This window comes from Streptomyces sp. CB03238, from assembly GCF_002099185.1.
Taxonomy (GTDB): domain Bacteria; phylum Actinomycetota; class Actinomycetes; order Streptomycetales; family Streptomycetaceae; genus Streptomyces.
The window spans coordinates 227057-284727 of record NZ_NBCN01000001.1 but is presented as its reverse complement, the minus strand read 5'-3'; the positions used below and the strand labels follow the sequence as shown (position 1 = coordinate 284727).

Annotated in this window: 49 protein-coding genes and 1 pseudogene (2 of these 50 running past the window's edge); 27 read left to right on the top strand and 23 right to left on the bottom strand. The window is 71.9% G+C overall.

Features of this window, described 5'->3' with window-relative positions:
• The 5 genes in view from BKD26_RS01280 to BKD26_RS01260 are tightly spaced (at most 29 nt apart) and all read right to left on the bottom strand, a layout consistent with a single transcriptional unit that may run on beyond the window.
• On the bottom strand, positions 1-1480 hold the 5' portion of the coding sequence (locus BKD26_RS01280; RefSeq protein ID WP_084894796.1) for a CoA-acylating methylmalonate-semialdehyde dehydrogenase. Its footprint begins 23 nt before the window's first position; only the first 1480 of its 1503 coding nucleotides appear in the window; it begins with the start codon at positions 1478-1480; its stop codon lies off the left edge, out of view.
• A 25-nt stretch (positions 1481-1505) separates the two neighbouring features.
• The gene (gene iolD / locus BKD26_RS01275) at positions 1506-3380 is read right to left on the bottom strand and encodes a 3D-(3,5/4)-trihydroxycyclohexane-1,2-dione acylhydrolase (decyclizing) (RefSeq protein WP_084894794.1); all 1875 of its coding nucleotides are present in this window, start codon (positions 3378-3380) and stop codon (positions 1506-1508) included.
• On the bottom strand, positions 3377-4189 hold the full coding sequence (gene iolB, locus BKD26_RS01270) for a 5-deoxy-glucuronate isomerase (RefSeq protein WP_084894792.1): 813 nt from the start codon (positions 4187-4189) through the stop codon (positions 3377-3379). The genes iolD and iolB overlap by 4 nt, the downstream gene beginning before the upstream one ends.
• Before the next feature lie 29 nt (positions 4190-4218).
• Positions 4219-5103 carry a deoxyribose-phosphate aldolase gene (locus tag BKD26_RS01265; RefSeq protein ID WP_084894790.1) on the bottom strand — a complete coding sequence of 295 codons (885 nt, stop codon included), beginning with the start codon at positions 5101-5103 and terminating at the stop codon, positions 4219-4221.
• Positions 5100-6209: a 5-dehydro-2-deoxygluconokinase gene (locus tag BKD26_RS01260; protein WP_084894788.1), complete on the bottom strand. Its 1110-nt coding sequence runs from the start codon at positions 6207-6209 to the stop codon at positions 5100-5102. Before BKD26_RS01260 ends, BKD26_RS01265 begins: the two co-directional genes overlap by 4 nt.
• Positions 6210-6334: 125 nt before the next feature.
• Between BKD26_RS01260 and BKD26_RS01255 the strand changes: the two genes are divergently transcribed.
• From BKD26_RS01255 to BKD26_RS01245, 3 genes are all read left to right on the top strand, one after another.
• A complete protein-coding gene (locus BKD26_RS01255) occupies positions 6335-7249 on the top strand; it encodes a sugar phosphate isomerase/epimerase (protein WP_084894787.1) in 915 nt (304 codons plus the stop codon).
• 206 nt (positions 7250-7455) lie between these two features.
• The gene (locus BKD26_RS01250) at positions 7456-7653 is read left to right on the top strand and encodes a MerR family transcriptional regulator (protein WP_084894785.1); all 198 of its coding nucleotides are present in this window, start codon (positions 7456-7458) and stop codon (positions 7651-7653) included.
• 94 nt (positions 7654-7747) lie between these two features.
• Positions 7748-8341 (top strand): GNAT family protein, encoded by a 594-nt coding sequence (locus BKD26_RS01245; protein ID WP_084894783.1) that lies wholly within the window; start codon positions 7748-7750, stop codon positions 8339-8341.
• On the opposite strand, the pseudogene BKD26_RS01240 reads toward BKD26_RS01245, so the two are convergent.
• Positions 8331-10532, bottom strand: a pseudogene (locus BKD26_RS01240) (MMPL family transporter). The gene BKD26_RS01245 and the pseudogene BKD26_RS01240 overlap by 11 nt on opposite strands.
• Before the next feature lie 164 nt (positions 10533-10696).
• On the opposite strand from BKD26_RS01240, the gene BKD26_RS01235 reads away from it, so the two are divergent.
• A complete protein-coding gene (locus tag BKD26_RS01235; RefSeq protein ID WP_241518468.1) occupies positions 10697-11347 on the top strand; it encodes a TetR/AcrR family transcriptional regulator in 651 nt (216 codons plus the stop codon).
• A gap of 123 nt (positions 11348-11470) precedes the next feature.
• Positions 11471-11782 (top strand): heavy-metal-associated domain-containing protein, encoded by a 312-nt coding sequence (locus BKD26_RS01230; protein WP_084895316.1) that lies wholly within the window; start codon positions 11471-11473, stop codon positions 11780-11782.
• A 565-nt stretch (positions 11783-12347) separates the two neighbouring features.
• Here BKD26_RS01230 and BKD26_RS01225 read toward each other — a convergent pair.
• From BKD26_RS01225 to BKD26_RS01205, 5 genes are all read right to left on the bottom strand, one after another.
• Positions 12348-13637, bottom strand: coding sequence for a citrate synthase (locus BKD26_RS01225; protein WP_073750987.1), 1290 nt, complete (start codon positions 13635-13637; stop codon positions 12348-12350).
• A 177-nt stretch (positions 13638-13814) separates the two neighbouring features.
• Complete coding sequence (locus tag BKD26_RS01220; RefSeq protein ID WP_084894779.1) at positions 13815-16046, bottom strand: ATP-dependent RecD-like DNA helicase; 2232 nt, start codon at positions 16044-16046, stop codon at positions 13815-13817.
• Positions 16047-17760: 1714 nt separating this feature from the next.
• Positions 17761-18573: a sugar phosphate isomerase/epimerase family protein gene (locus BKD26_RS01215; protein WP_084894777.1), complete on the bottom strand. Its 813-nt coding sequence runs from the start codon at positions 18571-18573 to the stop codon at positions 17761-17763.
• Entirely contained in the window at positions 18570-19712 is a 1143-nt protein-coding gene (locus BKD26_RS01210) for a dihydrodipicolinate synthase family protein (protein WP_084894774.1), read from the bottom strand. The genes BKD26_RS01215 and BKD26_RS01210 overlap by 4 nt, the downstream gene beginning before the upstream one ends.
• On the bottom strand, positions 19709-20860 hold the full coding sequence (locus tag BKD26_RS01205; protein WP_084895314.1) for a Gfo/Idh/MocA family oxidoreductase: 1152 nt from the start codon (positions 20858-20860) through the stop codon (positions 19709-19711). Before BKD26_RS01205 ends, BKD26_RS01210 begins: the two co-directional genes overlap by 4 nt.
• Before the next feature lie 364 nt (positions 20861-21224).
• On the opposite strand from BKD26_RS01205, the gene BKD26_RS01200 reads away from it, so the two are divergent.
• From BKD26_RS01200 to BKD26_RS01190, 3 genes are read left to right on the top strand one after another with little or no spacing between them, the layout of a single operon-like run.
• Positions 21225-22283 carry a LacI family DNA-binding transcriptional regulator gene (locus BKD26_RS01200; RefSeq protein ID WP_084894772.1) on the top strand — a complete coding sequence of 353 codons (1059 nt, stop codon included), beginning with the start codon at positions 21225-21227 and terminating at the stop codon, positions 22281-22283.
• A 49-nt stretch (positions 22284-22332) separates the two neighbouring features.
• Complete coding sequence (locus tag BKD26_RS01195; RefSeq protein ID WP_084894770.1) at positions 22333-22977, top strand: Uma2 family endonuclease; 645 nt, start codon at positions 22333-22335, stop codon at positions 22975-22977.
• Positions 22974-23768, top strand: coding sequence for a sugar phosphate isomerase/epimerase family protein (locus BKD26_RS01190; protein WP_084894768.1), 795 nt, complete (start codon positions 22974-22976; stop codon positions 23766-23768). Before BKD26_RS01195 ends, BKD26_RS01190 begins: the two co-directional genes overlap by 4 nt.
• An 81-nt stretch (positions 23769-23849) precedes the next feature.
• On the opposite strand, the gene BKD26_RS01185 is transcribed toward BKD26_RS01190, so the two are convergent.
• Entirely contained in the window at positions 23850-24806 is a 957-nt protein-coding gene (locus tag BKD26_RS01185; protein WP_084894766.1) for an EamA family transporter, read from the bottom strand.
• A gap of 92 nt (positions 24807-24898) precedes the next feature.
• On the opposite strand from BKD26_RS01185, the gene BKD26_RS01180 reads away from it, so the two are divergent.
• From BKD26_RS01180 to BKD26_RS01165, 4 genes are all read left to right on the top strand, one after another.
• Positions 24899-25807 (top strand): LysR family transcriptional regulator, encoded by a 909-nt coding sequence (locus BKD26_RS01180; protein WP_084894764.1) that lies wholly within the window; start codon positions 24899-24901, stop codon positions 25805-25807.
• A 159-nt stretch (positions 25808-25966) separates the two neighbouring features.
• Positions 25967-26551, top strand: coding sequence for a hypothetical protein (locus BKD26_RS01175; RefSeq protein ID WP_084894762.1), 585 nt, complete (start codon positions 25967-25969; stop codon positions 26549-26551).
• Between the two features lie 72 nt (positions 26552-26623).
• Entirely contained in the window at positions 26624-28447 is a 1824-nt protein-coding gene (locus BKD26_RS01170; RefSeq protein ID WP_084894760.1) for a glycoside hydrolase family 3 protein, read from the top strand.
• Positions 28448-28523: 76 nt separating this feature from the next.
• Positions 28524-29111, top strand: a complete 588-nt coding sequence (locus BKD26_RS01165) for a hypothetical protein (RefSeq protein WP_084894758.1) — start codon at positions 28524-28526, stop codon at positions 29109-29111.
• A 36-nt stretch (positions 29112-29147) separates the two neighbouring features.
• Here the strand turns inward: BKD26_RS01165 and BKD26_RS01160 are convergent, their stop codons facing one another.
• The 7 genes from BKD26_RS01160 to speB form a co-directional block, all read right to left on the bottom strand.
• Positions 29148-30575 carry a S28 family serine protease gene (locus BKD26_RS01160; RefSeq protein WP_084894756.1) on the bottom strand — a complete coding sequence of 476 codons (1428 nt, stop codon included), beginning with the start codon at positions 30573-30575 and terminating at the stop codon, positions 29148-29150.
• Positions 30576-30667: 92 nt separating this feature from the next.
• Positions 30668-31033: a hypothetical protein gene (locus BKD26_RS01155; protein ID WP_084894754.1), complete on the bottom strand. Its 366-nt coding sequence runs from the start codon at positions 31031-31033 to the stop codon at positions 30668-30670.
• 105 nt (positions 31034-31138) lie between these two features.
• Complete coding sequence (locus BKD26_RS01150) at positions 31139-31486, bottom strand: hypothetical protein (RefSeq protein ID WP_084894752.1); 348 nt, start codon at positions 31484-31486, stop codon at positions 31139-31141.
• Between the two features lie 116 nt (positions 31487-31602).
• The gene (locus tag BKD26_RS01145; RefSeq protein ID WP_084894750.1) at positions 31603-35316 is read right to left on the bottom strand and encodes an ABC transporter ATP-binding protein; all 3714 of its coding nucleotides are present in this window, start codon (positions 35314-35316) and stop codon (positions 31603-31605) included.
• A gap of 105 nt (positions 35317-35421) precedes the next feature.
• Complete coding sequence (locus BKD26_RS01140) at positions 35422-36315, bottom strand: serine hydrolase (RefSeq protein ID WP_084895311.1); 894 nt, start codon at positions 36313-36315, stop codon at positions 35422-35424.
• A 140-nt stretch (positions 36316-36455) separates the two neighbouring features.
• Positions 36456-38138, bottom strand: a complete 1683-nt coding sequence (locus tag BKD26_RS01135) for a thiamine pyrophosphate-binding protein (RefSeq protein ID WP_084894748.1) — start codon at positions 38136-38138, stop codon at positions 36456-36458.
• A 114-nt stretch (positions 38139-38252) separates the two neighbouring features.
• Entirely contained in the window at positions 38253-39224 is a 972-nt protein-coding gene (speB, locus tag BKD26_RS01130; protein WP_073750950.1) for an agmatinase, read from the bottom strand.
• 136 nt (positions 39225-39360) lie between these two features.
• Between speB and BKD26_RS01125 the strand changes: the two genes are divergently transcribed.
• The 6 genes from BKD26_RS01125 (at position 39361) to BKD26_RS01100 (ending at position 44149) form a co-directional block, all read left to right on the top strand.
• Positions 39361-40773 carry a PucR family transcriptional regulator gene (locus BKD26_RS01125; RefSeq protein WP_241518466.1) on the top strand — a complete coding sequence of 471 codons (1413 nt, stop codon included), beginning with the start codon at positions 39361-39363 and terminating at the stop codon, positions 40771-40773.
• A gap of 103 nt (positions 40774-40876) precedes the next feature.
• On the top strand, positions 40877-42034 hold the full coding sequence (locus tag BKD26_RS01120; RefSeq protein ID WP_084894744.1) for an acyl-CoA dehydrogenase family protein: 1158 nt from the start codon (positions 40877-40879) through the stop codon (positions 42032-42034).
• A 5-nt stretch (positions 42035-42039) separates the two neighbouring features.
• On the top strand, positions 42040-42915 hold the full coding sequence (gene tesB / locus BKD26_RS01115) for an acyl-CoA thioesterase II (RefSeq protein WP_084894742.1): 876 nt from the start codon (positions 42040-42042) through the stop codon (positions 42913-42915).
• A 69-nt stretch (positions 42916-42984) separates the two neighbouring features.
• Positions 42985-43194: a type II toxin-antitoxin system VapB family antitoxin gene (locus BKD26_RS01110; protein ID WP_084894740.1), complete on the top strand. Its 210-nt coding sequence runs from the start codon at positions 42985-42987 to the stop codon at positions 43192-43194.
• On the top strand, positions 43191-43613 hold the full coding sequence (locus BKD26_RS01105; protein ID WP_084894738.1) for a PIN domain nuclease: 423 nt from the start codon (positions 43191-43193) through the stop codon (positions 43611-43613). The genes BKD26_RS01110 and BKD26_RS01105 overlap by 4 nt, the downstream gene beginning before the upstream one ends.
• A gap of 50 nt (positions 43614-43663) precedes the next feature.
• Positions 43664-44149 carry a hypothetical protein gene (locus tag BKD26_RS01100; RefSeq protein ID WP_143662593.1) on the top strand — a complete coding sequence of 162 codons (486 nt, stop codon included), beginning with the start codon at positions 43664-43666 and terminating at the stop codon, positions 44147-44149.
• Positions 44150-44165: 16 nt separating this feature from the next.
• Here the strand turns inward: BKD26_RS01100 and BKD26_RS01095 are convergent, their stop codons facing one another.
• Together BKD26_RS01095 and BKD26_RS01090 are read right to left on the bottom strand one after the other, a co-directional pair.
• Entirely contained in the window at positions 44166-44933 is a 768-nt protein-coding gene (locus BKD26_RS01095) for a phosphatase (protein WP_084894734.1), read from the bottom strand.
• Positions 44934-44991: 58 nt separating this feature from the next.
• Positions 44992-45234 carry a winged helix-turn-helix domain-containing protein gene (locus BKD26_RS01090; RefSeq protein ID WP_084894732.1) on the bottom strand — a complete coding sequence of 81 codons (243 nt, stop codon included), beginning with the start codon at positions 45232-45234 and terminating at the stop codon, positions 44992-44994.
• A 170-nt stretch (positions 45235-45404) separates the two neighbouring features.
• Between BKD26_RS01090 and BKD26_RS01085 the strand changes: the two genes are divergently transcribed.
• Both BKD26_RS01085 and BKD26_RS01080 read left to right on the top strand, forming a co-directional pair.
• A complete protein-coding gene (locus tag BKD26_RS01085; protein WP_084894730.1) occupies positions 45405-45620 on the top strand; it encodes a hypothetical protein in 216 nt (71 codons plus the stop codon).
• Entirely contained in the window at positions 45617-45838 is a 222-nt protein-coding gene (locus tag BKD26_RS01080; RefSeq protein ID WP_107417714.1) for a hypothetical protein, read from the top strand. Before BKD26_RS01085 ends, BKD26_RS01080 begins: the two co-directional genes overlap by 4 nt.
• Before the next feature lie 3 nt (positions 45839-45841).
• On the opposite strand, the gene BKD26_RS01075 is transcribed toward BKD26_RS01080, so the two are convergent.
• Both BKD26_RS01075 and BKD26_RS01070 read right to left on the bottom strand, forming a co-directional pair.
• On the bottom strand, positions 45842-46600 hold the full coding sequence (locus tag BKD26_RS01075) for a hypothetical protein (protein WP_084894728.1): 759 nt from the start codon (positions 46598-46600) through the stop codon (positions 45842-45844).
• Positions 46601-48374: 1774 nt separating this feature from the next.
• Positions 48375-48953 (bottom strand): TetR/AcrR family transcriptional regulator, encoded by a 579-nt coding sequence (locus BKD26_RS01070; protein ID WP_084894726.1) that lies wholly within the window; start codon positions 48951-48953, stop codon positions 48375-48377.
• Between the two features lie 78 nt (positions 48954-49031).
• On the opposite strand from BKD26_RS01070, the gene BKD26_RS01065 reads away from it, so the two are divergent.
• The 7 genes from BKD26_RS01065 to BKD26_RS01035 all read left to right on the top strand — a co-directional run.
• A complete protein-coding gene (locus BKD26_RS01065; protein ID WP_084895307.1) occupies positions 49032-50648 on the top strand; it encodes a carboxyl transferase domain-containing protein in 1617 nt (538 codons plus the stop codon).
• An 11-nt stretch (positions 50649-50659) separates the two neighbouring features.
• The gene (locus BKD26_RS01060) at positions 50660-52600 is read left to right on the top strand and encodes an acetyl/propionyl/methylcrotonyl-CoA carboxylase subunit alpha (protein WP_084894724.1); all 1941 of its coding nucleotides are present in this window, start codon (positions 50660-50662) and stop codon (positions 52598-52600) included.
• Positions 52597-53550 (top strand): hydroxymethylglutaryl-CoA lyase, encoded by a 954-nt coding sequence (locus tag BKD26_RS01055; protein ID WP_084894722.1) that lies wholly within the window; start codon positions 52597-52599, stop codon positions 53548-53550. The genes BKD26_RS01060 and BKD26_RS01055 overlap by 4 nt, the downstream gene beginning before the upstream one ends.
• Before the next feature lie 3 nt (positions 53551-53553).
• A complete protein-coding gene (locus tag BKD26_RS01050) occupies positions 53554-54714 on the top strand; it encodes an acyl-CoA dehydrogenase family protein (protein ID WP_084894720.1) in 1161 nt (386 codons plus the stop codon).
• Positions 54715-54882: 168 nt separating this feature from the next.
• The gene (locus tag BKD26_RS01045; RefSeq protein WP_084894718.1) at positions 54883-55929 is read left to right on the top strand and encodes an ABC transporter substrate-binding protein; all 1047 of its coding nucleotides are present in this window, start codon (positions 54883-54885) and stop codon (positions 55927-55929) included.
• A gap of 5 nt (positions 55930-55934) precedes the next feature.
• On the top strand, positions 55935-56771 hold the full coding sequence (locus BKD26_RS01040; RefSeq protein WP_084894716.1) for a siderophore-interacting protein: 837 nt from the start codon (positions 55935-55937) through the stop codon (positions 56769-56771).
• Positions 56772-57420: 649 nt separating this feature from the next.
• Positions 57421-57671: the beginning of an aspartate aminotransferase family protein gene (locus tag BKD26_RS01035; RefSeq protein WP_084894714.1), read on the top strand. The gene runs 1192 nt beyond the window's last position; the window shows 251 of its 1443 coding nt (coding positions 1-251); the start codon lies at positions 57421-57423; the stop codon falls past the right edge of the window.

Here is a 57671-nt window from a genome sequence, read left to right as displayed (position 1 = left end):
GGTCCACGCCCGCCGGGGCGTCGGACGGGTCGGGCCAGCGGGTGGTGACGACCTTGCCGCGCGTGTAGAAGTGCACGCCGTCGTTGCCGTAGATGTGGTGGTCGCCGAAGAGGGAGTCCTTCCAGCCACCGAAGGAGTGGTAGCCGACCGGCACCGGGATCGGGACGTTCACGCCGACCATGCCCGCCTGGATCTCCAGCTGGAAGCGGCGGGCGGCGCCGCCGTCCCGGGTGAAGATGGCGGTGCCGTTGCCGAACGGCGAGTCGTTGATGAGGCGGACGCCCTCCTCGTAGGTGTCGGCGCGCAGCACGCACAGCACCGGGCCGAAGATCTCGTCGCGGTACGCGTCGGAGTCGGTGGACACCTTGTCGAGCAGGGACAGGCCGATCCAGTGGCCGTCCTCGAACCCGTCGACGGTGTAGCCGGTGCCGTCGAGGACGACCTCCGCGCCCTGGGCGGCGGCGCCCGTGACGTACGAGGCGACCTTGTCGCGGTGGGCGGCGGTGATCAGCGGGCCCATTTCGGAGGCCGGGTCGTTGCCGGGGCCGATCTTGATCTTCTCGGCACGCTCGCGGATCTTCTGGACGAGTTCGTCGCCGATGGCGCCGACCGCGACGACCGCCGAGATCGCCATGCAGCGCTCGCCCGCCGAACCGTACGCCGCCGAGACCGCCGCGTCGGCGGCCGCGTCGAGGTCGGCGTCAGGCAGGACCAGCATGTGGTTCTTGGCGCCGCCGAGGGCCTGGACGCGCTTGCCGTTCGCCGAGGCGGTGGCATGGATGTACTTGGCGATCGGCGTCGAGCCGACGAAGGAGACGGCGGCGACGTCCGGGTGCTCCAGCAGCGCGTCGACGGCCACCTTGTCGCCGTGGACGACGTTGAGGACGCCGTCGGGCAGGCCGGCCTGGGAGGCCAGCTCGGCGAGCAGGTTGGCGGCGGACGGGTCCTTCTCGCTGGGCTTGAGCACGAAGGTGTTGCCGCAGGCGATGGCCAGCGGGAACATCCACATCGGCACCATCGCCGGGAAGTTGAACGGCGTGATGCCGGCGACCACGCCGAGCGGCTGGCGGATGGCGGCGACGTCGACCCGGTTGGAGACCTGGGTGGACAGCTCACCCTTGAGCTGGACGGTGATGCCGCACGCCAGCTCGACGATCTCCAGGCCGCGCGCGACCTCGCCGAGCGCGTCGGAGTGGACCTTGCCGTGCTCGGCGGTGATCAGGGCGGCGATCTCGTCGCGGTGGGCGTCGAGCAGGGCGCGGTACTTGAACAGGACGGTGGTGCGCTGGGCCAGCGAGGACGTGCCCCACGTCGCGTACGCGGCCTTGGCGGCGGCGACGGCGGTGCCGACCTCCTCGGCGGAGGCGAGGGCGACCCGCGTGGTGACGGCGCCGGTCGCCGGGTCGGTGACCGGGCCCCAGTTGCCCGACGTGCCTTCGACGGTCTTGCCACCGATCCAGTGGTGGACGGTCTTCGTCATGACGTACGTACTCCTCTTCAGACCTCTACAGGTGGCGGCGTCGGGCTGCGACGTGCCGGTCGTACTCCTCCCGGGCCTTGATCGCCGGCGCACGGGTCGCGGTCTCGGCCACGGGCACATCCCACCATGCATCGGCGGCAGGCGCGCCCGACACTGTGTCTGCCGTTTCGGTCTCGACGTAGACACATGTGGGGACGGTCGCCGCGCGGGCTTCGGCGAGGGCTTCTCGCAGGTCACGGACGGTGTGGGCGCGCAGGACGCGCATGCCGAGGGAGGCGGCGTTGGCGGCGAGATCGACCGGGAGCGGATCGCCGGTGTACGTGGTGTCGGGGGCCCGGTAGCGGTAGGCGGTGCCGTACCGCTCGGCGCCCACGGACTCGGAGAGGCCGCCGATCGAGGCGTACCCGTGGTTCTGGAGGATGACGACCTTGATGGGGACGTTCTCCTGCACCGCGGTGACGATTTCGGTGGGATTCATCAGATACGTACCGTCGCCGACGAGGGCCCAGACGGGGCGGCCGGGGGCGGCGAGGGCCACACCGATGGCGGCGGGGATCTCGTAGCCCATGCAGGAGTACCCGTATTCGACGTGGTACTGGTCCCGGGAGCGGGTCCGCCAGAGCTTGTGCAGGTCGCCGGGGAGCGAGCCTGCGGCGTTGATCAGGATGTCGTCGCCGCTGACCAGAGTGTCGAGTACGCCGAGTACCTGCGGCTGGGTGGGGCGCGCGTCGTCGCTCGCGACGGTGTACGCGGAGCTGACCCGGGCCTCCCAGCGGGTCCGCTCCTCGTGGTACTCGATCTGGTACTGCGCCGGGACGGCGTATCCGCCGAGCGCTGCGGCCAGGTGCTCCAGGCCCTCGCGGGCGTCGGCGACCAGGGGCAGGGCGGCCATCTTGTGGGCGTCGAAGCCGGTGATGTTGAGGTTGACGAAGCGGACGCCGGGACGGGCGAAGAGCGTCGAGGAAGCGGTCGTGAAGTCGGAGTACCGGGTGCCGACGCCGATGACCAGGTCGGCGGTGCCGGCGAGCCGGTTGGCTGTGGAGGTGCCGGTGTGGCCGATGGCGCCCACGTCGGCCGGGTGACCATGGCTCAGGGAGCCCTTGCCGGCCTGGGTGGACGCGACGGGGATGCCGGTCGCGGCGGCGAACGCCTGGAGGGCGGCTTCGGCGCGGCTGTGGTGCACGCCGCCGCCCGCGACGATCAGGGGCCGGTTCGCGGCCTTGACGGCCCGTACGGCGGCTTCCAGTTCAGCCGCGTCGGGCTGCGGGCGCCGCACCCGCCAGACGCGCTCGGCGAAGAACTCCTCCGGCCAGTCGAAACCTTCCGCCTGTACGTCCTGCGGCAGCGCGAGCGTGACCGCGCCGGTGGCGGCGGGGTCGGCGAGGACGCGCATGGCGTGCATCGCCGCCGGGATCAGGGCCTCGGGCCGGCTGATCCGGTCGAAGTACCTCGACACGGGGCGGAGGGTGTCGTTGACGGACACGTCACCGGCGTAGGGGACTTCGAGCTGCTGGAGCACCGGGTCGGCGGGCCGGGTGGCGAAGGTGTCGCCGGGCAGGAGCAGCACCGGGAGGTGGTTGATGGTGGCGAGGGCGGCGCCGGTGACGAGGTTGGTGGCGCCGGGGCCGATGGAGGTGGTGACGGCGTGGGCGGACAGCCGGTTCGACTGGCGGGCGTAGCCGACGGCGGCGTGGACCATGGCCTGCTCGTTGCGGCCCTGGAGGTAGGGCATCTCGTCCCCGTACTCGACGAGGGCTTGGCCGATGCCCGCCACATTGCCGTGGCCGAAGATGCCCCAGGTGGCGTTGATGAGGCGGTGGCGCTGTCCGTCGCGTTCGGTGTACTGGCGGGCCAGGAAGGCGACGAGCGCCTGGGCGGTGGTGAGTCGTCGGGTGCTCATCGGTATCCCTCCACGTGATCGGGGTGGAAGCGGATCTTCCATTGCCGTTCCTCGCCCGGCCCGGCCATGACGTTGAGGTAGTACATGGTGTGGCCGGGCTCGGCGATGGACGGCCCGTGCCAGCCGTCCGGTACGAGGACGGCGTCGCCGCCGCGGACCTCGGCGAGCACGTCGGCGCCGCCGGGGCGGGACGGCGACACGCGCTGGTAGCCGACCCCGTCGCCCTCGATCTCGAAGTAGTAGATCTCCTCCAGCTCCGCTTCCTCGCCGGGGAGGTGCTCGTCGTGTTTGTGGGGCGGGTAGGAGGACCAGTTCCCGCCGGGGGTGATGACCTCGACGGCGATGAGCCGGTCGCAGGCGAAGGTGTCGGCGGCGGCGAAGTTGCGTACCTCGCGGGCGCAGACCCCGCTGCCGCGCGCTTCGACCGGTACCTCCGGCGCGGGGCCGTAGCGAGCGGGGAGTCGTCGCTCGCACTTCGCTCCTGCCAGGGCGAAGCGGCCTCCCGCGCCGGAGGCGATCTGGGCGTGGGCGTCACGCGGTACGTACGCGAAGTCGGTGACGCCGCTGAACACGCTTTCCCGGCCGAGCAGTTCGATGCACTCGCCGTCCACCTGCACCGTACAACCGCCGGTGAGGGGAAGCACGACCCACTCGCTGTCGCCGGTGGCGAGGAGGTGGGACTCGCCGGGGCGGAGGTCGAGGACGCGGAGGGCCGAGTAGCCCCAGCCGGCCCGTTTCGGGTCGATGTGGAGGGCGTAGGGGCCCTGGGCCGCCTCGCCCCTCGGTACGTACAGCTGCTGCTCGGTCATGATCTCTCCGTACCCTCGTGGACCGGTCCTCAGAGCAGGCCGACGGCCGTGTCGACGGCGGCGGCGACGTCGCCGTCCGCCGGGTAGAGCAGGGAACGGCCCACCACCAGCCCCTGGACGGTCGGCAGGCGCAGGGCCCCCCGCCACTTCTCGTACGCCGTGTCCTGGTCGGGTCCCACGTCGCCGCCGAGGAGAACCGCGGGAAGGGTCGTGGCCTCCATGACCCGTGCCATGTCGTCGTGGTCGTCGGTGACGGGCACCTTGAGCCAGGTGTACGCGGAGGTCCCGGCGAGCCCGGAGGCGATGGCGAGCGACGTGGTCACCGCCTCGGGGCTCAGGTCGTTGCGGACGCGGCCGTCCGCGGGGTCACGGCGGGAGAGGAACGGTTCGACGAAGACGGGCAGCCGCCGCTCGGCCATGGCGTCGATGGTGCGGGCGGCGGCGGTGAGGGTGGTGAGGGAGCCGGGGTCGGTGTGGTCGATGCGCAGCAGGAGCTTGCCCGCGTCGAAACCGAGGCGGGCGAGGTCCTCGGGGCGGTGGCCGGTGAAGCGGTCGTCGAGCTCGAACGCGGCGCCGGCGAGGCCGCCGCGGTTCATGGAACCCATGACGACCTTGTCCTCCAGGGCGCCGAGGAGTAGCAGGTCGTCCAGGATGTCGGCGGTGGCGAGGACCCCGTCCACGCCGGGGCGGGAGAGGGCGAGGCAGAGCCGCTCCAGCAGGTCGAGGCGGTTGGCCATGGCGAACGGCCGGTCGCCGACGGCCAGGGCGCCCCGGGCGGGGTGGTCGGCGGCGACGATCATCAGGCGCCCGGAGTCGCCGAGCAGCGCCCGCCGCCGCCGTCGGGCGGCGGCCTCGGCGACGGCTTCGGGGTGCCGGGTGCGGACCGCGACGAGGTGGGCGAGGTCGACGGTCACGGCGTGCCGCCTTCCGGGCGGGCGGCGCCTGCGTAGCCGGGGGTCTCATGGGACGCGCCTTCCGGAGACGCGCCCTCCGGAGACGCGCCCTCCAGCGTGGCCGACACCTCGTCGGCGAACGGCATCGCGGAGGAGCAGGCGAGCCGGGAGGCGACGATGGCACCGGCGGCGTTGGCGTACCGAACCGTCCGCTCCAGGTCCCAGCCGGCGAGCAGCCCATGGCACAGGGCCCCGCCGAACGCGTCGCCCGCGCCGAGACCGTTGACGACCTCGACGGGGACGGGCGGTACGTCGGCGGTGTCGCCGTCGGCGGTCATGGCGAGCACGCCCTTGGGGCCCTGCTTGACGACGGCGAGCCGGACGCCCGCGTCGAGGAGGGCGCGGGCGGCGCGGTGCGGCTCGCGCTCACCGGTGGCGATCTCGGACTCGTCGAGGTTGCCGACGGCGACGGTGACGTGCCGGAGGGCCTCGCGGTAGTGGGGCCGGGCCTCGCCCTCGTCGGGCCAGAACATCGGCCGCCAGTCGAGGTCGAAGACCGTGACCCGTCCGTCCGGCCCGGCGGCGTACGCGGCGGACGGGTCACCGGGGCGACCGGACGGCCCGGGCGCGTCGGCGGACGGGTCACCGGACCGGGCGGCCAGGGCCGCGAGCGTGGCCGTGCGGCTGGGCTCGGCCGACAGACCGGTGCCGGTCATCCAGAACACCCGGGCGGCGGCGATGGCCGCGAGGTCCAGCTCGTGCTCGTGGATCTCCAGGTCCGGCGCCTTGGGCTGCCGGTAGAAGTAGAGCGGGAAGTGGTCGGGCGGGAAGATTTCGCAGAAGGTGAGCGGGGTCGGGTACGCCTCGACCGGCGTCACCCACCGGTCGTCCACACCGAACGCCCGCAGCTCCTGGTGCAGATACTCGCCGAACGGGTCCGCCCCCGTACGGGTGATCAGCGCGGTGCGGCGGCCCAGCCGGGCGGCGGCGACCGCCACATTGGAGGCCGAGCCGCCGAGGAACTTGCCGAACGTCTCGACCTGGGCGAGCGGGACGCCGGTCTGGAGGGGGTAGAGGTCCACCCCGATGCGCCCCATGGTGATGAGGTCGTACGAATCGGTCGCCATCCGTGTCCCCTTCGCGTCGGCACCGTGGTCAGGTCTAGCCGCCCCCGGAAGGCCTGTCAACATTTTGTCCTTACATTCGGACCAACTCTTGACGCCCTGCTCCGGCCGCCACCAAGCTGGCTCCCATGACGCCGCTGTCACCGCCGCCGCTGTCCCGTATCCGGATCGGTTCCGCACCCGACTCGTGGGGCGTGTGGTTCCCCGACGATCCGCAGCAAGTCCCCTGGCAGCGCTTCCTCGACGAGGTCGCCAGGGCCGGCTACGAGTGGATCGAACTCGGCCCGTACGGCTACCTCCCCACCGACCCCGCCCGGCTCACCGAGGAGACCGCCCGCCGTGGGCTGAAGGTCTCGGCGGGCACGGTCTTCACCGGGCTGCACCACGGCGAGGCCGTCTGGGAGAAGACCTGGGCACACGTCGCGGACAACGCCACCCTCGCCCGCGCCATGGGCGCCGACCACCTCGTCGTCATCCCGTCCTTCTGGCGCGACGACAAGACCGGCCAGGTCCTGGAGGACCGGAACCTGACGGCCGATCAGTGGCGGAACCTCACCCGCCTGACCGAACGCCTCGGCCTGGAGGTCCAGGACCGCTTCGGCCTGCGCATCGTCGTCCACCCGCACGCCGACACCCACATCGACAGCGAGGACAACGTCAGCCGTTTCCTCGACGCCACCGACCCCGAACTCGTCGCCCTCTGCCTGGACACCGGGCACTACGCCTACTGCGGCGGCGACAGCGTCAAGCTGATCGAGACGTACGGCGAGCGGATCGGCTACCTCCACCTCAAGCAGGTCGACCCCGAGATCCTCGCCGAAGTCGTCGCCGAGGGCACCCCATTCGGGCCGGCCGTGGCGCGCGGCGTCATGTGCGAGCCCCCCACCGGCGTCCCCGCCCTCGAACCCGTCCTGGCCGCCGCCCAGGCCCTGGACGTCGACCTCTTCGCCATCGTCGAGCAGGACATGTACCCCTGCCCCCCGGACAAGCCCTACCCCATCGCCGAACGCACCCGCCGCTTCCTCCGCTCCTGCGGGGCGTGAGCGCCGCCTTTGTCACAGTGACCCTGCTGTGTCACACATGTCTCCATCACGCGGACCTTCCGTCACAGCCGTTCAACAGGCCCTCTCCCCTCGTCACTCTGTGTCGTTCAACGGGCACAGGCTCAGTGATCGCCAGCGTCAACGCCGCGGCTCCCCCGACGGTCCTCCCGGACCGCCGCCGCGGCGCGCGCAGGGAGGTGCCAAAGATGACGGACAGAAGGCTCTGGTCCTACAAGGAGATTGCCGCGCACATCCGGGTACAGCCGGACACGGTGCGGTCGTACCGCAAGCACGGCCTGCTCCCGCAGCCCGACCATGTGGAGGGCGGCAAGCCCTACTGGTACCCGGACACGATCCGCGTCTGGGTGGCCAACCGCCCCGGCAACCGCGGTCGCGCGAACTGACGTTCCGGCTGTGTCCCGGCCCCGTACCTCCCCGGTGCGGGGCCGGCCGCATAAATCCCTTGTCCGTGCCGCACCGGGGCCAGAGGATCGCCGGATGAGCGACTTCTCCGTCAAGCCCACCCTCACCGGCGACCGTGTGGTGCTGCGGCCGGTCACCGAGGAGGACGCCGCCGTGTTCGCGGAGATCCTCCACGATCCGGACGTGCTGACGTTCACCGGCATCCCCGCCGACGAGCCGCCCCTCTCCCTCGACTACCTCCGTTCCTGGTACGGCTCCCGGGGCGAGCAGTCGGACCGGCGCGACCTCGCCCTCGTCGACCAGGCCTCCGGGGAGATGGTGGGCGAGCTGGTCTTCAACGAATGGGACGAGCCGAACCGCAGCTGCAACTTCCGCACCCTCATCGGCCCACGGGGACGTAACCGGGGCTTGGGGACCGAGGCGATCCGGTTGTTCCTGGCGCACGGCTTCGAGCAGCTGGGCCTGAACCGGATCTCCCTGGGTGTCTTCGTCTTCAACCCGCGTGCGATCCGGGTCTACGAGAAGGCCGGCTTCGTCCGGGAGGGCGTGGAGCGGGAGGCGCTGTGGCACAGGGGCCAGTGGATCGACTCGCTCACCATGTCCGTCCTGGCCCGTGAGTGGGCCGTGCACCGGGGCCACCCGGAGACGGCGCCCTCCGTCAGCTCCTGATGGCCGGCTCGGGCTCGGGAGCCGGCTGGGGCACCGGTGCCGGTGCCGGTATCTCGCCCTCGCTGAGCCCGAACCTGGCGTGCAGGGCCCGCAGCGGGGCCGGCGCCCACCAGGTGGCCCGTCCGGTCAGTCTCATCACGGCCGGGACGAGCAGGCTGCGCACCACCATCGCGTCCATCACCACGGCCAGGGCGACACCCAGGCCCAGCATCTTGGTGTTGGTCACCCGGGAGGTGCCGATGGCCACCATCACCACCGCCAGGATCACGGCCGCCGCGGTGATCAGTCCGCCGGTGCGCTGGAGCCCGAACCGTACGGCATGCTCATGGTCGCCCGTGGTGTCGTACTCCTCCTTGATGCGGGAGAGCAGGAACACCCCGTAGTCCATGGAGAGCCCGAAGGCGACGCAGAACATCAGCACCGGCAGCGTCGTTTCGATGTCCCCGGTGGGGGTGAAGCCCAGGAGCCCGGACAGATGGCCGTCCTGGAAGACCCACACCATCGCACCGAACATCGCCGTGAGGCTCAACGCGTTCAGCAGGACCGCCTGGAGCGGTATCAGCACACTGCCGGAGAGCAGGAAGACCAGCAGGAGGGTGACCACCACGACGATGCCCACGGCCCAGGGCAGCCGGTCGGCTATGGCGTCCTTGGAGTCGACCAGCACGGCCGCCGCCCCGGTCACCGATGTGTCGAACGGCGCCGCCTGCCCGCGCAGTGCCCGCACGAGCCGCTGAGTCTCCTCACCCACGGCCTCCCCCTCGGGCTGCACCGAGAAGTACGCGTACGTCCCCGATGTCACCGGCCCGTCCACCCGCAGCACGCCGGGGAGGCCGGCGATCCGGTCGCGGTACTCGGCGTACTGCGCGGCCGAGGCCCGCCCCTCGGCGAGGACCTCCAGCCCGCCGCCCGGACTACCCGGGAAGCCGTCCCGTATGTGGTCCTGGACGACCCGGGACTCGGCACTCGACGGCAGCTGACGGTCGTCGGCCGTACCGAACTTCACGCCCAGGAACGGCAGTCCCAGCAGCACCAGCCCGGCGGCCGTGCCCACCGCGAAGAGGGGCGCCCTGCGCATCACCAGCGCCGCCATCCGCCCCCACCCCGCGCCCGCGGCCCTCCCCGGCCTCCGCCCGAACAGGCGGCGCAGATCCAGCGCGTTGACCCGGTGGCCGAGCAACAGCAGTGCGGCCGGCAGCAGGATCAGCGCGGCGGCGGCCGCCAACAGCACCACCGCAATGCCGGCGTACGCGAAGGAGCGCAGGAAGTACTGCGGGAAGACGAGCATCGCGGCGAGGGACACGGCCACCGTCAGCGCCGAGAAGAGCACCGTGCGCCCGGCGGTCCGCAGCGTCGTGGCCACCGCAGCACCGGGGCCGACGCCGGCGGCCACCTCCTCACGGAACCTCCGCACCACGAACAGGGCGTAGTCGATGGCGAGTCCGAGTCCCAGGGCGGTGGTGAGGTTCATCGCGAAAACCGACACATCAGTGAACTCGGTGAGCCCGCGCAGCACGGCGTTGGTCCCGAGGATGGCGACGATGCCGATGCCCAGCGGCAGCAGGGCGGCGACGGCGCTGCCGAAGACCATCACGAGGAGCACCAGCGTCACCGGAAGGGCGATCAGCTCAGCGCGCAGCAAGTCGTCCTGGATGATCACCTGCATCTCGTGCCGTACGGCGACGGGCCCGCCGACGGAGACCTCCACCGGCCCGTGCGTGCCCCGGAACGCCGGGGCCATCCGCTCGAGGGTCTCCCCCGCCGTCTTCTCGTCGCCCTCGATACGCGCCGCGATCAGCGCCTAGCGCCCGTCCTCCGCCCTGAGCGCCGGCGAGCCCGTCTGCCAGTACGACCCGACGCCGGTGATCCCGGGCTCGGCGGCGAGCCGCTCGGCGAGGCGCTGTGCCTGGGCCGCCACCTCCGGATCGTCCACCCCCGCCCGTCCGCTGTCGACGAGGAGCAGCAGGTTGGGCTGTGAGGCGGGGAACTCCCGCTCCAGGGCCTTCATGGCGTACGCGGACGTGGAGTCCGGGTCCTCCCAGCCGCCGCTCCCCATGCGGTCGGCCACCCCGCCGCCGGCGAACACCGCCAGCGCCGTGATCACCAGCGCGATCAGCAGTGTCAGCCGCGGCCGCGCGGTGGCGAACCGGAGTGCGCCGCCACGGGCGGGCGCGCCGTTGACTTCGGACATGACGCGGTGTCCCCTTCACCGTGACCTGTGACTCGTGCTCGTGGCACGAGTCACAGATCGTCCTGTTGCCATAAACTGGCAAACACGAGTCTTCGCTCGCGTTACTCAAGAATGCGAGCGACCTCTCGCGTTTGTCAACCAGACCGAGAAAGCTGGGGATTGTCGTGCCGGAAGCCACAGGGCCGACCGAGGGCAAGCCGCGCCGCCGACAGGCACGCGGGGAGCGGCGCATCGCACAGTTGCTGGAGGCCGCCGCGCAGGTCTTCGCGACCACCGGATACACCGCCGCCAGCACCAACGCCATCGCCCGCGAGGCGAGCGTGTCCCCCGGCACGCTCTACCAGTACTTCCCCAACAAGGAAGCCATCGCCATCGAGCTCGGCGAGCGCCTGCTGCACCGGATGCGCGAGGCACACGGCCAGGCATTCACGCCGGCCAACTTCGACCTGCCACTGCCCGACATGCTGGACGCGATCCTCGACCCGATGATCGAGTTCAACTGCGCGAACCCCGCCTTCTTCGCTCTGATGCACGGCTCCGACATCCCGGGCCGGATCACCGAGGAGCACGACGCGCTGCACGACTCGCTCATCTCCCGCATCCAGGAGCTGCTCGGCCACTACCGCCCGGACATGCCCGCCGACGAGCGGAGCCGCATCGCCGGCATGACGCTCGCCGTGTTCAAGGGGGGCCTGGTCCTGGTCCTGGGCCACGCGGGCATCGAGCGGGACGCGTACATCGAGGAGCTGAAGCGGATGATGGTCCGATACCTCGACCCCGTCATCGGTGAAGCCGCCCGGCCGGCGGCGCGCTGAGGTGGCATCACTGGAATTCATACCCCCTAGGGGTATACAGTGAGTACGTCAGGGCGCCACGGCGTTCCCTTGCGCCGCATGGGCCGCTGCCGCACCACGACTCCGACCGAAGAGGAGAACACCATGACCGCCGAGACGAGGACCGAGCTTCCCCAGGCCACCGGCTCCTGCTGCTCGCCCGCCGGCTCCTGCCACGACAGCGCGGCCGACGCCGAGACCGGCGGCATCACCACCGTCTACGAGGTACGGGGCATGACGTGCGGCCACTGCGAGGGCGCCGTGACCGAGGAGATCTCCGCGATCGCCGGCGTCACCTCCGTCAAGGCCGTCGCCGCGACGGGCCTGGTCACCGTCGTCTCCGCAGCAGCCCTGGACGAGGCCGAGGTCCGCGCGGCGGTCGACGAGGCGGGGTACGAGCTCGTCGGCCAGGCCTGACGCCCGAGACGACCACTCCGGCCGGGACGGGCCGCACCGCGACGACGGGCGGCCCGGCCCGGCCATGGTCATTTCCTCCGCCTTTGCGGTGACTGTCCGTCTCTGACCCCGCACCTCCACGTGATTTCACCTTCACGTGACTCACAGGACCTTCACAAAGAGACCTAGATCACAGATATTTGGGGGTAACCATTTGGACGGCTCGCAAGTCTAAATGGGCGATGCCACGAACGTCTTGGGGGACGTTCATGGGATGTCTTGGGGGACGTCCCAGGCAAGCGTTGGCCGGGGCACGTGCACCGGGGAGCTTTGAGCGGCCCTCCCGTACGTACCCCGGCAGATCGCATCGCGAGCTTCTGCTGAAACCGGCAGACGCCCGGACCCGGATCCCGTGGGGGGAATCCGTTCCGGGGATATGGGAAGCGCCCCGCTCGCCGACCCGTGGGGGGATCGGCGGCGGGGCGCTTCTCGCTACCCGGGGCGCCCTTCAGCGCGCGCTCGGCGGGCGCCCGGCAGCAGGTCCGTCAGCGGGCGCCCGGCAGCGTGGCCGTCAGTGGCGTTCGCCTCAGCGGCTCTCGACCGGGACGAAGTCGCGCAGGACCTCGCCCGTGTAGATCTGGCGCGGGCGGCCGATGCGGGAGCCCGGCTCCTTGATCATCTCGTGCCACTGGGCAATCCAGCCCGGCAGCCGGCCCAGCGCGAAGAGAACCGTGAACATCTCGGTCGGGAAGCCCATCGCCCGGTAGATCAGACCCGTGTAGAAGTCGACGTTCGGGTAGAGGTTGCGCGACACGAAGTAGTCGTCGGAGAGCGCGTGCTCCTCCAGCTTCAGCGCGATGTCCAGCAGCTCGTCGGACTTGCCGAGCGCCGAGAGGACGTCGTGCGCCGCCGCCTTGATGATCTTGGCGCGGGGGTCGAAGGACTTGTACACCCGGTGGCCGAAGCCCATCAGGCGAACGCCGTCCTCCTTGTTCTTCACCTTGTTGATGAAGGAGTCGACATCGCCGCCATTGGCCTGGATGCCCTGGAGCATCTCCAGCACCGACTGGTTCGCGCCACCGTGCAGGGGGCCCCACAGGGCCGAGATGCCGGCGGAGATCGAGGCGAACATGTTGGCCTGCGACGAGCCCACCAGGCGCACGGTCGAGGTCGAGCAGTTCTGCTCGTGGTCCGCGTGCAGGATGAGCAGCTTGTCGAGGGCCGAGACCACGACCGGGTCCAGCTCGTACTCCTGGGCCGGGACCGAGAAGGTCATGCGCAGGAAGTTCTCGACGTACGACAGGTCGTTGCGCGGGTAGACGAACGGGTGGCCGATCGACTTCTTGTACGCGTACGCCGCGATCGTCGGGAGCTTGGCCAGCAGCCGGATCGTGGACAGGTGGCGCTGCTTCTCGTCGAACGGGTTGTGGCTGTCCTGGTAGAACGTCGACAGCGCGCTGACGACCGAGGACAGCATCGCCATCGGGTGGGCGTCGCGCGGGAAGCCGTCGAAGAACCGCTTGACGTCCTCGTGCAGCAGCGTGTGCTGCGTGATCTCGTTCCGGAAGGCCGCCAGCTCGTCGACCTTGGGAAGCTCGCCGTTGATCAGCAGGTACGCCACCTCGAGGAAGGTGGAGCGCTCCGCCAGCTGCTCGATGGGGTAACCGCGGTACCGCAGGATGCCCTGCTCGCCGTCCAGGTAGGTGATCGCGGATTTGTAGGCGGCGGTATTGCCGTATCCACTGTCCAGGGTCACCAGACCGGTCTGGGCTCGGAGCTTCCCGATGTCGAAGCCCTTGTCACCGACGGTGCTCTCGACCACCGGGTAGGTGTATTCACCGTCCGCGTACCGCAGTACTACAGAGTTGTCGCTCACGTCATCCCTCACCGACGTAGTGCCTCTTCTTCGAGGTGCCCTGACTGTCTCTACCATCCCCCACTTGGCCCAGCAGAGTGCACTCGGGGTCGACCATTCGGCCAATTGGCGGCACTCAGTGCCGTCAACCTGCTCATCCTGCCCCCTTCGCCCCGGTTGCGAAAGTCCGGATGATCCCTAGGTGATCTTTCCCACCCGCACCTCACCTTTCAGCCGATGACGCAGTGAGGTAAAGCGCCGGCCGGCGGAAACGGTACGGACCGCCTGCCCGATCGCCTTGCGCGAGCCGACGAGCACGACCAGCTTCTTCGCGCGCGTGACGGCCGTGTACAGCAGATTCCGCTGGAGCATCATCCACGCCCCAGTGGTGACCGGGATCACCACCGCCGGATACTCGCTGCCCTGCGAGCGGTGGATCGTGACCGCGTACGCGTGCGCCAGCTCATCCAGCTCGTCGAAGTCGTACGGCACCTCCTCGTCCTCGTCCGTCAGCACCGTCAGCCGCTGCTCGTCCACGTTCAGCGAGGTGACCACGCCGACCGTGCCGTTGAAGACCCCGTTCGTCCCCTTCTCGTAATTGTTGCGAATCTGAGTGACCTTGTCGCCAACGCGGAAGACCCGGCCGCCGAACCTCTTCTCGGGGACGTCCGGCCGCGACGGGGTGACGGCCTGCTGGAGGAGGCCGTTCAAAGTGCCCGCCCCCGCCGGGCCCCGGTGCATCGGCGCCAGGACCTGCACGTCCCGGCGCGGGTCGAGGCCGAACTTCGCCGGTACGCGGCGGGCCGCGACGTCCACGGTGAGCCGGCCCGCCTCCTCCGTGTCCTCGGTGAGGAACAGGAAGAAGTCCGGCAACCCCGAAGTGATCGGGTGCTGACCGGAGTTGATCCGGTGGGCGTTGGTGACGACACCGGACTGCTGGGCCTGCCGGAAGATCCGCGTCAGCCGCACGGAGGGGACCGGGCTGTCCGGAGCCAGCAGATCGCTGAGCACCTCGCCGGCACCGACGCTCGGCAACTGGTCCACATCGCCCACCAGGAGCAGGTGCGCCCCCGGCGCCACCGCCTTGACCAGCTTGTTGGCCAGCAGCAGGTCCAGCATGGACGCCTCGTCGACCACCACCAGGTCGGCGTCCAACGGCCGGTCCCGGTCGTACGCCGCGTCCCCGCCCGGCTTCAGCTCCAGCAGCCGGTGCACCGTGGACGCCTCCGCGCCCGTCAGCTCCGCCAGCCGCTTGGCCGCGCGGCCGGTGGGCGCCGCGAGGATCACCTTCGCCTTCTTGGCCCGGGCCAGCTCCACGATCGACCGGACCGTGAAGGACTTGCCGCAGCCGGGGCCACCGGTGAGGACGGCGACCTTCTCGGTGAGCGCCAGCCGGACGGCCTCCTCCTGCTCGGGCGCCAGCTCCGCCCCCGTACGGTCCGCGAGCCACGCCAGCGCCTTGTCCCAGGCCACGTTCCGGAAGACCGGCATGCGGTCCTCGGCGCCGCGCAGCAGCCGCTGCAGCTGTGCGGCCAGGGAGAGCTCGGCCCGGTGGAAGGAAACAAGATAGACAGCGGTGACCGGCTGCCCCTCGGAGCCGGGCACCTGCTCCCGTACGATCCCGCCCTCCTCCTCGTCGGCCGCCAGCTCGGCCAGGCACTCGATGACCAGGCCCGTGTCGACCTGGAGCAGCTTCACCGCGTCGGCGATCAGCTGCTCCTCCGGCAGGAAACAGTGCCCCTGGTCGGTGGACTGCGACAGGGCGTACCGCAGCCCGGCCTTGACGCGCTCCGGACTGTCGTGTGGAATCCCGACGGCCTGCGCGATCCGGTCGGCGGTGAGGAACCCGATCCCCCACACGTCGGCGGCCAGCCGGTACGGCTGGTTCTTCACCACGGAGATCGAGGCGTCCTCGTACTTCTTGTAGATCCGCACCGCGATGGAGGTCGAGACCCCCACCCCCTGGAGGAAGACCATCACCTCCTTGATCGCCTTCTGCTCCTCCCACGCGGCACCGATCAGCTTCGTCCGCTTCGGCCCGAGACCCGGCACCTCGATGAGCCGCTTCGGCTCCTGCTCGATGACGTCGAGCGTCTCGACGCCGAAATGGTCGACGATCCGCTCGGCGATACGTGGTCCGATGCCCTTGATCAGGCCGGAGCCGAGGTAACGCCGGATGCCCTGAATGGTGGCCGGCAGGACGGTCGTGTAGTTCTCCACCGTGAACTGCTTGCCGTACTGCGGGTGCGACCCCCAACGGCCCTCCATGCGCAGCGACTCGCCCGGCTGCGCGCCGAGCAGCGAGCCGACCACCGTGAGGAGATCCCCGCCACCGCGCCCGGTGTCGACCCGGGCCACGGTGTAGCCGGTCTCCTCATTGGCGTACGTGATCCGCTCAAGGACCCCTTCGACCACTGCCAGATTGGACATGCCCCGACGCTACCCGGCAGCTCGGACAGCGCGGCGGGCCTGTGGACAACTCCGGGGCCAGGCCCCCGGCCCGACTGGGGACTGGTGGTGGGCCTTCTGTTCATGGTTGCCGTTCCGGGCCGCCCTCCCTCCCGAGAGTCGCGGGCTCCGGCACCCTGTCAAGGGCGCTTCGCGTCGGCTTCGCCGATGGCCTACGGCCACCCTTGACAGGCCGCCTCCGCCCGCGCGTTTTCTCTCGGAGGGCGGCCCCGGGGAGCGGGCATCCGGGGGGGCGCACTGCTTTGCCGGCGTTCGTGGCCGAGGTGGCCCGGCCGGGGCAGGCGCGGCAGTGGAATGGGGCGGTGGCGGCACAGCTTGGCGGCAGGCCGCCGTCTCTGGGTTGCGGTACAAGACCTCGCTCCGGTGGGTGGTGGGTGCGCGGCAGTGGCATGGGGCATCCGGGCCCGGCTCGGCGACTGCGGGCGGGTGAGGGGGCAGGGTTCAGGCAGGTGGCCGGGGTAGGTGCGGGGCTGGGCCTGGGTGTTGCCCTGGCGGGGGGCCTGGCGCCCGCGGGGTGCCCCGTGGTGTTCCCCGGCGCCAGGTTCGGGGAGTTGTGGGCGGTATAGGACACCTTCCGGCGATGGGCGTCGGGCCTCTGGGTGTCCCACACCGCCCACAACTCCGGTGAGGCGGTACGGGTGTGGCTGGAGGGGGCGAAGAGGCAGGCCGGTGGGCACGTGGCGCAGCGGAGCGGGGTCCAGGCGGCTGGGAAGGGCGGGACGTCGGGCTGGCTGCTGCGGGCGGGGCCTGACTCCCGCCCGGCCCCCGCGCCCGGGGCCGCGCACCGATCCGGGCCGGGGCAGGGGCTCGGCCGGGCATGCGGTCGGGCGTCGCGCCGGTCCGGAGAGCTGCGTCGCTGCCCCCGTGCTGCTCCCGGTGTCCTCACCCGCACCGCCAGCCTCACGGGAACGCCCCACCTGCCCCCTCCGCCACACCGGCACCTGGGCAGGCGAGTTGTGGGCAGTGTGGGACACCCAGGGGGCCGGCGACCACGGCAGGGAGGTGTCCCATCCCGCCCACAACTCCGGTGCGGCGGTACGGGTGTGGCTGGAGGGGCGATCCCCGCCCCCGGCTCCCGGGCGGCTTCACCCGGGCCCGGGCCCAGCCCCCACCCCGCCCCAGCCACCCGCCTGAACCCCGACCTCTCACCCACCCGCAGCCGCCGAACCCAGCCCGGAAGCCCCATGCCACTCGGGCGCACCCACCACCCACCGGAGCGAGGTCCTGTGCCTCAGCCGACAGACGGCCGTCCGCCGCTGAACCGAGAGCGAGAACCCCATTCCACTGCCGCGCCCCCTCCGGCACCCGCCTCCCGGCCACCACGGAAGGGGGACGGGGCGGCCCCTCCTGGACCCGTTCCCCCGGGCCGCCCTCCGAGCGGGAAAAGGCGGGCGGAGGCGGCCTGTCAAGGGTGGGCGAAGCCCATCGGCGAAGCCGACGCGAAGCGCCCTTTACAGGCCGCCGCAGCCCGCCACACTCGGAGAGAGGGCGGCCCACACGCCCACCATGACCAGCACGCCCACCCCGGCGCTGGAGGGCCCGGTCCGTGGACCGGGCCCCGCGCTCTCCCCCCTCCGGCAGGGCTTCCTCAATCCCCCCGGATCCCCCCGGAAGCCCCGATGCCAGGTACGACTCGCGTCGTGGCGGGAGGGTTGTACGGGCGCGGCCGGCAGTCTCAGAGCACCTCCGACACGAACCTCGCCGCCGTCTCCTCCAGGACCTCCACCCCGTCCCGCGCCCAGAGGGTGTCGTTGAACAGCTCCACCTCAATGGGGCCGGTGTAGCCCGCCGCGTCGACCAGCCGGCGCCAGGCGCGCAGGTCGATGGTGCCGTCGCCGAGCTGGCCACGGCCGTTGAGGACGCCGGCCGGCAGGGGGGTGGTCCAGTCGGCGAGCTGGAAGGAGTGGATGCGGCCCTGCTCGCCCGCGCGGGCGACGGCCGCCGGGGCGCGGTCGTCCCACCAGATGTGGTACGTGTCGACGACGACGCCGACCTGGGAGGACGGGAAGGGCTCGGCCAGGGCGAGGGCCTGGTCGAGCGTGGAGATGGCGCAGCGGTCGGCCGCGTACATGGGGTGCAGGGCCTCGATCGCGAGCCGGATGCCCCGCTCGGCGGCGTACGGGGCGAGTTCGGCGAGTGCGTCCGCGATACGAGCGCGGGCGGCCGGCAGGTCCTTCTCCCCCGGCGGGAGGCCGCCGGAGACCAGGACCAGGGTGTCGGTGCCGAGGGTGGCCGCCTCGTCGACGGCCGCGCGGTTGTCGTCCAGGTCGGCGGCGGTGGTGAAGAAGCCGCCCCGGCACAGGGTGGTGACGGCCAGCCCGGCGTCGCGTACGAGCTTGGCGGTGGCTTCCAGGCCGTACGCGGCGACCGGCTCACGCCACAGGCCGATGCCGGGGATGCCGAGGCGGACGCAGGCCGCCGTCAGCTCGGGCAACGACAGTTGCCTGACGGTCATCTGGTTGATGCTGAAGCGGGTCAGACCACTCATTGCTCGACTCCGTACACCGTCAGCAGGGACTTCATGCGGGACTCCGCCAGCGCCGGGTCCGGGAACAGGCCCAGTCCGTCGGCCATTTCGTACGCCTTCGCCAGGTGCGGGATCGAGCGCGCCGACTGCAGGCCGCCGACCATCGTGAAATGGTCCTGGTGGCCGGCCAGCCAGGCGAGGAACACCACGCCCGTCTTGTAGAAGCGCGTCGGCGCCTGGAAGAGGTGCCGGGACAGGGGGACGGTCGGGTCGAGGACCTTGCGGAAGCCGTCGGTGTCGCCGGTGTCCAGCACCCGTACCGCCTCCGCCGCCAGCGGACCGAGCGGGTCGAAGATGCCGAGCAGGGCGTGGCTGAAGCCGTGGTCGTCGCCCGCGATCAGTTCGGGGTAGTGGAAGTCGTCGCCGGTGTAGCAGCGCACGCCGTCCGGGAGGCGGCGGCGCAGGTCGACCTCGCGCCGCGCGTCCAGCAGGGACACCTTGATGCCGTCGACCTTGTCCGGGTGTTCGGCGATGACGTCCAGGAAGGTGTCGGTGGCGGCGTCCAGGTCCGCCGAGCCCCAGTAGCCCTCCAGCGCCGGGTCGAACATCGGTCCCAGCCAGTGGAGGATGACGGGTTCGGAGGCCTGGCGCAGGAGGTGGGTGTAGACGGTGACGTAGTCGTCGGGGGTGCGGGCGGCCGCCGCGAGGGCGCGGGACGCCATCAGGATGGGTTGCGCGCCGGTGTCTTCGACGAGGGCCAGTTGTTCCTCGTACGCGGTGCGTACGGTGGCCAGGTCCGCCGGGCCGGTCAGCTGGTCCGTGCCGACGCCCGCCGCGATCCGGCCGCCGACCGCCTTCGCCTCGGCGGCCGAGCGGCGGATGAGCTGGGCCGCGCCCGCCCAGTCCAGGCCCATGCCGCGCTGGGCGGTGTCCATGGCCTCGGCGACGCCCAGCCCGTGCGACCAGAGGTGGCGGCGGAAGGCGAGGGTGGCGTCCCAGTCGACGGCCGCCGGCGAGTCGGGGGACACGTCCGCGTACGGGTCGGCCACGACGTGGGCGGCGGAGAAGACCGTACGGGAGGCCAGAGGTACGCCGGTCGGGGCGAAGGCGGCGGGCTCGGTACGGGGCTCGTACGTGCCGTGCGGGAGTCGGATCGTCACAGCGACAGCTCCGGTACGTCGTAACGGCGGCCCTCCGCCGAGGACTTCAGGCCCAGCTCGGCGAGCTGTACGCCGCGCGCGCCCGCGAGCAGGTCCCAGTGGTACGGCTCGTCGAGTGCCACGTGGCGCAGGAACAGCTCCCACTGGGCCTTGAAGCCGTTGTCGAACTCGGTGTTGTCGGGCACCTCCTGCCACTGGTCGCGGAACGCCTCCGTGACGGGGATGTCCGGGTTCCACACGGGCTTCGGTGTGACGGAGCGGTGCTGGACGCGGCAGCCGCGCAGTCCGGCGACGGCCGATCCGTGGGTGCCGTCGACCTGGAACTCGACGAGCTCGTCGCGGTGGACGCGTACCGCCCAGGAGGAGTTGATCTGCGCGACGGCGCCGCCGGCCAGCTGGAAGATGCCGTACGCGGCGTCGTCGGCGGTGGCGGCGTACGGCTTGCCGTTCTCGTCCCAGCGCTGCGGGACGTGCGTGGTGACGTGGGCGCTCACGCTGGTCACGCGGCCGAACAGCTCGTGGAGTACGTACTCCCAGTGCGGGAACATGTCGACGACGATGCCGCCGCCGTCCTCGGCGCGGTAGTTCCAGGAGGGGCGCTGGGCGTCCTGCCAGTCGCCCTCGAAGACCCAGTAGCCGAATTCGCCGCGTACGGAGAGGATCTCGCCGAAGAAGCCGCCGTCGATGAGGCGCTTCAGCTTGAGCAGGCCGGGGAGGAAGATCTTGTCCTGGACGACGCCGTGCTTGATGCCGGCGGCCTGGGCCAGGCGGGCGAGTTCCAGGGCGCCGACGGTGTCAGTGGCGGTCGGCTTCTCGGTGTAGATGTGCTTGCCGGCCGCGATCGCCCTGGTGAGGGCGTCGACGCGGGCGGAGGTGACCTGGGCGTCGAAGTAGACGTCCGTGGTCTCGTCGGCGAGGACCGCGTCGAGGTCGGTGGACCATTCGGTCAGCCCGTGGCGGTCGGCGAGCTCGCGCAGGGCGTGCTCGCGGCGGCCGACGAGGACGGGCTCGGGCCACAGGACCTGGCCGTCGCCGAGGTCGAGGCCGCCCTGGTCGCGGATCGCGAGGATGGAGCGCACCAGGTGCTGCCGGTAGCCCATCCGCCCTGTGACGCCGTTCATGGCGATCCGCACGGTTCTGCGTGACACGAAGGTCCTCCATGTGTAGTCGCTCGACGCCGAGTGGTCGGCGTCGGGTGGTCCGGCCATCGGGTGGTCGACGCCGGGGGTCCGGCGTCGGGTGGTCCGGCCATCGGGTGGTCGGCGCCGGGGTCCGGCGTCGGGTGGTCCGACGCCGCCTGACCGGCGCGGTGGTCGACGCCGGGTGACCGACCCCGCCGGTGTGGTCGGCGCCGAGGGTGCGACGCCGTGGGACGCGGTTCCCCGCGAGCGGTTCGCCTGCGGGAGTCTTGCCCGGACAACGTCGTAGCAAGCGCTTTCTACGAGGGATGACGCTAGCCTGCCGACAGCGGCCCGTACAAGGGCCTGGCCCGACTCTCCTCGGAGGAACGCGATGACAGTCACCCTGGCCGATGTGGCGGCGCGCGCCCGGGTGTCCCCGGCCACCGTCTCCCGCGTCCTGAACGGCAACTACCCGGTCGCGGCCTCCACCCGGGAGCGGGTGCTGCGCGCGGTCGACGAGCTGGACTACGTCCTGAACGGCCCCGCCAGCGCGCTCGCCGCCGCCACCTCCGACCTGGTCGGCATCCTCGTCAACGACATCGCCGACCCGTTCTTCGGGATCATGGCCGGCGCTGCGCAGCACGCGATCGGCGAAGGCGCGTCGGGCCGGGCGGGCGGCGAGAAGCTCGCCGTCGTCTGCAACACCGGCGGCTCCCCCGAGCGGGAGCTGACCTACCTGACCCTCCTCCAGCGCCAGCGCGCGGCCGCCGTCGTCCTGACCGGAGGCGCCGTGGAGGACGCGGACCACATCGCGGCCATGGCCGCCAAGCTGGCCAGGCTCGCGGACGCCGGAACCCGGGTGGTGCTGTGCGGGCGGCCACCGGTACCGGCGGCGGGCGACGCCATCGCCGCCGCGCTGACGTTCGACAACCGGGGCGGCGGTCGGCGGCTGACGGAGCATCTGCTGACGCTGGGCCACCGGCGGATCGGGTACGTCGCCGGTCCCGCCGAGCGCACCACCACCCGCCACCGCCTGGAGGGCCACCGCGCCGCGATGGACGCGGCCGGGCTCGAACACCCGGACCGGTTCACCGTGCACGGGCCGTACGACCGGCGCTCCGGGTACGACGCGACGCTGGAGCTGCTGCGGCGCGACCCGGACCTGACCGCGATCGTCGCCGCCAACGACACGGTCGCGCTCGGCGCCTGCGCCGCGCTGCGCGACCAGGGGCTGCGCATCCCGGACGACATCTCCGTGGCGGGCTTCGACGACCTGCCGTTCTCGGTGGACGCGGTGCCCGCGCTCACCACCGTACGACTGCCGCTGTACGAGGCGGGGGCGCGGGCCGGGCGGCTGGCGACGGGCACGGAGGCCCCGCCGCCGGGCGGTATCGCGACGATCGGCGGGGAGCTGATGGTCCGTGAGTCGACGGGGCGGCCACGGGGGTAGCGCGGCACCCGGGCGCTATCGTGGATCACACCGGCATACGGAGGACCGCATGACGACCATCACCATGGACCCGCTCAGCGCCTGGGATGCGCTGGACGGCGCGAACCTGCCCGGCGGCTACCGTGTGGAGATCACGGACGGGAAGATCATCATGACGCCGCTGAGCGAGAGCCGGTGGAAGGTCGTCCTCGAAGCCGCTCCCCAGATCAAGCAGCAGCTCGCGGGCCGTGGTGACATTCTCTCGGACGTCATGATCGACTTTCCGTCCAGTCGGTACGGATACGCGCCCGACCTCGCGATCATCGCCCCCGGTTCGGAGCACAACAGCCACGGCCGCTACGAGTGGCACAGCCTCGAACTGGTCCTGGAGGTGGTCTCGAAGTCCACCCGGGACAATGACTTCGCCAAGAAGTTCCGGATGTACGCCCAGTGCGCCATCCCCGCCTACGTGATCGTCGACCCCTCGGACGGCACCTGCACCATCCACCGGCATCCGACCCGTACCGGCGCCTACAAGGACGTCGAGGAAGTCCTCTTCGGCCAGGATCTGGTGATTCCGCTCGAAGGGCGCGAGATCACCATCAGGACGGACGGTTTCCCACGGCTCCACGACCGGCGCAGAGCCGACCCGGCACGGGACCGTCCCGCCGCGCGGGAGCCGCGAAAGCACACAGTGAGGAGCTCGCACCTGTGAAGTACGCCTTCTCCACTCTCGGTGTCCCCGGGATGCCGGTGCCCGATGTCGTCCGCCTCGCCGTGGGAAGCGGCTACCAGGGCGTGGAACTGCGCGCCCACCCGGAGGAGCCGGTGCACCCCGGGCTGGTGGCGCACGAACGCCGCGCGGTGGTGGAGGAGTTCGCGCGCGAGGGCGTGGAGATCCTGGCGGTCGCCGGGTACGCGCGGGTCGCGGAGGCCGGTGACGACGAGCCCGTGTACGAGGAGTTGCACCGGCTCGTGTACCTCGCGGCCGACCTGGGCGCACGGTACGTCCGGGTGTTCCCGGGCGGTGGCGACCAGGACCCGGCGGAGGCGGACGCGACGGCGGCCCGGCGGCTGGGCGCGGCGGCGGAGGTCGCGGCGGACCTGGGCGTACGGATCCTGGTCGAGACCCATGACTCGCACCGCACCGGCGTGGACGTGGCGCGGATCGTGGGGACGGTGGGCCACAAGAACGTGGGCGCGCTGTGGGACGTGATGCACCCCTGGGCGGCCGGCGAGGCACCGGCGGCCACGCACGCGGTGCTGGCGCCGTACCTCGGGTACGTCCAGGTCAAGGACATCGCCTCGGTGGAGGACACCACTCCGCTCCCCCTCGGCGCCGGGGTGCTGCCGCTCGCCGAGTGCCTGGCGCTGCTGGGCGACGACGGGGCGGGGGACGGCGCGGCGTGGGCCTGCTGGGAGTACGAGAAGCGGTGGTACCCCCAGGCGGCCGACCTCCCGCCGCTGCTGGCGGCGGGGCGGGAGTACCTGGCCGGGATCGCTTAGGCAGGGTCACCCCGCGGGACCCCGTCCATGACGGGCGCCAGCGCAGGCCGCGCCCGGCAGGGCTCCCGTGCGCCACGGCCCTTACGCGGGTCGCCCCGCCGGCTGCTCGTCCGGGACGCGCGCGGGCGGGTTCGGCGGCATCGCGGCCGTCGGCCCGGGAGCCCTCCGTACCACCCTGCCTCCCCGCGTCCCCGGCGACGACGTCAGCGCCACGCCGCCCACCAGCAGGGCCGCCGCGCACCAGCGCAGGGGAGTGACCGGCTCGCCGAGGAAGAGGGCCGCCGACGACATGCCGAACACCGGCACCAGCAGGGAGAAGGGGGCCACCGAGGACGCCGGGTAGCGGCGCAGCAGCCAGCCCCAGGCGCCGAAGCCGAAGATGGTGGTGACCCAGGCGACATAGACGATGACGCCGACGCCGGTCCAGTCGAGGGACCGCAGTGCGGCCACGTCCCGTGACGGGCCTTCCAGGAGCAGCGACAGGGCGAGCAGCGGGAGTACGGGCACGGTGCTGACCCACACCATGAAGTTCAGCGCGTCGGGTGGGGACGCCTTGCGGGTCAGGACGTTCGAGACGCCCCAGAAGACGGCGGCCGCGATGCACAGCGAGAAGCCGAGCAGTGGCCCGGCCGTGCCCTCGTCGACCGCGGCGACGGCGATCCCGCCGAGCGCGACGGCCATGCCCACCGCCCTTACCCGGCCCGGTCGTTCGCCGAGCGCCGCGAAGGCGAACAGTGCGGTGAAGACGGCCTGGATCTGGAGGATCAGGGACGACAGGCCGGCCGGTGCGCCACGGTCCATGCCCGTGAAGAGGAGGCCGAACTTCGCCACACCGAGTGCCAGCCCCACGCCGACGATCCACTTCCACGCCACCTTCGGGCGCCCCACGAGGAAGACGGCGGGCAGCGCGGCCGCCAGGAAACGCAGGGCGGAGAAGAGCAGCGGCGGGAAGTGGTCGAGGCCGATGTCGATGACGACGAAGTTGACCCCCCAGGCAGCGGCGACGAGAGCGGCGAGAGCGATGTGGGCAGGGCGCATGCGTCGAGCATCCCGGGACCTGACCATGTAGCACCAGCGCGGATTGCTTCATGATTGGATGAAGCACCGCTAACCAAAAAAGGGGGGCCGTTGTGCTGGATCTGGCGCGCCTGCGGGCGCTGCACGCCGTCTCGGTGTACGGCACGGTCGGCGCCGCCGCGGCCGCGCTCGGCTACACCCCGTCCGCCGTGTCGCAGCAGATCGCCAAGCTGGAGCGGGAGACCCGCACCACCCTGCTGGAACGGCAGGGCCGAGGGGTGCGGCTCACCGATGAGGCGCGGCAACTGGCCTCGACGGCACAGCAGTTGCTGTCCCTCGTCGAGGAGGCGGAGGTACGGCTGGAGGAGCGGCGCGGTCTGCCGTCCGGGCGGCTGGCGATCGGGTGCTTCCCCAGTGCGGCGCGCGGGCTGATGCCCCAGGCGCTCGCCGAGCTGGCCCGCCGTCATCCGGGGCTGGACGCCCGCCTGTCGGAGGTGGACCCGCACCTGTCGATCGACCTGGTCGCGCGAGGCGTGATCGACCTGGCCGTGGCGCACGACTGGGACATCGCGCCGATGCCGGCCCCGCCCGGGGTCGAGCAGGCCGTCATCGGCGACGACCTGTGCGACATCCTCGTACCGCTCGGGCATCCGCTCGCCGAGCGGGACGCCGTACGGCGCGAGGAGCTGAAGGACGAGCGGTGGATCTCGCAGCCGCCCGGCACGGTGTGCCATGACTGGCTGATGCGGACGCTGCGGGCGGCGGGCTGCGAGCCGCACATCGTCCACCAGGCCGAGGAGAACCACACCCAGGTGGCCCTCGTCGCGGCCGGGCTGGGCGTGGCGCTGGTGCCGCGCCTGGGTCGCGGCAGGCTTCCCGACGAGGTCGCGACCGTACGCCTGGATCCGGTGCCGAAGCGGCGGCTGTCCGCGCTGTGGCGGGCGGGGGCGGCACGGCGGCCGGCGATCACCGAGACGGTACGTACGCTCCAGGAGCTGTGGCCGTCCGTGGCGCGCGCCTGACGTGTGCTTTCGGGGGAGCTCCGGGCGACACGTCGTCACAGTGGCACGGGGATCGGCGGCCGGGTGTGAACCTGTGCTGCGGCGGACCACACCAACGCACCCGTGAAGCCCGTAAAGCCCTGTAAAGCCCCGTAAAGCGTGGAAAGGGAGTTCTCCCCCATGGTGTCCAGACGCAGCTTCGTCCAAGCCGGCGGTCTGTCCGCCGCCGTATGGGCACTGAGTGGCCCGCAGCAGCTCGCCTGGGCGGGAACGAGCGAACCTCCTCCTCCCGGGGACCACATTCCGGCCACGGAACTGGGGGACACGGCGGCCTGCACGGTACCTGCCGACCACGATCCGGAGGTGATCCGGATCGTCTACCGGGTCGGCGGCGAACTGGGTGTCAACGACAAGGTCATGCTCGCCGGCTTCGAGGCCGGGTGGGTCGAGTCGCACATGAACAACCTTTCCTGCGGGCACCTCGACTCCGTCGGTGTCTTCCAGCAGCGCCCGAGCCAGGGCTGGGGCACGCGCGAACAGTGCATGGACGTGACGTACGCGGCCAACGCGTTCTTCGTCCGGGCCGTCGAGACCGACCGCGCCCATCCCGAGTGGACCGCCGGCCAGGTCGCGCAGGGCGTGCAGCGGTCGGCGTTTCCCGAACGGTACGACCAGGCCGAAGCCAAGGCCCGCGCCCTCATCGACGAAGCAGCGAGGATGGGCCCCTTGCCCGGCCTTCCCGGCGTGGTGCGCTCAGGTCCTTGACCTGGCAGTTACTTTCCGGCTATGCGTGACTCCTTGGAAGTTTCCTTCATCCGGATGGCCGGAAGGAGCACCATGCACCACCGAGCCACACCCCACACACCCTCCAGACGTACCGTCCTCACCGTCACCGCCGCCGCGGCGGCCGCCGCCGTCACCGGGGTCACCACCCCCGCCATGGCGGCGGGTGACGACCACCGCCTCAAGCGGCTCATCTCGCGCATGAGCCTGGAGGAGAAGGTCGGTCAGCTCTTCGTCATGCGGGTGTACGGGCACTCCGCCACCGCCCCCGACCAGGCCGACATCGACGCGAACCTCAAGGAGATCGGGGTCCGCACCGCCGCCGAGCTGATCGCGACGTACCACGTCGGCGGCATCATCTACTTCTCCTGGGCCCACAACACCCGCGACCCGCACCAGATCGCCGACCTGTCCAACGGCATCCAGCGCGCCGCGCTCGCACAGCCGACGCCCGTACCGGTCCTGATCTCCACCGACCAGGAGCACGGCATCGTCGCCCGGATAGGGGAACCCGCGACCCTCATGCCCGGCGCGATGGCGCTCGGCGCGGGCGGCTCGCGCTCCGACGCCCGCCGCGCCGCCCACGTGGCCGGCGCCGAGCTGGCCGCCATGGGCATCCGCCAGAACTACGCGCCCGTCGCCGACGTCAACGTCAACCCCGCCAACCCCGTCATCGGCGTACGGTCCTTCGGCGCCGACCCGCAGGCCGTCGCGGGGATGGTCGCCGCCCAGGTCAGCGGCTACCAGCGGGCGGGCATCGCCGCCACGTCCAAGCACTTCCCCGGGCACGGCGACACGTCCGTCGACAGCCACTACGGCCTGCCGACCATCACCCACACCCGCGAGCAGTGGCGGACGCTCGACGCGCCGCCGTTCCGGGCCGCCATCACCGCCGGCATCGACTCGATCATGACGGCGCACATCGTCGTGCCCGCCCTCGACCCGGCCGAGGACCCCGCCACCCTCTCCCGCCCCATCCTCACCGGCATCCTCCGTGAGGAACTCGGGTACGACGGTGTCGTCGTGACCGACTCGCTCGGCATGGAGGGCGTACGCACCAAGTACGGCGACGACCGCGTCCCCGTCCTCGCCCTCAAGGCCGGCTGCGACCAGCTGCTCAACCCGCCGAAGCTGTCCGTGGCCTGGAACGCCGTCCTGAAGGCCGTACAGAGCGGCGAGATCAGCGAGGCCCGGATCGAGGAATCGATTCTCCGCATCCTCCGCCTGAAGGCCAAGCTGGGCCTGTTCACCTATCCGTACGTCACCCACGACTCCGTCGACCGCACCGTCGGCACCCGCCCGCACCTGGCCACCGCCGACCGGATCGCCGAGCGGACCACCACCCTGCTGCTCAACGAGGACGGGCTGCTCCCGCTCAGCCCCCGCACCCAGCCCCACCTCCTCGTCGTCGGCGCCGACGTCGCCTCCCCCTCCGGGACGACCGGCCCGCCGACCGCCACCCTGGCCGGCGCCCTCACCGAACTGGGCTTCACCACCACGGCGTTGCCCACCGGCACCGCCCCGACCGCCGCGAAGATCGACGAGGCGGTCGCGGCCGCCGCCGGGAAGGACGCCGTGATCGTCGGGACGTACAACGTCTCGGCGACCAGCGGCCAGCGCACGCTGGTGTCCCGACTCGCCGCCACCGGCGTCCCGGTCGTCACGGTCGCCATCCGCAACCCCTACGACATCGCCCGCCTCGGCGGCCAGCGCGCCACGCTCGCCACCTACTCCTGGACCGACGTCGAACTGCGCGCCGCCGCCCGGGTCATCGCGGGCCGAACGCGGCCGGAAGGGCGACTGCCCGTGCCCGTGCAGCGCGCGGACGATCCGGCCCAGGTGCTGTATCCGATGGGCTACGGCCTGACGTACAAATAGCGCAATACCCCCGGGCGCGTCTGGCGTGTGCCCGCCACGGCGGGTCACGCTGGGCGCGAGGATCGGGGGGTCTCGCATGCGTCGGCAAGGAGTGGTGTGCGCCGTGCTGTTGGCGGCGGCGCTCACCAGTTGTGCGCGCGGCGACAGCGCACCTGTCGGTTTCGAGGAGACCTCCACCGGCTACGGCGCGCTGTTCCTCGGCCCCGGCGACTGCAGCACCCGCGGCCGGGACTTCCGCGAGGTGCCGTGCGGCAGCGAACGGGCGGTGGCGCGAGTGCTGACCCGGTACGCGGGGCCGCCGGCCGACGGGCCGGTCTGCCCCCGGACCACCGACTTCGTCCTGCACGTCTCGGAGAACCGCCCCGCCGCCGACGAGGACGGCGACGGGGCGGTGCCGCAGGGCTACGCCTGCATGCGCAACCTCCAGCCCCCGCACCCGGGCGACCCCGGGGGCGGCGGCGGGCCGTACACGGTCACCGGGGACTGCCTCTACGGCTCCCGCAGGGGGCAGGTCAAGGAGACGGTTTGCGACGGCTCGGGCGGGCAGCGGCCCGAGTACCGGGTGGTCAAGGCCGTGGAGCGGCGGGCGCAGTGCCCGGCGTCGACGGATCTGTACGTGGAACTGGGCGGCGAGCGGCCGGTGGGCTGCGCGCGCCGCCTGTGAGCGGTGCGCGCGCAGCCTCCGTACGCCTCGTACGCCTTACGGGCGCAGCGTCAGCTCACGCCGCAGCTCCCGCTTGTCCAGGCGCGGGTCGTACGTCGTCAGCGGCGCCGCGCGCTGCGGGTCGGCCGGCGCGACGCCCGCCCAGGCCAGGATGCGGGCCGTGGCCTTCGTCCGCTCGGCCTCGGTCAGGCCCGCGACGTTCGCGCCGTGGTTGGCGCCCGGCGCGGTCATGACGTAGGAGTCCCGCGCGCCCTTGTCGACGCGGAACTTCTCGGCGCCCCACGGGTCGTTCCCGCCGTACACGAAGAGCATGCCGCGCCCCTGCGTACGCACCCAGGTGTCCACGTCACGCATCACCCACGGCTTGAACCGCACCGGGATGTCACGCGGCACGAAGTCGCGGGCGGGCTGGTAGCCGTACCGGGTCAGGCCCTTGAGGTGGGCCATCGTCATGCTGGGCGAACCGAGTTCGGTGGCGGCCTGGTAGTAGTACGGGGTGTACGCCGTGAGGCCCTGGTCGCTGTAGAACGACCAGCCGGAGTACGTGTCGATGGTGTCGTACACGGCCTGGTCGGTAGCGGTGGCCGCGTCGGGGATGGAGGCGCAGTCGGCCTCGGTGTGGTACTGCCAGAAGCCCCAGACGAAGTCGAGGACGACCGCCTCGTACGCCTTGTCCAGGCTGCCGACCGTGTGGAACGTCGCGCCCTCGGCCTCCGCCCAGGTGCGGAACTTCTCCTGGAGCGGCGCGCGGCGGACCAGCGCCTCGCGCTGGAGGGCGTTCAGCCGGTCGCGGCACTCCTGGGTGGAGACGGTCGCGAAGAACCGGTCGTACGCCGCGTCCTCCTTCTCCACCACGTCGTTGGGGGCGACGTACGCGACGACGCCGTCCATGTCGCGGGGGTAGAAGCGCTCGTAGTACGTGGCGGTCATGCCGCCCTTGGAGGCACCGGTGGCGAGCCACTTGCGGTCGTAGATCTTCTTCAGGGCGGTGAAGATACGGTGCTGGTCACTGGCCGCCTGCCAGATGTCCAGCTTCGACCAGTCGGCGGGCTGAGGGCGGGACGGGGTGAAGAACCGATACTCCATGGACACCTGGTTGCCGTCCACGATCCGCGTCGGCTCGGCCCGGCCGGGTCGGGTGCTGACGGCGTATCCGCTGGTGTGGAAGACGGTGGGGCGGGCGGTGTCCTTGTGCAGCAGGGTGAGGCGCTGCTGGAAGGTGCCCTGGGAGCGGTCGCGGTGGTCGACCGGCTGGGTGTAGGTGAGGACGAAGTAGCGGTAGCCGGGGTAGGGCTTCTCCTCGACGAGGCTCATCCCGGGGATCGCCAGGACGCGGTCCTTGATGTCGGTCGTTTCGGTGGTCGTACTGCTGTCGGCGGTACCGGCGGCGGTGGCCGTGCCGGCCGCGCTCACGGTGCCTATGAGCACCACGAGCGACAGCAGCCATCTGAGCGTTTTGCGCATGCACCCTCCACGTGGGTTTGCGGTGGTCGCCGCGAACCTAGTGGGATCAACGTGCTTGCCGCCAGACCCTGTTGGGTCGGGTCAGCACCGGATCAGCAGAGGATCCAGCCCGTGGAGGCGCCCCTGCCCGCGACGGCGCCGGACGCACGGACGCAGCGGTTGAGGGCGTGTACGGTGACGGGCCCGGCCTGCCGGGTGAACGCGCCCGCGTCGACGGCGGCGCGTCCGCCGCGCGGCTGGATGGACACCGACATGGCGCGGCGGGCGCCGGGCTTCTTCGCGACGGTGACGGCACACGCGTACTGGCGGTTCTTGTACACCCTCAGCTCGCCGGTGCTGAACGCCATCGTCTTGACGAGGCGTCCGGGACAGGCGGTGGCCGCCGCGTCGGCGCGTGGGGTGCCGGGTCCGGCGAGGACGAGGAAAGCCGCGGCGACCAGCACCGCGAGCATGTGCATGAGCAGTCGTCCTGCCCCGGCCGCAGCCACCCCACCGAACACGCTTGCTCCTCTTCGCCTCGTGAGCGTACGTGCGTACGACGCGCTGGAGCGCCGAACGGTTGCCTAGGCGTAGCTGACGATCGCGAACAGCGCGAGCGCCTCGAAGCCGAGCTGCGCCCGGAAGGCACCCTTGCGCAGGGCGTCCGTCCGCTCCCCGCGGTCGGGCGTGAACAGCGCGACGCCCCACAGCGCGCCGGCGGCCAGGGCGCTGCAGAGCCACACCCAGCCGGGCATGCCCACGCACTGCTCGCCGCCCTGGATGACGCACCCGGACGCCCGGTCGGAGAACAGCGTCAGGAACCCGATCAGCGCGCAGGCGGGCAGGAACGCCACGGCGGCGATCGTCGCGCGGACGCGCGTGCGGAGGGCGGCGTGGGAGGGCGCGGCGAAGTGGGCCAGGTCGGTGCTCATGCCCCCATCCCACCGCCCGGGGGCGGCGGGCGGATGCGCGGTCGTACTCAGGCCGCGCGTGGGCGCCTACTCACACACGCGTGCGCCGCAGCCCCGGAGCCCTTGGCCCCTGGCCCCTACGCCGTCGCCGCCGGGGTCTCCGCCGGGGTTTCACCGATGAAGGTGCGCCAGAGCTCCGCGTAGCGGCCGCCGCGGGCCAGCAGCTCGTCGTGGGTGCCGTCCTCGGTGACGCGCCCGTGGTCCATGACGACCACGCGGTCCGCGCGGGCCGCCGTGGTGAGGCGGTGGGCGACGACCAGCGTGGTGCGGCGGCCGGCGAGGCGGTCGGTGGCGGCGTTGACCTGCGCCTCGGTCGCAAGGTCCAGCGCGGCCGTCGCCTCGTCGAGCAGCAGGACGTCCGGGTCGACCAGCTCGGCGCGCGCCAGGGCGATCAGCTGCCGCTGGCCCGCCGACAGGTTGCGGCCGCGTTCGGCGACCTCGTGCAGGTAGCCGCCGTCCAGGGTGGCGATCATGTCGTGGGCGCCGACGGCCCGTGCCGCCGCCTCCACCTCCGCGTCCGTCGCCTGGGGCCGCCCGTACGCGATGGCGTCGCGGACCGTGCCGGCGAACAGGTACGCCTCCTGGGGGACGACCCCGAGGCGGTGCCGGTACGCCGTGAGGTCCAGGTCCCGCAGGTCCGTGCCGTCGGCGGTGACCCGGCCGGACGTCGGGTCGTAGAAGCGCGCGACCAGCTTGACGAGCGTCGACTTCCCGGCGCCCGTCTCCCCGACGAACGCGACGGTCTGCCCGGCCGGGATGCGCAGGTCCACACCGCTCAGGGCAGCCTCGTCGTCCCCGTACGAGAAGGAGACGTCCTCGAAGGCGATGTCACCCCGCAGGGACGGCACCGGGAGCGGCTTGCGAGCGGGCGCCGTGGACGTGCGCTCCCGCAGCAGCTCCTGCATCCGCCCCAGCGAGACCGCCGCCTGCTGGTAGCCGTCGAAGACCTGCGACAGCTGCTGCACGGGCGCGAAGAACAGGTCGATGTAGAGGAGGTACGCGACCAGCGCGCCCGTCGTCAGTGTCCCCGCCTCCACCCGCCCCGCGCCCACGATCAGCACGGCTGCCGCGGCCACCGACGACAGGAACTGGACGAACGGGAAGTAGATCGAGATCAGCCACTGGCCGCGCACCCGCGCCGCCCGGTACTCGGCGCTGCGGGCCGCGAACCGCTCAGCGCCCGACCGCTCGCGCCGGAACGCCTGCACGATCCGCAGCCCGGACACCGACTCCTGGAGGTCGGCGTTGACGACGCTGATCCGCTCCCGCGCCAGCTCGTACGCCTTCACGCTCGACCGGCGGAAGAAGAACGTGCCGACGATCAGCACCGGCAGCGTCGCGAAGACGACCAGCGCCAGCTGTACGTCGATCACGACGAGCGCGACCATGATGCCGAAGAAGGTCACCAGCGACACGAACGCGGTCACGAGCCCGGTCTGGAGGAACGTCGACAGGGCGTCCACGTCCGTCGTCATCCGGGTCATGATCCGGCCGGTCAGCTCCCGCTCGTAGTAGTCGAGCCCCAGGCGCTGGAGCTGCGCGAAGATCTTCAGGCGCAGGGAGTACAGGACCCGCTCGCCGGTCCGGCCGGTCATCCGGATCTCACCGGTCTGCGCCGCCCACTGCACCACCACCGTCACCAGCGCCAGCGCGGACGCCGCCCACACCGCGCCCAGCGCGGCCTGCTCGACGCCCTCGTCGATGCCGTGCCGGATCAGGATCGGCAGCAGCAGGCCCATGCCGGCGTCGACGGCGACGAGCCCGAGGCTGACCAGGAGCGCCGCGCCGAAGCCGCGCAGCAGCCGGCGCAGCCCGTACGACTCCTCGGGCGTGACCGCCCGCGCCTCGTCGACCGCCGGGGTGTCGGTCGCGGGCGGCAGCGCCTCGACCTGCGCGAGCAGCTCGGGCGTGGCGCCCGGCGCCGCCGACTCCGCGACCGGCTGCTCCCGCTCCCACAGGGCGGGCGTGATGCCCCGCTCGGCGTCGAACTCGGCGTCCAGCTCCTCCCGTACCGTGCGGTCCTCGGGCAGCTCCATGGGCACGGCGTGGCCGGGCGAGACGCCGCCCAGCTCGTCGGGGTCGGTCAGCAGCCGCCGGTAGAGCGCCGAGCGCCGCTCCAGCTCCTCGTGCGTACCGATGTCGGACAGCCGGCCGCCGTCGAGGACGGCGATCCGGTCGGCGAGGTTCAGGGTGGAGCGGCGGTGCGCGATGAGCAGGGTGGTGCGCCCGGCCATGACGGACCGCAGCGCCTCGTGTATCTCGTGCTCGATCCGGGCGTCGACGGCCGAGGTGGCGTCGTCCAGGAGCAGCAGCCGCGGGTCGGTGAGGATGGCGCGGGCCAGCGCGATGCGCTGGCGCTGCCCGCCGGAGAGGGTCAGGCCGTGCTCGCCGACCTTCGTGTCGTAGCCGTCCGGCAGGTCGGATATGAACCCGTCGGCCTGCGCGGCGCGGGCGGCGGTACGGATCTCCTCGTCGGTCGCGTCGGGCTTGCCGTACGCGATGTTGGTCCTGACCGTGTCGGAGAAGAGGAAACTGTCCTCCGGTACGAGGCCGATGGCGGCCCGCAGCGATTCCAGGGTCAGTTCGCGCACATCGTGCCCGCCGACCAGGACGGCGCCGTGCGTCACGTCGTAGAAGCGCGGCAGGAGCATCGAGACGGTGGACTTGCCGCTGCCGGAGGAGCCGACGACGGCGACGGTCTCGCCGGGGCGGATCTCCAGGGAGAAGCCGTCCAGGACGGGCCGTCCGTCCTCGTACGCGAACGACACGTCGTCGAACTCGACGCTCGCCGGGGCGTCGCCCGGCAGCTCCTTGGTGCCGTCCGCGATCACCGGCTCTGTGTCGATGAGCTCCAGGACACGCTCCACGCCCGCGCGTGCCTGCTGCCCGACGGTGAGGACCATGGCGAGCATCCGGACCGGGCCGACGAGCTGCGCGAGGTAGGTGGAGAAGGCGACGAACGTACCGAGGGTGATCTGGCCGCGGGTGGCCAGCCAGCCGCCGAGCGCCAGCATCGCGACCTGCCCGAGCGCGGGCACGGACTGGAGCGCCGGGGTGTAGCGGCTGTTCAGCTTGATGGTGCGCATCCGGCCGGCGAACAGCTTGCGGCTCGCCTCGCGGATCTTGCCGGTCTCCTGGTCCTCCTGCCCGAAGCCCTTGACCACGCGTACGCCGGTCACGGCCCCGTCGACCACACCCGCGACGTGCGCGGCCTGCGCCTGGGCGTACCAGGTTGCGGGGTGCAGGCGGACGCGGCTGCGCTTGGCGATGAACCACAGCGCGGGGGCGACGGCGAGCGCGACGAGGGTGAGCGGCAGCGACAGCCACGCCATGACGACGAGGGAGATCAGGAAGAGCAGGAAGTTCCCGATGGTCATCGGGAGCATGAAGAGCAGGCCCTGGATCAGCTGGAGGTCGCTGGTGGCGCGCCCGACGACCTGCCCGGTGGACAGCTCGTCCTGCCGCCGCCCGTCGAGCCGGGTGATCGTCCCGTACATCTCGGTGCGCAGGTCGTGCTGCACGTCGAGGGCGAGGCGGCCGCCGTAGTAGCGGCGTATGTACGTCAGTACATAGACGACGAACGCGGCGGCGATCAGCAGCCCGGTCCAGACGGCGAGGGAGCGTGTCCCGGCCCCGATGACGTCGTCGATGACGACCTTGGTGATCAGCGGGACGATCGCCATGACGGCCATGCCCGCGAGGGACGAGCCGAGCGCGAGCACCACATTGCGCCGGTACCGCCAGGCGTACCCGGACAGCCGTCGTGCCCATCCTTGCTCTGCCGCCGCCACGTGGTGCCTCCCGGTCGAAAATATGATCTACCGGAAGGCACCAACACGGGTGCGGACGGATTTCATCCCTCCGCCGCGACGGTCCTTGGTCCTAGGACCTCAGGCTCAGCGGGTGACGCTCACCATGTCCTGGGCGGCACGGCCGGGAACGGCCGGCACGGACTCCTGCGGGACGGCGGGCGGGACGAAGACGTCGCTCCGGGCGGCGGTGGGGTTGAGGTCGGTGTGCACGACGCGGGCGACGGCCTGGATGGTGTTGATGCCGTCCTGCATGGTCGCGTTGTCGTGCGTGAGCACGGTGATCTGGTAGTTGTGCGCCGTGCCGGTGAAGGCGCCGATGGAGTGGACGCGCCAGCCGTGGGTGGCGCGCGGCAGCCAGCCGTTCTTGACGTGGATCTTCGCGGTGCTGGGCGCACCGGCGGGGGTGCCCCAGCGCTGCGAGGCGATGACCTTGTTCATCAGGTCGAGGATGTAGGCGCGCGAGGCGTCGGTGAGGACGGTGTTCTTCGCGGTGATCAGCGCCAGCAGCTTCTGCTGGTCACGGGCGGTGATCTGGGTGAGCCCCCAGTAGCCGCCGGAGCCGGGGACGGTCTTGGTCATGCCGGCCGCGGCGAGGAAGCCCTTGACCTTGGTCACGCCCAGCTGCTTCCACAGCGCGCTGGTGGCGTCGTTGTCCGACTTGGTGATCATGGCGGTGGCGCGGGACTTCTCGGTCGCGGTCAGCGCCCGCTTGGACTTCTGCGCGTCCCAGAGGAGGGTGGCGAGCACCGTCGTCTTGACCACGCTCGCGGAGTCGAACCGGGTGTCCGGCCGCAGCACGCAGCTGGTCTTGGTGACGCGGTCGTTCACGAGGATCGCGGTGGTGGACTTACGGCCCGCGAGGGCGGCGTTGATGTCCTTGACCAGCTTGGCGGCGAGGCCCGCCTTCTGGGACGTGCACGCCACGGCCGGCGTCGCGGCGGTGGCGGGTGTGACGGTGGCGGCGGTCGGCAGCAGCACCCCGAGGGCGACCGCGGCGCACACGGCCCCGCGCCTGCGGCGGGATATGGAAAGTCTGTTCACGCAATCCATGACTCGGCAGCGCGCGAAAAGTTGTACGCACGGGACTCATCGGATCGACGAGCCCCGTGCGACTCCCGTCACAGGTGCGTCGGCGCGAACATCTTCAGCAGGGCGGGGAGTACGACGACCGAAGGGCCGGGCCTGGCAAGGGACTTGGCGAGGTCCTCGCGCAGGGCCTCCGGTGTCGTCCGGACGGCCGGGACACCGAACGACCCGGCGAGCGCGACGAAGTCCGGTCGGGCCAGCTCGGTGCCGGTGGCCTCGCCGAAGGCGTCGGTCATGTACTCGCGGAGGATGCCGTACCCGCCGTCGTCGACGATCAGCCACGTGACGTTCGACCCGTGCTGCCTGGCCGTGGCGAGCTCGGCGATCGAGTACATGGCGCCGCCGTCGCCGGAGACGGCGAGCACCGGCCGGGTGGGGTCGGCCGCCGCCGCGCCGAGCGCCGCCGGGAAGGCGTAGCCGAGACCGCCGGCGCCCTGGGCGGAGTGCATGGTGTTGGGGCGGCGGGCGTCGAAGGCGGACCAGGCCCAGTAGGCGAGGATCGTCATGTCCCAGAAGCTGGGCGCGTCGTCCGGCAGGGCCTCGCGTACGGCGGCGAGGACCCGCCGCTCCAGGCTCAGGTCCTGGGCGTCGATCCGCTCCCGCACCTTGTCCAGGACGGTACGTACGCGGTCGGCGGCGCCCGTGTCCGGCCGTGCTTCCACGGTCTCCAGGAGGGCGGAGAGGGCGAGCCGCGCGTCGGCGTGGATGCCGAGCGCGGGGTGGTTGGACTCCAGCTTGCCGAGGTCGGCCTCGATCTGGATCACCCGGCCGCGCGGGGCGAAGGTGTGGTAGTTCGAGGACAGCTCGCCGAGCCCGGAGCCCACGACGAGCAGGACGTCGGCGTCCTCCAGGAAGTCGGTGGTGTGCCGGTCCTCCAGCCACGACTGCAGGGACAGCGGGTGCTCCCAGGGGTAGGCGCCCTTGCCGCCGAAAGTCGTGACGACCGGTGCGCTGATCCGCTCCGCCAGGGCCAGCAGCTTGCCGGACGCGTCGGAGCGTACGACTCCGCCGCCCGCGATGATCGCGGGCCGCTCGGCGTGCGCCAGCAGGTGCGCGGCGACCGCGGTCAGCTCGGGGCGGGGCGGGAGGTCCTCGGGGGCGGCGTCCATGGCGGTGACCACGGGGAGGACGGTCCGGGCCAGCAACACGTCCTGCGGGATCTCCACCCACACCGGGCCGTGTGGCGCGGTCAGCGCGGACTCCCAGGCGGCGGCGATCGCGGACGGGATCTGCGACTGCGTACGCACCGTGTGCACGGACTTGACGATGTCGCGGAACGACGCCTGCTGGTCGCGCAGCTCGTGCAGGTACCCGCGGCGCCCGCCGCCCAGCCCGGCGGCCGGGACCTGGCTGCCGATGGCGAGCACGGGCGCGCTCGCGGCGGCCGCCTCCTGGAGCGCGGCCAGCGACATCAGCGCGCCGGGCCCGGTGGACAGCAGGAGCGGCGCGGCCTCGCCGGTGATCCGGCCGTACGCGTCGGCGGCGAACCCCGCGTTGTTCTCGACGCGCAGGCCCACGTACTGGAGCTTCGAACGGCGCAGCGCGTCGAACACGCCGAGCCCGTGCTGGCCGGGCAGCCCGAAGACCGTGGTGGCCCCGAGCCCGGCGAGCGTCTCGACGACGAGGTCCCCGCCGGTGCGTCCGGCCGGCGGGTTGAGCGCGGCCTCGGTCTGCGCGGCGGTGGGCCGCAGCACGAGGTCGTGGTCGTGGGTCAAGGTGTCCCTCCGGGCTGTGGCTGATTGTGGACCGTCGTTCCGCCGGGGCCGAACGGGTGGGCACATCCAACCAACCGCGGCGCCGCACCCGCCCCCGTACCCCGGCCTCCCGTCCTACGCCTGGCGGGCGGCCGCGATCTGGCGCGACATGATCGTCGTCAGCTCGTACGCCGTGTGGGACGCGGCGACCGACGTGATCTCGGCGTGGTCGTACGCCGGGGCGACCTCGACGACATCCGCGGAGACCAGGTTGCAGGAGGCCAGGCCGCGCAGAATCTCCAGCAGCTCGCGGGAGGTCATGCCGCCCGCCTCGGGGGTGCCGGTGCCGGGGGCGTGGGCCGGGTCGAGGCAGTCGATGTCGATGGAGATGTACAGCGGCCGGTCACCGATGCGCTGGCGCAGCTGGTCGGCCACCTCGTCGGCGCCGCGCCGGTAGACGTCGGCCGACGTGACGATGCCGAAGCCCATCTTCTCGTCGTCCGTCAGGTCCTGCTTGCCGTACAGCGGGCCGCGCGTACCGACGTGGGAGAGCGCCTCGGTGTCGAGGATGCCCTCCTCGACGGCCCGGCGGAACGGCGTGCCGTGCGTGTACTCGGCGCCGAAGTAGGTGTCCCACGTGTCGAGGTGGGCGTCGAAGTGGAGCAGGGCGACCGGGCCGTGCTTCTTGGCGACCGAGCGCAGCAGCGGCAGCGCGATGGTGTGGTCGCCGCCCAGCGTCATCAGGCGGGCGCCGGTGCCGAGCAGCTCGTCGGCGGCGGCCTCGACGGTCTCCACGGCCTCGTTGATGTTGAACGGGTTCACGGCGATGTCGCCGCCGTCCGCGACCTGCGCGAGCGCGAACGGCGAGGCGTCCTGCGCCGGGTTGTAGGGGCGCAGCAGCCGCGACGCCTCGCGGATGGCGTTGCCGCCGAAGCGGGCGCCGGGGCGGTAGGAGACTCCCGAGTCGAAGGGCACACCGACGACGGCGACATCGGCCCTGCCGACCTCGTCGAGGCGCGGCAGCCGCGCGAACGTCGCGGGTCCGGCGTACCGCGGGATGCGGGACGAGTCGATGGGGCCGCGCGGCGTCTCGGGGGTGCTGCTCATGATCGGGTGCCTTCTTTCGGTCGCTTCGTACTGCTTCGAGTGTGCCTGGCCGGTCGGGACGACAGTAGGTGGCCGCAAAGCGACACTGAAGTGTACGTTTCCTCCATTGCCCAGGTTTCGGATGGAGGAACCGTCCATGCCCGAGGTCTCGCCGGTCGCATCGGCATCACCGGCACCACCGGCACCGCCCATCCCGCTGGCCTCGCTGCTCGCCCGCGAGGAACTCGGGCTGCGCCTGGTCGTGGGCTCGCCGGATGTGGAACTGCACTGGGTGCACACCTCCGAGATGGCCGACCCGTACCCGTACCTGCTGGGCGGCGAGCTGCTGATGACGGCGGGCGTGCAGCTCACCGACCCCGAGCGGTACGTCGACCGGGTCGTCGCGGCGGGCGCGGCGGCGCTCGGCTTCGGGGTGACCCCGGTGTACGACACGGTGCCGGAGGGGCTGGTCGCGGCCTGCGCCCGGCGCGGGCTCCCGCTGCTGGAGGTGCCACCGAGGACGCCGTTCACGGCGGTGGGGCGCGCGGTGTGGCGGCTCATGGCGGAGGCGCGCCACCGGGAGCTGCGCCGGGTGACGGAGGCGCAGCAGTCGCTGGCCACCGCCGCGGCACGCCCCGACCCGGTGCCGGCGGTGCTGCACGCGCTGGCGTCCCGGCTGGCGGGGCGGGCCGCGCTGTACGCGCCGGACGGCACGGAGTACGCGGCGGCGGGCCGCCCCGTGGGTCCGGACGCCGCCGCCGCCCTGGCCCGGTTGGTGCGGGTGCTCGGGACGGGCGCCCGCCCCGCGTCGGCGGCCGACACCGTGGGCGGCGCCCATCTCGCCGCGTACGCCCTCGGCGGCACCCAGGGCCTGGCGCTGGGCCTCGCTTCGGGGCGCCGGGAGCCGGGCGACCATACGATCGCGGGCGTCGCGGTGGTCCTCCTGTCGCTGCTCACCGCCCCGCACCAGGGCGCCGACGAGGCCACGCGCTCCGCCGCCCTGGTCCGCCTCCTGCTGGGCGCCGCCCCCGCCGACGTCGCCCCGCTGCTGGGCGAGGCCCCGTGGACCGTGGTGCACGCGCGCGGGGAGGGCGTCCCGCCCCCGCTGGGCACGCCATTGGTGGACGCCCAGGGGGGCACCGTACGAGCCCTGCTGCCCGCCGGCCGCGACCTCGCCCCGCACCCGGGCTGGACCCTCGGGGCCAGCGCCCCGGCGGACCCGTCGGACCTGGGCGCGGCGGACCTCCAGGCGGCCCGCACCCTCAGCCGCGCCCGGGCGGCGCACCTGCCGCTCGCCCGGCACCGCTCGGGCGGGCTGGGCACCCTGCTGGATCCCGACGAGGCGGCCGCGTACGCCCGTACCCTCCTCGCCCCGCTCACCGAGCCCCTGACGGAGACCCTGCGCGCGTGGCTGTCCCTGCACGGCAACTGGGACCGCACGGCCACGGCGCTGGGCGTGCACCGCAACACGGTCCGGCAGCGGATCGCGCGGTGCGCGGCGCTGCTGTCCATGGACCTGGACGATGCCGAGGTCCGCATGGAGCTGTGGTTCGCGCTGCGCTGGTTGTGATGTGAACGACCCTGGACAGCCGCGGTGACCGCCGGGTAACTTCGACCCTGAAGCCTGAGCAAGCGCTTAGCCAGACCGTACCCAGCTCCGAAGGAGGCGGCTCGTGCGCCGTACCGTATTCAACGAGGACCACGAGGCGTTCCGGGAGACCATTCGCGCCTTCATCGAGGCCGAGGTCGTCCCCGTCTACGACGAGTGGTTCGCGGCGGGCCAGGCGCCGCGCGACTTCTACTACAAGCTCGGTGAGCTGGGCGTCTTCGGTATCAACGTGCCCGAGGAGTTCGGCGGCGCCGGTCTGGACACGCACAAGTTCGAGGCCGTCCTGTACGAGGAGACCTCCCGCGCGGGCGTCCAGTTCGGCGGCTCCGGCGTGCACGTGCTGCTCGCCCTCCCGTACATCAAGATGCTCGCCACCGACGAGCAGAAGAAGCGCTACCTGCCGAACTTCTGCACCGGCGAGGAGATGTGGGCGCTGGCGATGACCGAGCCGGGCACCGGCTCCGACGTCGCGGGCATGAAGACCACCGCCAAGCTCTCCGAGGACGGCACGCACTACGTCCTCAACGGCGCCAAGACCTTCATCACCGGTGGCGTCCACGCCGACCGCGTCATCGTCTGCGCCCGCACCTCCGCGCCCACCGCCGAGGACCGCCGCTTCGGCATCTCCCTCTTCGCCGTCGACACCAAGTCCGAGGGCTACTCCATCGGCCGCAAGCTCGACAAGCTCGGCCTGAAGACCTCCGACACCGCAGAACTGGCCTTCGTCGACGTCAAGGTGCCGGTCGAGGACCTGCTCGGCGAGGAGGGCAAGGGCTTCTCCTACCTCGGCCACAACCTGGCCTCCGAGCGCTGGGGCATCGCCTTCGGCGCGTACGCGCAGGCCAAGGCCGCCGTCCGGTTCGCCCAGCAGTACGTCACGGACCGCACCGTCTTCGGCAAGCCGGTCGCCCACTTCCAGAACACCAAGTTCGAACTGGCCGCCTGCCAGGCCGAGGTGGACGCCGCCGAAGCCGTCGCCGACCGCGCCCTGGAGGCCCTGGACGCCGGCGAGCTCACGCCCGCCGAGGCCGCGTCCGCCAAGCTGTTCTGCACCGAGGTCGCCCACCGCGTCATCGACCGCTGCCTCCAGCTGCACGGCGGCTACGGCTACATGAACGAGTACCCGATCGCCCGCCTGTACGCCGACAACCGCGTCAACCGCATCTACGGCGGCACCAGCGAGATCATGAAGACCATCATCGCCAAGTCGATGGGCCTGTAGTCCCTGTGACCGAAGCGCTCGACGACCTGCTCGATCTGCTCGACCTGGAGCGGATCGAGCAGGACATCTTCCGGGGCCAGTCGCGTTCGGCGATCGTCCCGCGCGTCTTCGGCGGCCAGGTCGCGGCCCAGGCCCTGGTCGCGGCCGGCCGCACCGTCCCCGAGGACCGGCTCGCCCACTCCCTGCACGCGTACTTCCTGCGCCCCGGTGACCCCGGGGCGCCGATCGTCTACACCGTGGACCGCATCCGCGACGGCCGCTCGTTCACCACCCGGCGCGTGGTCGCCGTCCAGCACGGCCAGCCGATCTTCCACCTGTCGGCGTCGTTCCAGACGTACGAGGAGGGCCTGGAGCACCAGGCGGACATGCCGCCCGCCCCGGCTCCCGAGACCCTCCCGACGGCCGCCGAGCTCCTCCCCCGGTACGCGGACCGGTTCGTCCACCCCGACACCGTCGACCGCCTCCTGGAGGCCCGGGCGGCGGTCGACCTGCGGTACGCCGAGGAGCCCCCGTACGGCACGGCCGGCACCTCCCGCGAGCCACGCTCCCAGGTGTGGTTCCGCACGAACGGCAAGCTCGCGGACGACCCGCTGCTGCACGTGTGCCTGGCGACGTACGTCTCCGACATGACCCTGCTCGACTCGGTCCTCCTCGCCCACGGGCGGGGTGGCTGGGCCGTCGGCGACGTCGTCGGCGCGTCGCTGGACCACGCCATGTGGTTCCACCGCCCCTTCCGGGCGGACGAGTGGCTCCTGTACGACCAGGAGTCCCCGTCGGCCTCGGGCGGCCGGGGCCTGGGCCAGGCGCGGATCTACACCCAGGACGGGCGGCTGGCCATCTCCGTCATCCAGGAGGGCGTGGTCCGCGTCCCGCGGAGGTAGTGCGTGCGTTGCCCGTCCACCCCTCTGGGCATATGCTCCATATGCTGGCTCCATAGGGAGGATATATCCGTGTCGAATCTCTACGTCGAGGTGGACGACGACGCCCTCAGCGAGGCCGCGTCGATACTGGGCACCACCACGAAAAAGGACACCGTCAACGCGGCCCTGCTGGAGGTCGCCAAGCGCCGCCGCCGGCTCAAAGCCCTCGAAGAGCTCGCGGCCATGGGCGAGCGCGGCGACTTCGACGTCCTGCTGGACAAGGGCAACTACCGTCGATGAGCCCGGTCACCCACCTCATCGACACATCCGCCGCCGCCCGGATCCTGACGAACAAGGGCGTACGAGAGCGCTGGAGCGATCACCTCGTCGAGGGGGTCATCGGCATGTGCGACATCACCGGGATCGAGATGCTCTACTCGGCGCGCTCCCTCGCCGACCGGCTGGCGAAGCAGGACTTGCTCGCCGAACTCTTCAACTGGACACCCGTTCCCGACGGCGTGTACCAGCGGGCCGGCGCCGTACAGCGCGCGCTCACCGAGCGCGGCGAACACCGCAGTGCGGGCCCCGTCGACCTGCTGCTCGCAGCCACCGCCGAGCTGTCGGGCCTGACCGTCCTGCACTACGACGCGGACTTCGAGACGGTGGCACGGGCCACCGGTCAGCCGACGATGTGGGTGACGCCCCCGGGCGCCTTGTAACGGGCCTGGGGGCTCGACGTTCCCGTCATGATCGTTCAGGCTTGGGCGTCATGGAAACATTAACGGGCGGAACGGCCCTGGCTCTGGCGGGAGTTCTGCTGGGAACGCTGGGCACGCTCATAGGCCAGCACCTCGCGACCCGGGTCGACAACCGGCGCCATCAATGGGAGCGGTCCGCCACGGAACGCGCGGAGCGGAAGGCGGCCATCATGGACTTCCTCGGCTCCGCGCAGCGAATCGAGCTGGTCCTCGACAGCAGGAACCTCGGTCTGTCGGACGCGTGCGGCACCGACGAGGAGGCGCTGCACGACCTCTGGCTGGCGAAGAAGGCCGTCGAACTGGTCTGCTCCCACGACACGGCGCAGGCCGCGCAGGAGTACGCCGAGGCGCTGCACGAGCGCATGCGCAAAGGCACGGCGGACGCGTCGCTGTCCCCCCTGTCCGCCACCAAGCGGGAACGGCGACACGCCTTCATGGAGACGGCGCGCGGTGAGCTGGGCACCGGGGGCACCCGGCTGCGCCGCAAGGGGAGCTGACGGCACATGACGTCGTTCAGAGCAGGCCGGCCGCGTCCAGCAGGTACTCCGTCATCGGCTCGTAGAAGCGCGGGTCGACGACGTGGTCGTCCAGCGGGATCGTGACCTGCATCGTCCCCTCGGCCTCGCCGATGAACAGGGCCGGGTCGTTGCAGTCGGCGAACCCGACCGAGTCGATCCCCCGCTGCCCGGCGCGCCCCGCCCAGCCGTGGTCGGCCACCACCAGGTCCGGCTGCACATGCAGGTGGTCCAGGATGGCGTTCATCGGCTCCGGCGAATGGGTGTGCCACAGGGTCGCGCCCCGCTCGAAGACCGCCACGTCCGCGAACTGCACGACGTACCCCTCGTCCGCGATGAGCCCGCCCGGAATCCGCACGATGTCGCACCCCGCGCTCCGCAGCGCGGCGGCCGTTCTGCTGTGCACGTCCAGCAGCGCGCCAGGGTGCCCGGTCGCGAACAGCACCCGCTGCTTCCCGGCCGCCGCCTTCCGCAACCGCGCGGCCATCCGGTCCAGGGCGTCGACGGTCAGCTCCGGGTCGATGGTGTCCTGCCCGGCCCGGTGCGCCGGATCGTCGTTCACCCCACACCGCTCCGCCATCACGGCGAGCACGTCCTGCTCGTCCGCCCACCGGTCCCCCAGCTCCAGACCGAGCCAGTAGTGGCGGTCGCCGTTCGCCAGTTTGCGGTAGTGGGAGAGGTTGTTGTCGCGGGGCGTGGCGACGTCTCCGGCGATCCGGGTACGGACGAGGTGCTCGACGAGGGCGGCGCGGCTGGGTATCGGCATGGCCCCATTGTGCCGCCCCGCCACGGGGAGTGGTTGGGCTGTTTCGGCGGGTGGACGGTTACGCCGACGACTCGGCCGAGCCGATGACGTACGTGCCCTTCGCGGGCAGGGTAGCCACGAGGCCCCGCTTCCGGAGTTCGGCGACCGCGCGGCGCACGGTCCCGATGCTCACGCCGTACACCTCCGTCATCGCCCGCTCGCCCGGCAGCGCAGCACCCTTCGGCAGCTTGCCGGAGGCGATCTCGGCGGCAATGACGTCCGCCAGCTTCACGTACTCGTAACGCGGAAGGTCGTCACTCATACCTCCACAGTGCCGCGCCGGTGAGCGGACGGACTCTGTGGGACGCGTCCCGACGCGGTAGGACGCAGTGGGTAGCGGGGGGACGCGGTTAGCGGTACCGTCATACAGAGAACCCCGGCGACGGTGGCAGCCGTCCCGGGGCGTGGCCGATCTGAAGAAAGCAGACCGACGTGACCGAGCTTATCCATGCCCTTATCCGATGGGCGAGGGCGCTGTTCGCACCCCCGCACGCCCCCTTGCTCGTCCCCGAGGCGCCCCCCACCCGCCCGGCCGTCCAGGCCCCGCCCAGCCTTCCGTCGCTGCGGTCGCCGTACGGGCTGGACGAGCCGCTGGACGGCGCCGAGACGGCGCTGGTGCGCCCGTACCTGCTCGGGCTGACCGGGTGACCGGCGCGGCGCGCCGCCCGGTGCGGATGTGCGTACGGTGCGACCGGTTCACCGAGACGCCCGTGCTGGTCGCCGAGGTCCACGCCGGATCGGGGCCGGGGTTCAACGTCTACGCCTGTGCGGACTGCGCACCGCACATCCGCAGACCACCGGACGCCCTGGACCTCCTCGCGACCGGCCGGCCCGACCGCCCGCCGGGGGACGAGCCGGTCCGGTAGGCATCAGTACCGATGGCCCGGCCAGTGGGGGTCTTCCCAGCGGGCGGCGCCCGTGACGCCGAGCAGCCGTATCCGGTGGAGCAGTTCCTCGGGAACGCCGTGGACCCGGAGCCGGACGGCCGCGTGGCGGACCAGCCAGGAGGTGAGTTCAGCCCGCAGTTCTTCCCCGTTGTCCCAGGTCGCCCAAGGGAGCTCGTCCCCCAGCAGGTCGTCCTCCCAGTGGGCCGCCGCCTTGGCCAGGTGTTCGGCGGCCTGGACGTGACCGAGGGCCTCCCAGGTGGCGAGCCACGGAGTGAGCGTGCCGGAGGCCTCGGCGACCAGCGCGAGCAGCTCGTGCGCGGGTACGACGGGGTCCGGATCGGTGAGGGTGTGGACCCACCAGGCGTCCAGGAACTCCCGCACCGGCGCGGCGTGGTCGGCGGGCCACCGCACCCACTGGCCGAAGGCGAACCAGCGTCCGACCTCGTACATGCCGACCCAGGGCTCGAGGAGACCGCCGACGAGCGCCCTGGAGAACTGGGGCAGCACGCGGCGGAGCACGGCCCCGCAGTCGGTCCAGTCGGAGGCCCGCCACGTACGGTTCAAGAGATCGGGGTACAGCTCCACGTCCGGCGTCTTCAGCAACGCGAGGTCTTCGGCGCTGCCCCAGTGGCACTCGCAGTTGGACTCGTCGGGGCGGGCGGTCATGCCCCGGAAGGTGACGGCCAGCTGGTTCAGGGCGGCGTCGAGGCGGTGCTGTGAGGGCAGCTGGGCGGCGTTCATCGCAGGTGCTGCTTTCGTGGACTCCGGAAGCCGACGCAACCGAAGATCCGAACCCTACCGCTCGGGGGTGGGCCTTCTGTTCATGGTTGCCGTTCCGGGCCGCCCTCCCTTCCGAGAGTCGCGGGCTCCGGCACCCTGTCAAGGGCGCTTCGCGTCGGCTTCGCCGATGGCCTACGGCCACCCTTGACAGGCCGCCTCCACCCGCGCGTTTTCTCTCGGAGGGCGCCCCCGGGGAGCGGGCATCCGGGGGGCGCACCGTCCCCCTTCCGTGGTGGCCGGGAGGCGGCTGCCGGAGGGGCGCGGCAGTGGAATGGGGCGGTGGCTGGTGGGCTAAGCGGCTGCGGCCCGTCTTCCGGCTAGGGCACAAGACCTCGCTCCGGTGGGTGGTGGGTGCGCCCCAGTGGCATGGGGCATCCGGGCTCGGCTCGGCGACTGCGGGCGGGTGAGAGGTCGGGGTTCAGGCAGGTGGCCGGGGTGGGTGGGGGGTTGTGCCAGGGCGTAGCCCTGCCCGGCCAGGACACGGCGGGCACGCCGGGCGCCGGGCGCCGGGGACGGTGAAGGCCCCGGCCCGGCCTGGCCTCCGGCACGGACCTGGGCCCACGGCCTCCCGGACAGTCAGGCGCGGCCGGGCCCGTCCGGCCGCCGGGGCACACCCGCTGCTCCCCCGCCCGGAGCGCTCGAAGTCGAGAAGGGGCGCCCCCTTCACCCCCTCCAGTCACACCCGTATCGGACCACCGGAGTTGTGGGCGGGATAGGACACCCGTGCCCGGATGCTCATCGCCGAAAGGTGTCCTACACCGCCCACAACTCCCCAGCCTCGGTGCAGATGTGACGGTAGGGGCCAGTGAGGCGTCCTGGTGAGGCAGGCGGGGCCGGAGGGACTCTCGAGTCCCGCATACCGCGCCCGCATGACGCCAAGCGTCGTCATGCCCCCGTCGCGGGACCACGTCGGGCCCGGCACCCGGGAAGCCCCTCGCCTCGAGGGTCCAACGGGACCCGGACACCGGCGCCCCTCCCCGCTGCTCCTCTGCGAAGCCCGCAGGCAGTCCCATTGGACCCCTGGACACGTCATCCGACCCACAGGACGGCCCCTCCGCCCCCTCCAGTCACAGCCGTAGCGGATGGCCAGACGTGTGGGCGGCATGGGACACCCCGACCCCAACACCCACGATCAGCGAGGTGTCCCACACCGCCCACAACACCCCAACCCGGGGGCCAATGGGACCAAGGAGACCCGTGTGGCATCCCCCTAGGCAAACGGGCCCCCGGAAGACCAGCACGGACCAGGCACCCGACCCCCACCACGTCCCCGCCACACCACCCCTGGGTACGCGGCCCGACGGCTTCACCCAGGCCCAGCCACCCCCCACCCCAGCCACCCGCCTGAACCCCGACTCCTCACCCGCCCGCAGCCGCCGGGCCGAGCCCAGAAACCCCATGCCACTCCCGCGCACCCACCAGCCACCGGAGCGAGGTCCTGCATCGCAACCGAAAGACGGCCGCCCGCCGCTGAACCGAGAGCGAGAACCCCATTCCACTGCCGCGCCCCCTCCGGCACCCGCCTCCCGGCCACGAACGGCACCGGCCAGGGGCGCCCCCCGTGGACCCGTTCCCCCGGGCCGCCCTCCGAGCGGGAAAAGGCGGGCGGAGGCGGCCTGTCAAGGGTGGGCGAAGCCCATCGGCGAAGCCGACGCGAAGCGCCCTTTACAGGACGCCGGAGCCCGCCACACTCGGAGAGAGGGCGGCCCACACGGTCACCGACACACCGAAACGCTCACGCCGCCAGGGTGCCGATCGCCCCGTGGGCGAGCCGCCGCAGCAGGGCCTCCATCGCGGTGCGGCCGAGGAGGCCGATGTGCGGGGTCGAGTTGAGCAGGCCGAACACGGCGTGGACGGTGGCCCGGGCCTCCGCCTCCGGGGGCGCCGGGTACAGCTCGCGCACCACCGAGACCCATAGCTCGACGTACTGCCGCTGGAGCTGCCGCACCCTCTTTCGGTCGGCCTCCCGGAGGCGGTCCAGCTCGCGGTCGTGCAGGGTGATGAGGGGGCGGTCGTCGAGCGCGAAGTCGATGTGCCCGTCGATGAGCGAGCCGAGCAGCGCCTCCGGGTCGCCCGCCGCCTCCTGTACGCGTCGCCGGCCGCCGTCGAGGAGCCGCTCGCTGATGCCGACCAGCAGTTCGGCCAGCATGGCGTCCTTGCCGGGGAAGTGCCGGTAGAGGCCGGGGCCGCTGATGCCGACCGCGGCTCCTATCTCGTCGACGCCTACGCCGTGGAAGCCGCGCTCGGCGAAGAGGCGGGCGGCCTCCTTGAGGATCTGTTCGCGGCGCGTCGGGGCGTCGGTCCTGGTGCTCATGGGATTGATTCTAGACAAGGCGGTTAGCGGTCGTTAACCTGATGGACATACGTTAACGGTCATTAACCTGGGGGCATGATGCAGCAGGCGCCCGTGCTGACCAGCACGGCAGATCCGGCCTCCGCCGCCTGGCAGGCCAATGAGGCGGCGCACCACGAGCTGGCCGACGGGCTGCGCGCCCGGTTGGCCGCCGCCCGCCTGGGTGGCGGTGAGAAGGCCCGCGCCCGGCACACCGCGCGCGGCAAGCTGCTGCCGCGCGACCGCGTGGACAACCTCCTGGACCCCGGCTCGCCGTTCCTGGAGCTCGCGCCCCTCGCGGCGAACGGGATGTACGACGACCAGGCGCCGGCCGCCGGGGTGATCGCCGGTATCGGCCGGGTGAGCGGCCGCGAGGTCGTCGTCGTGGCGAACGACGCGACCGTCAAGGGCGGCACGTACTACCCGATGACGGTCAAGAAACACCTCCGCGCCCAGGAGGTGGCCCTGGAGAACCGGCTCCCCTGCGTCTACCTGGTGGACTCGGGCGGGGCGTTCCTGCCCAAGCAGGACGAGGTCTTCCCCGACCGGGAGCACTTCGGGCGGATCTTCTACAACCAGGCCCGTATGTCGGGCGCCGGCATCCCGCAGATCGCGGCGGTGCTCGGGTCCTGCACGGCGGGCGGGGCCTATGTGCCCGCCATGAGCGACGAGGCCGTGATCGTACGGCACCAGGGCACGATCTTCCTGGGCGGCCCGCCGCTGGTGAAGGCCGCGACCGGCGAGGTGGTCACGGCGGAGGAGCTGGGCGGCGGCGAGGTCCACTCCCGTACGTCCGGGGTCACCGACCACCTCGCGGAGGACGACGCGCACGCGCTGCGCATCGTCCGGAACATCGTCTCGACGCTCCCCGCGCGGGACCCGCTGCCGTGGTCGGTGGAGCCCGCCGAGGAGCCGAAGGTCGACCCGGCGGGGCTGTACGGGGCGGTGCCGGTCGATTCGCGCACCCCCTACGACGTACGGGAAGTGATCGCCCGGATCGTCGACGGGTCCCGGTTCGCGGAGTTCAAGGCCGAGTTCGGGCAGACGCTGGTCACCGGCTTCGCCCGGATCCATGGCCACCCGGTGGGGATCGTCGCCAACAACGGCATCCTGTTCTCCGAGTCCGCCCAGAAGGGCGCGCACTTCATCGAGCTGTGCGACCAGCGCGGCATCCCGCTGCTCTTCCTCCAGAACATCTCCGGTTTCATGGTCGGCCGGGACTACGAGGCGGGCGGCATCGCCAAGCACGGCGCCAAGATGGTCACGGCCGTCGCCTGCACGCGCGTACCGAAGCTGACGGTCGTCGTCGGCGGTTCGTACGGCGCCGGCAACTACTCGATGTGCGGCCGGGCGTACTCGCCGCGCTTCCTGTGGACGTGGCCCAACGCCAAGATCTCCGTCATGGGCGGTGAGCAGGCCGCCTCCGTCCTCGCCACCGTCAAGCGCGACCAGCTGGAGGCGCGCGGGGAGTCCTGGTCCGCCGAGGACGAGGAGGCGTTCAAGGACCCGATCCGCGCGCAGTACGAGCAGCAGGGGAGCGCCTATTACGCGACGGCCCGCCTCTGGGACGACGGTGTGATCGACCCGCTGGAGACCCGCCAGGTGCTGGGTCTGGCCCTGACCGCTTGTGCCAACGCGCCCCTGGGTGACCCCCAGTTCGGCGTCTTCCGGATGTGAGGGGAACGACGATGTTCGACACCGTCCTGGTGGCCAACCGAGGTGAGATCGCGGTCCGTGTGATCCGTACGCTGCGGGCCCTCGGCATCCGCTCGGTGGCCGTCTTCAGTGACGCGGACGCCGACGCCCGGCACGTACGGGAGGCGGACACGGCGGTGCGGATCGGGCCGCCGGCCGCCGCCGAGAGCTATCTGCGCGTGGACCGGCTGCTGGAGGCGGCGAACCGGACCGGCGCGCAGGCGGTCCACCCCGGGTACGGCTTCCTGGCGGAGAACGCCGGCTTCGCGCGGGCGTGCGCGGACGCGGGGCTGGTGTTCATCGGGCCGCCGGCCGAGGCCATCGCCCTCATGGGTGACAAGATCCGCGCCAAGGAGACCGTGAAGGCCGCCGGTGTGCCGGTCGTGCCGGGCTCCTCGGGGAGCGGGCTGAGCGACGACGAACTGGCGGCGGCGGCGCGCGAGATCGGCATGCCGGTGCTGTTGAAGCCGTCGGCGGGCGGCGGCGGCAAGGGCATGCGGCTCACGCGTGTCGAGTCGGCCCTGCTGGAGGAGATCGCGGCGGCGCGGCGTGAGGCGCGGGCGTCGTTCGGCGACGACACGCTTCTCGTCGAGCGGTGGATCGACCGGCCCCGGCACATCGAGATCCAGGTGCTGGCGGACGGGCACGGCAATGTCGTCCACCTGGGCGAGCGCGAGTGCTCGCTCCAGCGCCGCCACCAGAAGATCATCGAGGAGGCCCCGTCCGTCCTGCTGGACGAGAAGACCCGCGCGGCGATGGGCGAGGCGGCGGTCCAGGCGGCCCGGTCGTGCGGCTACCGGGGCGCGGGGACGGTGGAGTTCATCGTCCCGGGCGGTGACCCGTCCGCGTACTACTTCATGGAGATGAACACCCGGCTCCAGGTGGAGCACCCGGTCACCGAGCTGATCACGGGTGTGGACCTGGTGGAGTGGCAGCTGCGGGTGGCCGCCGGGGAGCCGCTCGGGTTCGCCCAGGACGACATCGCCCTGACCGGGCACGCGATCGAGGCCCGTATCTGCGCGGAGGATCCTTCGCGCGGGTTCCTGCCGTCGGGCGGCACGGTGCTGGCGCTCGACGAGCCACAGGGCGAGGGGGTGCGGACGGACTCGGGTCTGAGTGAGGGGACGGAGGTCTCCAGCCTGTACGACCCGATGCTGGCGAAGGTCATCGTCCACGCGCCCGACCGCCCGACCGCTCTGCGCAAGCTCCGGGCGGCCCTCGCCGGCACGGTCACGCTCGGCGTACCGACGAACGCCGGTTTCCTGCGCCGTCTGCTCGCCCACCCGGACGTCGTCACGGGCGACCTGGACACGGGCCTGGTGGAGCGGGACGTGGACGCTCTGGTCCCGACCGGGGTCCCCGACGAGGTGTACGAAGCCGCCGCGGCGGTACGCGAGGCCCGGCTGCGGCCCCGGGCGGACGCCACCGGCTGGACGGACCCGTTCTCGGTGCCCAGCGGCTGGCGGCTGGGCGGGGAGCCCGTACCGGTCACGCACTGGTTGCGCGTACCGGGACTCGAACCCGTCGCTCACCGGACCCGGGGCCACGCGCGCGTGAGCGACGACCGGGTCACGGTCACCGTGGACGGTCTCACCCACACCTTCCACCGTGCCGGGACGTGGCTGGGCCGGGACGGGGACAGCTGGAACGTCCTGGACCACGACCCCGTCGAGGCGTCGCTCAGCCGGACCGCGCACGCGGGGGCCGATTCGCTCACCGCGCCCATGCCCGGGACGGTCACGGTGGTGAAGGTGGCGGTCGGGGACGAGGTGACGGCCGGGCAGGGCCTGGTGGTCGTCGAGGCGATGAAGATGGAGCACGTCATCTCCGCCCCGCACGACGGCACCGTCGCCGAGCTGGACGTCACACCCGGCACCACCGTCGCCATGGACCAGGTGCTGGCCGTCGTGATCCCCAAGGAGGAGGAAGCATGATCGCCGGACTCCCCATGACCGTCCCCGCGCCCGGGCTTCCCGCCCGCGTCCGGATCCACGAGGTGGGCGCGCGCGACGGCCTGCAGAACGAACAGGGCACCGTCCCGACCGAGGTGAAGGCCGAGTTCATCCGGCGCCTCGCCGACGCCGGGCTCACCACGATCGAGGCGACCAGCTTCGTCCACCCCAGGTGGGTGCCCCAGCTCGCCGACGCCGAGCGGCTGTTCCCGCTCGTCAAGGACCTCGAAGGCGTACGCCTGCCGGTCCTCGTGCCGAACGAGCGCGGCCTGGACCGGGCGCTGGCGCTCGGGGCGCGGGAGGTGGCCGTGTTCGCGAGCGCCACCGAGTCGTTCGCGAAGGCCAACCTGAACCGGACCGTGGACGAGGCGCTCGCCATGTTCGCCCCGGTCGTCACCCGCGCCGTGGAGCACGGCCTCGCCGTGCGCGGCTATCTGTCCATGTGTTTCGGCGACCCCTGGGAAGGTCCCGTCCCGGTCGACCAGGTCGTCGCCGTGTGCCGGCGGCTGAAGGACATGGGCTGCGACGAGCTGAGCCTGGGCGACACCATCGGCGTGGCCACGCCCGGCCACGTACAGCGCCTGCTGACGGCCCTGAACGAGGCGGGCATCCCGACGGGCGCGCTGGCCGTGCACTTCCACGACACCTACGGCCAGGCGCTCGCCAACACCCTCGCCGCCCTCCAGCACGGCGTCACCACCGTCGACGCCTCCGCCGGCGGCCTCGGCGGCTGTCCGTACGCCAAGTCCGCCACCGGCAACCTCGCCACCGAAGACCTCGTGTGGATGCTCCACGGCCTCGGCATCGACACCGGGGTCGACCTCGGCCGGCTCACCGCCACGAGCGTGTGGCTGGCCGGACAACTGGGCCGTCCCAGCCCCTCCCGCACCGTCCGCGCCCTCGGCGGCGCGGCCTCCCACAAGGAGTCCTGAGTCATGTCCCTGGACCACCGGCTCTCACCGGAGCACGAGGAACTGCGGCGCACCGTCGAGGAGTTCGCCCACGAGGTCGTCGCCCCGAAGATCGGGGACTTCTACGAGCGCCATGAGTTCCCGTACGAGATCGTCCGCGAGATGGGGCGGATGGGCCTGTTCGGCCTGCCCTTCCCGGAGGAGTACGGCGGCATGGGCGGTGACTACCTCGCCCTCGGCATCGCCCTGGAGGAGCTGGCCCGCGTGGACTCGTCCGTGGCCATCACCCTGGAGGCGGGCGTCTCGCTCGGCGCGATGCCGGTGTACCGCTTCGGCACCGAGGAGCAGAAGCGGCAGTGGCTGCCGCGCATGTGCAGCGGCGAGATCCTGGGCGCGTTCGGGCTGACGGAGCCGGGCGCGGGCTCGGACGCGGGCGGCACGCGCACCACCGCCGTCCGGGACGGCGACGAGTGGGTCATCAACGGCTCCAAGTGCTTCATCACCAACTCGGGTACGGACATCACGGGCCTGGTCACGGTCACCGCCGTCACCGGCCGCACCCCCGACGGCAAGCCGCTGATCTCCTCGATCATCGTCCCGTCCGGCACCCCCGGCTTCACGGTCGCCGCGCCCTACTCGAAGGTCGGCTGGAACGCCTCGGACACCCGTGAGCTGTCCTTCTCCGACGTCCGGGTCCCGGCGGCGAACCTGCTGGGCGAGGAGGGACGGGGGTACGCCCAGTTCCTGCGCATCCTCGACGAGGGCCGGATCGCCATCTCTGCGCTGGCGACGGGCCTGGCGCAGGGGTGTGTGGACGAGTCGGTGAAGTACGCCAAGGAGCGGCACGCCTTCGGGCGGCCGATCGGCGACAACCAGGCCATCCAGTTCAAGATCGCCGACATGGAGATGCGGGCGCACATGGCCCGCATCGGCTGGCGTGACGCCGCCTCCCGGCTGGTGAGCGGCGAGCCGTTCAAGAAGGAGGCGGCGCTGGCGAAGCTGTACTCGTCGACCGTCGCCGTCGACAACGCCCGCGAGGCCACCCAGATCCACGGCGGCTACGGCTTCATGAATGAGTATCCGGTGGCCCGGATGTGGCGGGACTCGAAGATCCTGGAGATCGGCGAGGGCACGAGCGAGGTCCAGCGCATGCTGATCGCACGGGAGTTGGGGCTTTCCGCCTGACGGGCGGGCGTACACCGCGGCCGCCGTCGTCGCCGGGCGGCGGCCGGCCGCTGCCGTGGCGTGCTCCATCGCACACCGGGGCACCCTCTGGACAAGGCGTGAGGTTAGGCTAACCTACCTTCGAACTTGCCCAGTGGCCGAATACGGCCGTACGAAAGCGATTCCACCATGCCCAGCAACGCCCGAGCCTCCCATCTCACCCGTCGTGGTCTGCTCGCCGCGGGCGGCGCCATCGGGCTCGGCGCCGCGCTCGTCGCTTGCGGTGGCGACAAAAAGGACAGCAAGGGCTCCTCGTCGGCCGGCGAGAAGTCCGGCCCCTGGAAGTTCACGGACGACCGCGGCAAGGCGGTCGAGCTGAAGTCCACCCCGAAGAACATCGTCGCCTTCATCGGCACCGCCGCGGCGCTGCACGACTACGGCATCGAGGTCAAGGGCGTTTTCGGCCCGACAACCGTCAAGGACCCCAAGACCGGTAAGGACAAGCCGGACATCCAGGCCGGCGACCTCGACGTCACCAAGGTGAAGAACCTCGGCAACGTCTGGGGCACCTTCAACATCGAGGAGTACCTGAAGCTGGAGCCCGAGCTGCTGGTCTCGGCGATGTGGGACAAGGACGTCCTGTGGTACCTGCCGCCGCAGTCCCACGACAAGATCGTCAAGCTGGCGCCGACCGTCGCGCTGTGGGCCGCCAACACCACCATGCCGAAGGCCCTGGCGCGCCACGCCGAGCTGGCCGAGTCCCTCGGGGCGGACCTGAAGGCCAAGAAGACGGTCGACGCCAAGGCCCGCTTCGAGAAGGCCGCCGCCACGCTGCGCGCCGCCGCCAAGGCACGGCCGGAGATCCGCGTCATGATCGGCTCGGCCAGCGCGGAGCTGTTCTACGTCTCGCTCGCCAAGATGTCCGCGGACACCGCGTACTTCGAGGAGCTGGGCGTGAAGTTCGTGAAGCCGAAGGTGAACGCCCAGGGCTACTTCGAGGAGCTCAGCTGGGAGAACCTCGACAAGTACCCGGCCGACATCATCATGATGGACAACCGCAGCCAGGCCATCCAGCCCGCCGACCTGAAGTCCAAGCCGACCTGGGCCCAGCTTCCGGCCGTGAAGGCCGGTCAGGTCGTCCCGCGCTTCACCGAGCCGATCTACTCGTACGACAAGTGCGCGGTCCTGCTCGAGGACCTCGCCAAGGCGATCGAGAACGCCAAGAAGGTGGCCTGAGCCGAATGTTCGGTTTCTTCTCCCTGAAGGTGGTGCGGGCCCGGCGGCTCGGCCCGTCGCTGGTCCGCGTCACCTTCACGGGGGCGACCGGTGACGAGCTGAAAGGTTTCGCCGCCGGGGGTCGCGACCAGAGCCTGTCGCTGTTCCTGCCGCACCCGGGTCAGCCGGAGCCGGTCATGCCGCCGGTGGCGGACGGGGACCTGTACGGCGCGCTCGGCGCGTGGCGGGCGATGCCGGACGACGTACGGGCGGTGATGCGCTCGTACACCGTGCGGGAGCAGCGCCAGGACCCGGACGAGGTGGACATCGACTTCGCCCTCCACGAGGACGGTGGCCCGGCGTGCCGCTGGGCCGCGCAGGCCTCGGAGGGTGACCGGGTGGTCGTCCTCGGCCCGACGGTCGCCGACAACACCGGTGTGCGTTTCCGGTTGCCCGAGGACGCGGACGAGGTGCTGATCTGGGGCGACGAGACGGCGCTGCCCGCCGCCTCGTCGATCCTGGAGTGGCTGCCGGCCGGGACCAGGGCGCGGGTGTGGCTCGAAGTCCCGTACGCCGCCGACCGGCTGGAGTTGAAGACCGAGGCGGACGCGACCGTCACCTGGCTGGTCCGGGAGGAGGGCGCGCCCACCGCCGTCGACGCCGTACGCGCCGCCGAACTGTCCGGCACGGCTCCGTACGCCTGGATCGCGGGCGAGTCCGGTTCGGTGAAGGCGCTCCGCCGCCACCTGGTCAACGAGCGCGGCATCGACCGCCGGCGCGTGACGTTCGTCGGCTACTGGCGCAAGGGCCTGAGCGAGGACGCGCTCCGGGAGGCCCCGGACGCGACCGAGGACGAGGCGTAGGCCGGCTCACCGACCGCGCGTCCGCCCCGGGGCGCCCGCTCCGGACGTACGCCGCGCCGGCGCCCTGACGGGCCGAAACCCCGGCATCCGCGGGGCGTACGCCCAGTGGCCTCGCACCACGGCCGCGTGCCCGAGCGGGCAGCCCATTCCCGCCCGAGCCGCCGGCCACCCCGGTCGTAGCTCCCGAGCCCGGTCCCGGCACCCACCCGGGACGCAAGCCGGGGTGTCGCGCCCACCCACGCAGGACCCGGGCGGCGCGGCCACGGGCGGGCGCAAGCCGGTGCCGCCGCACGCCCGGGACGTGATCGGCCACGGCGCAGTCCGAGCCCGGGTCCAGCCCAGGCCGGGTCCAGCCAAGGCCGGGTCCGGCCCAGCCCGGGTCCAGCCCCAGTCACCCGTCCGGTCGCGCAAGGCCGCCCGCACTGCCCCGGCGCCCGCCAGGGCACCGCACCGCCCCCCGGGCACCGCCCGCCCCCGCCAGGGCACCGCACCGCCGTGCAACGGCCGTGCAACGGAAGGGCCTCGTGAGACCCCAGCGTCCGTTGCAGGTTCAAATGAGGTTAGGCTAACCTTACTTACCACCGCGGCTCCTCAAACCCCTCTTGTCCCCTGAGGGCCGATCAAGTCCCCGTACCCGGGAGGACATCGCATGCGCTCGCACCTGCTCAATGACGCAACCGCCGAGCAGTACCGGCGTTCCGTCACCGAAGGAGTCGAGCGGGTGGCGAACCGGCTCGCCTCCACCCGACAGCCGTTCACCGGCGTCACCCCCGACGAACTGGCCCCGCTCATCTCCGCCGTCGACCTCGACCGGCCGCTCGGCGACGCCTCCGCCGCCCTCGACGAGCTGGAGCAGGTCTACCTCCGCGACGCCGTCTACTTCCACCACCCCCGCTACCT

Excerpts from the sequence above, each read along its gene's own strand:
- BKD26_RS01255 (WP_084894787.1), top strand. The coding sequence starts at position 6,335 with ATGACGCCGCTGTCACCGCCGCCGCTGTCCCGTATCCGGATCGGTTCC.
- BKD26_RS01185 (WP_084894766.1), bottom strand. The coding sequence starts at position 24,806 with ATGCGCCCTGCCCACATCGCTCTCGCCGCTCTCGTCGCCGCTGCCTGG.
- BKD26_RS01075 (WP_084894728.1), bottom strand. The coding sequence starts at position 46,600 with ATGAACGCCGCCCAGCTGCCCTCACAGCACCGCCTCGACGCCGCCCTG.
- BKD26_RS01260 (WP_084894788.1), bottom strand. The coding sequence starts at position 6,209 with ATGGCGACCGATTCGTACGACCTCATCACCATGGGGCGCATCGGGGTG.
- BKD26_RS01045 (WP_084894718.1), top strand. The coding sequence starts at position 54,883 with ATGCCCAGCAACGCCCGAGCCTCCCATCTCACCCGTCGTGGTCTGCTC.
- BKD26_RS01250 (WP_084894785.1), top strand. The coding sequence starts at position 7,456 with ATGACGGACAGAAGGCTCTGGTCCTACAAGGAGATTGCCGCGCACATC.
- BKD26_RS01105 (WP_084894738.1), top strand. The coding sequence starts at position 43,191 with ATGAGCCCGGTCACCCACCTCATCGACACATCCGCCGCCGCCCGGATC.
- BKD26_RS01060 (WP_084894724.1), top strand. The coding sequence starts at position 50,660 with ATGTTCGACACCGTCCTGGTGGCCAACCGAGGTGAGATCGCGGTCCGT.
- BKD26_RS01220 (WP_084894779.1), bottom strand. The coding sequence starts at position 16,046 with ATGTCCAATCTGGCAGTGGTCGAAGGGGTCCTTGAGCGGATCACGTAC.
- BKD26_RS01100 (WP_143662593.1), top strand. The coding sequence starts at position 43,664 with ATGGAAACATTAACGGGCGGAACGGCCCTGGCTCTGGCGGGAGTTCTG.
- BKD26_RS01245 (WP_084894783.1), top strand. The coding sequence starts at position 7,748 with ATGAGCGACTTCTCCGTCAAGCCCACCCTCACCGGCGACCGTGTGGTG.
- iolB (WP_084894792.1), bottom strand. The coding sequence starts at position 4,189 with ATGACCGAGCAGCAGCTGTACGTACCGAGGGGCGAGGCGGCCCAGGGC.
- BKD26_RS01095 (WP_084894734.1), bottom strand. The coding sequence starts at position 44,933 with ATGCCGATACCCAGCCGCGCCGCCCTCGTCGAGCACCTCGTCCGTACC.
- BKD26_RS01040 (WP_084894716.1), top strand. The coding sequence starts at position 55,935 with ATGTTCGGTTTCTTCTCCCTGAAGGTGGTGCGGGCCCGGCGGCTCGGC.
- BKD26_RS01090 (WP_084894732.1), bottom strand. The coding sequence starts at position 45,234 with ATGAGTGACGACCTTCCGCGTTACGAGTACGTGAAGCTGGCGGACGTC.
- BKD26_RS01175 (WP_084894762.1), top strand. The coding sequence starts at position 25,967 with ATGGTGTCCAGACGCAGCTTCGTCCAAGCCGGCGGTCTGTCCGCCGCC.
- BKD26_RS01165 (WP_084894758.1), top strand. The coding sequence starts at position 28,524 with ATGCGTCGGCAAGGAGTGGTGTGCGCCGTGCTGTTGGCGGCGGCGCTC.
- BKD26_RS01055 (WP_084894722.1), top strand. The coding sequence starts at position 52,597 with ATGATCGCCGGACTCCCCATGACCGTCCCCGCGCCCGGGCTTCCCGCC.
- BKD26_RS01150 (WP_084894752.1), bottom strand. The coding sequence starts at position 31,486 with ATGAGCACCGACCTGGCCCACTTCGCCGCGCCCTCCCACGCCGCCCTC.
- BKD26_RS01215 (WP_084894777.1), bottom strand. The coding sequence starts at position 18,573 with ATGAGTGGTCTGACCCGCTTCAGCATCAACCAGATGACCGTCAGGCAA.
- BKD26_RS01065 (WP_084895307.1), top strand. The coding sequence starts at position 49,032 with ATGCAGCAGGCGCCCGTGCTGACCAGCACGGCAGATCCGGCCTCCGCC.
- iolD (WP_084894794.1), bottom strand. The coding sequence starts at position 3,380 with ATGAGCACCCGACGACTCACCACCGCCCAGGCGCTCGTCGCCTTCCTG.
- BKD26_RS01230 (WP_084895316.1), top strand. The coding sequence starts at position 11,471 with ATGACCGCCGAGACGAGGACCGAGCTTCCCCAGGCCACCGGCTCCTGC.
- BKD26_RS01200 (WP_084894772.1), top strand. The coding sequence starts at position 21,225 with ATGACAGTCACCCTGGCCGATGTGGCGGCGCGCGCCCGGGTGTCCCCG.
- BKD26_RS01070 (WP_084894726.1), bottom strand. The coding sequence starts at position 48,953 with ATGAGCACCAGGACCGACGCCCCGACGCGCCGCGAACAGATCCTCAAG.
- BKD26_RS01125 (WP_241518466.1), top strand. The coding sequence starts at position 39,361 with ATGCCCGAGGTCTCGCCGGTCGCATCGGCATCACCGGCACCACCGGCA.
- BKD26_RS01170 (WP_084894760.1), top strand. The coding sequence starts at position 26,624 with ATGCACCACCGAGCCACACCCCACACACCCTCCAGACGTACCGTCCTC.
- BKD26_RS01155 (WP_084894754.1), bottom strand. The coding sequence starts at position 31,033 with ATGCACATGCTCGCGGTGCTGGTCGCCGCGGCTTTCCTCGTCCTCGCC.
- BKD26_RS01160 (WP_084894756.1), bottom strand. The coding sequence starts at position 30,575 with ATGCGCAAAACGCTCAGATGGCTGCTGTCGCTCGTGGTGCTCATAGGC.
- speB (WP_073750950.1), bottom strand. The coding sequence starts at position 39,224 with ATGAGCAGCACCCCCGAGACGCCGCGCGGCCCCATCGACTCGTCCCGC.
- BKD26_RS01195 (WP_084894770.1), top strand. The coding sequence starts at position 22,333 with ATGACGACCATCACCATGGACCCGCTCAGCGCCTGGGATGCGCTGGAC.
- BKD26_RS01050 (WP_084894720.1), top strand. The coding sequence starts at position 53,554 with ATGTCCCTGGACCACCGGCTCTCACCGGAGCACGAGGAACTGCGGCGC.